This is a genomic window from Vibrio cholerae ATCC 14035 (genome assembly GCF_000621645.1).
Taxonomy (GTDB): domain Bacteria; phylum Pseudomonadota; class Gammaproteobacteria; order Enterobacterales; family Vibrionaceae; genus Vibrio; species Vibrio cholerae.
Genome location: NZ_JHXR01000002.1, coordinates 115344 through 172131, shown reverse-complemented (window position 1 = coordinate 172131; position 56788 = coordinate 115344). Strand labels below are relative to the sequence as shown.

The following is a 56788-nucleotide window of genomic DNA, read 5'->3' as shown; positions in this document are numbered from 1 at the left end:
GGATGAGTTTCTCGTGTTAATTCCACGAATTCATCGTGAACAAGACGTGCTTAAAGTCAGTGACAATATTTTAAAAAGGATTTCTGAAACGCCCATCGTTTATGACGACAAGCTTATCCATGTTCGTGTAAGTATCGGATATGCTTTGTATGACCAGTCGTTTGCCACACCTGATGAAATGTTCAAACTGGCCGATGAACGTATGTATACCGCTAAGCGTAGGCAAAACCCACTCTATCGCTTTTGATCTTTACCACGCTCGCCTTTGCATTTTGCAAATTTTGATTTTGCAATTTGCAATAGAAATCGCATTTCGTCATTCGTTTATGAGTGTGGTTGTAATGAAACTGTTCGTTTTTTGCCCGATTTTCATGCAAAAGTCGCTAATGAAAAGTTGGCACGTAATCTGCATTTATTAGATTGACCCTTCTAAGCCGAGGGTCACCTAGCCAACTGACGTTGTTAGTGAACACCATTGTTCACACTTATAGACGGCCAATCACACTTCTTGTGGTTGGCCTTTTTTTTATTCACCACATTCGCCATAGCATCTTGGCTTTCGTGGACAAACCGCACCGCGTGAGCAAATTAATCTCGCTTCATTCTCGATACCTCGTTCAACCCAGTTGATGTTGAGAATTTTGGCGATAGTGCGCAAATCACGTTTAATCGGCGCTGGAATCGCGGTAGTTCCTCCTTTCTGCACACAACTCATTTTGAGCTCTTGAGCAATGGCGAGAGCGTCCCCACCTTGTGCATTAATCGCAGGATTGAGGTCGATGCCCGCACACAAGACACGGTTGTTGCCGGCAGGATCCACAACATTGAGTGATTCACAACAGTAAATTCGAGGCTCGTCGCCCACAGTTAAAATCGAAATTTGGGCTGAACTGCCTTGCTGTGGTTGTGAAAGACGACGAAAAACGGCCCAATGCTGACAAGGATCATTCACTTTACGCATATTTCCCCAAGGAAGTGGGATACCATTTCCACGGTATACGGCCTTGAGTTTCCCTTCACCATAGGCATCAAAATAGTGCCAGTGGGGATAGGGCGAAACGACGGTCATCCGCCGCATGGCGACAGAAGGTGAGACTCCCGCTTTCTGATGAACGCTGATTTCATATCCGTTACGATCGAGCAGTTGCCGGAAGGGCACCTTAGGGCACAGCAGTGCCCCAGCAAAAAAGCTGGATTCAAAATCTCGCCAAGCTTGCAAGATATCTTGTGAATTCAGCTCTGAAGAGGGGGAGGTTTCCACCATCTCATCCCACCCTTGAGTGTGGCCGACGGAGAGGACACTTTTTAGGCCATCTTTGTTGTGCAGCACATTATGTCCGATATAAACCGCAAGGTCATATTTCAATCGCGTTGGGTATTCACGCAGGATCTCATTTAGGTAAATGCGGCCTGGCGGCTCAAAAAAAGAGGTAACGAGCTGTTTGGCACTCACCCCAAGTTCGTCTGTTACATCATGCGGCGTACGCTTTACCCAACGCACGTCCAATCCAAGCCCTTTGGCAATGTCCAGCAAATCGGTGACAGATAAATTAAGGCGTTTTAGCCCCACCTCTTCTGCAGCGCGTTCAAGATCTGGGAAATGATTTTGCAGACTTTCTTGATGGGCTCGGATCAAGAGATGAGCAAATTGGCGGCCAGTGATCCCAGTTTGCGAGAGCATCTCGGGAATAGCGATTTGTAAAATATCATTGGAAAACAAAAAACTGGGCTCAAGAGCCATTCCACTAATGCCACCACGATTGCCTTTTTCGGGAGTGATATCAATTTGCTCTGGCTCATCATCTAAAAACCAGATGGGATCTTTTTGAAACACTTCCGCGATCACTTCCAGCATCTCAACGCTCGGTACTCGTTTTCCGCGCTCAATCATAGAGAGATAAGAAACCGATGGTGCGTATTCAGGGCTAACACGAATGCAGCGCGCAGAAAGATCCTCCATGGTTAAGTGGTTCCTTTTCCGAAGGTTTCTGACTTTAGTGCCCAGAAAATGGGACTGTCGAACAAGACTTTTAGACACACTCATTTTGTAAAATTCACATTGTAAAATTTTTGTTGTGAAATTGTAGTCAAAAATCCGCTAGTCTTCCAAGTAAGCGAAGTCACAAATCCGGCGAAAATATCGCCAGTGTCTTTGCAGCAAAATGACATTGAATCTGGACGAGGGAACGACGATGAACATGCTGACGTTTGATAAAACAGAAATCCAACACCAAAACAAACCCTTTATCGCTGAAGCTGTGTTCGCCGTAGAAACGGTCGCCGCCAATCAACAGCGTGAAAAACAAACCAAAGCCAAACAGTTATTGGATCGTCTGTTTCCGCTTGAAAATGGTACTCACCAAGATGTGACCGCATACGTGATAGATTACAACCATCTGCTCGCTTACTTTCAAGATGGACGTCATAGTGGCTTGAAATACCCAAAACAGTTTGTGGCGTTTAATGGCAGTAAAGAAAATCCAAGCCATCTTCTGTTTCGTGATGGGCAAGGTAGTCATGTTGAAATGACATTAGGTTGCCAGCGCGGCACGGGTTGCATTGAGTTACGAGAAATCGCAGACATTCAATTAGAAACGTGCACAGTACTCAATCATTCTAATGACCACGCACAGCCAAGCACCACTATTCGCCACTGGGTAAGTTTGATCAAAGGCGATGAACAAGGTCGACCACAAGCTCGTATTGAAGAGAAAGAGTATACAGCTCGAAATGGTGACGAATATTTCCTCGGAGACTGTTTTTCACATTAATCCGCCATCGTATGAAAAAGCCAAGAGTCAGTAATTCTTGGCTTTTTTGTGGCAATTTGGAGCTGTGTAACTTTTCCCGTGCCGTCGATTTACAACGTGTGGGTACGTATAGCAGAGTTTAGAGCGGCATGACTCGATTGCGGCCCAGATTTTTCGCTTCATACAGCAATCCATCCGCTCGACCGATAAGAGACTCCAAAGAGTCACCTTCAATCTTTTCTACTACACCAAACGAAGCGGTAATGCTACCGACCGATTGACCGCTACGCCGATCTTTTACGGTGAGCTTTTCTATTGAACGTCGCACCGATTCAGCAAACTGGCGTGCAATACGCAGCGATTTGTGCGGAGCAATCAGTGCAAACTCTTCACCGCCATAACGATAAGCTGTCACGCCGTCACGGCATAGGCTTTGAAGACGTTTGGCGATCGCACGGATAATTTGGTCACCAAACAGGTGGCCATAGTTATCATTAAGGGCTTTGAAGTGGTCGATGTCGAGCATGATCAGGCTGACTTGTTGACCTGCATGGATCAGCGTGAACATATCGCCATCAAAAGCTCGGCGGTTATAGAGTCCAGATAAACTGTCAAACAGAGCATCTTTCTGAACTTTCGCCAGCTGCTCTTTAAGACGAGAGATTTCTAGTGTTGCCGCGTTCAGTTGATTATTTAGGAAATTGGTTGAGTGTCGAATATCTTTAGAGTCACTCACCAAGCGGCGGATCACCGTCATTACTTCTTCAATCGAGAGATTGTCTTGCTCGACGCGCTCTAAATCCTTAAAGCTTTTATCAATCACATTAGCAAAGGAACTGGTGTCACTGAGCGTATCACTCATTGAACTGCTAATTTCACCAAGAAGTACCTCAACATTCGCACGTAACTGATTAATATTGGTTTCTGCTTTGGTCGCAATGTATTGTTGGTAAAGATGTTCACCAGAAGCGGGTGGGCAAAGCCCAAAATTTTTCAATACAGAGTCCATTTCCGCATTCAGTTGCGGAATGGCTTGGTCGACGTAGGTATACCACAAGGCATAGTTCACGGGGGTGGCCGCGACATGATGTTTCATCATTAAAGGTACGACTTTTTTTAAGTTAGCCGTGGATTTTTTGAAATCTTCAGTTGTCATCACTTGTTTCGGATACGCAAGACATTTTCATAACCTTAAGATTAGCGGATTTACTGTAGAAACGCTGCAAATTTGTTCTTGCTAGAGAGGCTACTCAATGCGAGCCATTTTCCTCATCCTCGTTGAAGTGCTAACGTCAAGGAATAAAGGGAACAACACAGGATAAAACGCATGGATTCAGTGCAAAAATCCGTCATGGAATGGGCAAATGAGCTGCCTGAGCTAAATACTCTGCCCATGTCGGTACTTCATCGGCTACAACGGTTGGCGAGACGTATTGAGTTAAAAATGGAGGCCTTCTATCAACAAGCGGGACTGACCGCTGGAGAGTTTGAAGTGTTAATGACCTTGCGTGGTGTCGGTCATCCTTATTGCCTAAACCCTTCGGACTTGCAAGTGCGGTTATTGCTCAGCTCAGGGGCTATGACTAACCGTTTAACGCGGCTTGAACGCAAAGGACTTGTAGAGAGAAACCTCAGTAGGTATGACAGGCGTAACGTTGAGGTGACACTGACAGAATCAGGGCGACAACGCATCGAACTCTGGTTACCAGAGTATTGTGATTTACAGTCGAGTTTGCTCGCCAAGTTTTCCGAGGTGGAGCAAGAGACGTTATCGACACAATTACAAGAGTGGCTGAGTCATCATGAGCAACTATGGTGTATACCTGATTTGCTGAATTCTCGGCAGCGCTAGGGCTGCCGAGAATTCATGTTTTGTTTGTTACAGCAAATAGTCTTGCGATTGGCTTTGAGTTAAATACTTAACCGATCACGATTTTTGCAAACGCTGCGTCTGAAGCTTTTTGGCTCCACGCAACATGGCTTCGACTAACTCGGTGGCGTTAAATTTCTCCAACGCTTCGTGAGCGCCCACTTGATGGGCACGATCGACACAGATTTCACTGGAGAGCGAAGTGTGCAAAATACAATAAGCATGGTTTAACTGCGGATCGTTTTGCATTTCAAATGCCAGCTCATAACCATCTAATCCCGGCATTTCAATATCACTCACTAAAATGTCGATGGCGCGGTGATCGCGTGCCATATCACGCATCAAATCCAACGCCTCACTGCCATTTTTACAGATATGATACGGAATGTTGATGCTATCCAGCGCATCAGAGAGCTGTTTACGCGCAATCGAAGAGTCATCGACCAACAAAATATTGAGGGGTTTTAAGCGCTCACGCTCGATATCCGTCAACATAGGGACTTTGGTCGATTCATATTGTGGGTAGATTTTAGAGAGCAGTAACTCCACGTCTAGCAACTGCACAATTTTGTTCTGGAATCGGGTGATCCCGGTGACGAAAACATCATGTCCTGCCGTCTCGGGGGACGATTCGATTTGTCGCCAATCACACTCGATGATTTTCTCTATAGTGCGAACCATGAAAGCCACAACCGTGCGTAAGCAGTCTGTGACGATCAAATAGCACTTCTGATACTCGCTCGGTTGGATTGGACGAAAGCCAATCGCTGCGGCCATATCAATCACTGGCACTGTAAGATTACGAATAGTAACCGTTCCTATCACATGATGATGTGAATAGGGGATCTGAGTCATTGGTTGATAAGTCACAATTTCCCGGACTTTCAGTGTCCCGATAGCGAAAAGTTGCTGCTGGGCACTGAGCGTGAACATCAACATTCCTTGTGATTGGTTCGCTTTACTGACGACTTTAGCCATAATATTTTCTTTAACAGTTCGGACTCTTACTTATACTAAACGAAATTACCGTATCGGCAACGGAATGGCTTGAATTTAGTCGATATTCGACCGTTTTGTATTGATCTCAGCCATGCGTTTACATTTATTGTTGATCGAGTACACTACGCGGCTCGACAAAATAGGGGAAACATTATGGCTCGCACTGCAGCAGCTTTGCATATTTTGGTGAAACACAAAGAGCAAGCCGATGATATCTTGGCTCAACTCAAGAAAGGGGCGAAGTTTCACGTACTCGCCAAGAAGTATTCGACTTGCCCATCAGGCAAAAAAGGCGGCGACTTGGGTGAATTTCGTCAAGGCCAAATGGTTCCTGCTTTCGACAAAGCCTGCTTTCAAGGTGAAGTGCTAACCCCACAATTGGTCAAAACCAAATTTGGTTGGCATGTGGTTAAAGTGCTTTATCGCACTTAGCCTTTTTCTGATTCATTGCGCTATCTTTTGTTTACTTGACGCTGTAGTGGTGTTGACCGCAAATGTGTGCAAACACATATCGAGCTCTTCTATGCGTTGGTGATTCACTTATTTCCGTTTACCAGCAAAGTCAAACCGTTTGAGTTATAGGTTGTATGACGATGCTGATTTTTTTCATTGAAATTTCTCAATATCCCGCATAGAAAACATCTAAAATATGAATGCTTTTTGTTAACTCATTGGTTATTTTCATGAGTTATTGTTTTAAGTTTGATACGCTATGAATAAATTGAGTGGTAAGTGTTTCAACTTATTTTATGGCGAATATTAAATGTATAAGAGTCTTTTTGCGTATAAATTGGCTTTTTATTAAGCAACTTGGCTTATATGTGTTAAAAAATAATTTTACAGCTATTGATATTCTTAATATTGAGAAGGTTTCTTAACCTTATGAATTGTACAGATTAAATTTCAGATTCCGCTTGATTAAACGTTTGTCTTATTTTCTGAACATTGACTTCCCTCTTCTTAACGTTAGTTTTAACCATGTTAGCCTTGATGTGTTAGGAGGGGTGAAATGAAAGATGAAAACAAACTAAACGTTAGAATGCTTTCTGATGTTTGCATGCAATCCAGATTGTTGAAAGAGGCGTTAGAATCAAAACTTCCTTTGGCGCTGGAAATTACACCATTTTCTGAGCTCTGGCTTGAAGAGAATAAACCAGAAAGTCGCAGTATTCAGATGCTGGTGATTGATTATTCTAGAATTTCTGATGATGTTTTGACCGATTACAGCTCGTTTAAGCACATCAGTTGTCCTGATGCGAAAGAGGTCATCATAAACTGTCCGCAGGATATTGAGCATAAGCTGCTCTTTAAGTGGAATAATTTGGCTGGAGTATTTTATATTGATGATGATATGGATACCCTGATCAAAGGCATGAGTAAAATTTTGCAAGATGAAATGTGGTTAACGCGTAAACTGGCCCAAGAATACATTCTCCATTATCGTGCCGGTAACTCAGTCGTGACCTCACAAATGTACGCAAAATTAACCAAAAGAGAACAACAGATTATCAAGTTACTTGGTAGTGGTGCTTCTAATATTGAAATTGCAGATAAACTCTTTGTGAGTGAAAATACAGTAAAAACACATCTGCATAATGTCTTTAAGAAAATTAATGCCAAAAATCGCTTGCAGGCACTGATTTGGGCGAAAAATAATATTGGAATTGAGGAAGTCAATTCTTAATTCGTTGTGTAATGTCTCTTCGAGTTTTAGTTCAATAGGCTAAAATTCGCCCCAATAAGGCAGTTCCACACTGCCTTATTTTAACCTTTCAAATCTCTCTAGATTTATTAAGATGAAATTACCTTCTGAGTACCTGAAACATCAGTCGGTTAGGCATACGGGTTAACTATTCGACGACAACCGCAGTACCGCTGACCGACACCATGAGCATGCCATTGGCTTTTCCAAACGTTTCATAATCTAAATCGATACCGACTACGGCATTGGCACCCAGTGCCACAGCGTGTTGTTGTAGTTCTTCCAATGCGATGGCGCGCGCTTTTTCTAGCTCTCGTTCATAAGTGCCAGAGCGTCCACCCACAATATCGCGGATCCCAGCAAACAGATCTTTAAAAATGTTAGCACCAAGAATGGCTTCGCCTGCAATCACTCCGCAGTAACGGACGATGCGTTTACCTTCGATATTGGGTGTCGTTGTCACAATCATGGGATTTCCTCAAGGGATGTTTTTGATGTTCAGATTGGATTACACAATGGCGGCGAAGTTCCCTTATTGTCTCAATCTCTTTGCGTGATAGGCTTGAATCATTTGAGTCACAATCCCTCCATCAGAATTATTGATCTTGGAGATTAATAACTCGAATTGCTGACTGGTGGTAGGCCAGATATAACGCGCTTCTTATTGTTCGTGTAGTGAGAATCATGGCGTTAGATGGATTAATGGATGCAATTGCAGACCGAGGTTGGTATGTGTGGGATGATTTTTTGAACCCACAAGAAGTGCAAGCTCTACGAGAGTGCATTCCTGAACGTTGGAAACGAGCAAAAATTGGTAGAAACGAAGAGATTCAGCGTGCTGCGGATATCCGGAGCGATAAAATCCAATGGCTTGATCTATCAATGGGGCAACCTGTTCAAGACTATTTGGAGCGGATGGAGCAGATCCGGTGTGAAGTGAACCGCCACTTTTTTCTTGGGCTGTTTGAATATGAAGCGCACTTTGCAAAATACGAGGCCGGTGATTTCTACCTTAAACATCTCGACTCGTTTCGCGGTAATGAAAACCGCAAATTAACCACGGTGTTTTATCTCAATGAAAATTGGACTCCTGCCGATGGCGGCGAATTAAAAATCTACGATTTGCAGGATAACTGGATTGAAACGTTAGCGCCCGTTGCGGGACGTCTGGTGGTATTTCTTTCGGAACGATTCCCTCATGAAGTGCTCGAAGCGCATGCGGACCGCGTCAGTATCGCGGGCTGGTTTCGAACCAATGGTGTGAGCGGTAATAAGCTGGATATTGCAAACTAACGCATTCTCAAAGAGCGCCTTCCCACCTACAACTCCAAGTAGTTTGTGTATAGCATCAAGTGGCGCGTCAGTTGGCTGAAATGTAAAACGCAAGGCCGCTCGTCATTCTAGAGCGGCCTTGTTGTCTTCAGCGTGGTTTATTTGAAATGAATAACAGAGAAATGGGGTTGTTCGCTTAAGGCTTCCATCGAACTCAGTTGATCAGTTTCGAGGAGCCAAGTTTCTTCTTCGCCTCTTAGCGCAATGCACTCCTGCTTTTGACTATTACGTTGAGTGTCGGCGGCGACTCCGTAATACACCTCACCACTTTTCATTGTTAATTTGACTGGCAGATGAAACAAACAGGCCAGTTCAATGTAATCGTATTGACTGCAGCTAACCATGTCTTTACTCGCTTCTATTTAAGTACTTACTTTGCAGTATATACATCCTCTTAACATCTTGGTAACGACCGTTGATGAAAAATTCCTCGACTAAGTGGCCTTCCTCTACAAATCCGCACTCTTCGTAGAGATGCACCGCTTTAGGGTTCTCGACGGCAACGTGTAAATAAATCTTATGCAGATTGAGAATAGTGAAGGAGTAATCTAAAGCTCGGTTGATTAAGGTACGCGCAAAGCCTTTGCCTTGATGCTCTGGAGCGATGATGATTTGAAATTCCGCGCTGCGATGGATGTAGTTAATCTCAATCAGCTCGACGAGGCCAATCAAGTTTTTTTGTGCATCTTCAACCACAAAACGTCGTTCAGCATTATCGTGAATGTGTTTGTTGTAGAGCTCTTCGAGTTCATCAAAGGATTCATAAGGCTCTTCAAACCAGTAGGACATAATGTTGCGGTTGTTATTGAGATTGTGAATAAAGCGTAAGTCGCCGCGTTCTAATGCTCTAAGCGTTAACTGACTGTTCATATTCTTACCTAAAGGATGCTGTGAGTCTCTCGACTCGGTTGGTCTTCTTAGACCATAGAGGAAGAGAGGGCTTATTCACAAGGGGTATAACATCAATTTATTGCAAAATGAGTGGGTTGAACCGATTCGATGAATGTCGAAGCAGAGAACATAAGAAGCATGGATGATGGTTATAAAAAGCCCTTTCAAGATGAAAGGGCTAATCAAGCAAAGGCTAGGTATTAAGCCGGAAGGTCAACACCTTTTTCTTGGTGTAGGCGACGGCAGGCACGACCGTCACTGTGGAATAGATGGCAGCGATGCGCTGGAATGCCAATCGTGAGTGTGTCGCCGGTTTCGACATCGAGTGTGTCTGGCTGACGGTAGATCACATCAGAATCGGAACCTTTCAGGTTCATATACACCTGTGTTTCGTTACCCAACTTTTCAACAATCATCACTTTGCCTTCGATTTTGGCATCACCATATGCTGCTTCAACCAGATGCTCAGGACGAATGCCTAGCGACATGCGTTCTCCACGAGTGACGGTAGTGCCATCCACAGGGATCCAGAAGGTCGTACCGTTAGAAAGCTGGACCTGTACCCGATCTTTTTCTACCCCTTCAATGAAGACGCTCATGAAGTTCATTTTCGGCGAGCCAATAAACCCGGCCACAAAGCGGTTTTGTGGATAATGATACAGTTCGAGTGGTTTGCCGACTTGAGACACGAATCCAGCATCCAACACCACAATTTTGTCCGCCATAGTCATGGCTTCCACTTGGTCATGGGTAACGTAAATCATGGTGCAGCCTAGTTTACGTTGCAGTTTAGTGATTTCAGAGCGCATCTGTACGCGCAAAGCTGCATCTAGGTTCGATAAGGGTTCGTCCAGCAAAAACACATTCGGCTGCGAAACCAGAGTACGACCGATGGCGACACGTTGCCGTTGACCACCAGAGAGCGCCTTAGGTTGGCGATCCAGAAGATGGCTGAGTTGTAGAATTTCTGCCGCATGATCAACGCGCTTTTTGATCTCGCTCTTGTTGGCTTTCGATAGTTTTAAACCAAATGACATGTTGTCATACAGATTGAGGTGCGGATACAGTGCGTAGGATTGGAAAACCATGCCTACACCACGTTTGGAAGGTTCGACATCATTCATGCGCTGTTCGCCGATATACAAGTCGCCGGACGTAATGTCTTCCAAACCCGCAATACAGCGCAGCAGTGTGGATTTGCCACAACCTGAAGGACCGACGAACACCACAAATTCGCCTTCTTGAATCTCTAAGTCGACATTCTTTGAAATCAGCACATCGCCGTACGCTTTACATACATTTTTTAACGTGACACTCGCCATCTAGCTCGTCCTCGATCAAGATTTTTAATCGTTATCGCGGCTCATTATATGAATTATTGTGCACGCAATAACAGTAGGAATTGGATAAGGTGAACCACATCAAGTGGTTTCGTTGGCAGCGCCGCCTTATTGGGTAAGAAAAGAAAGGGTGAACGCTCCGGCTATGAAGCCGTTCACCCGACTGCCGCGAAAAGTAGGTTGTTTCCCCCTACACAAAGCCATGTCTCTCCCGTAACGCTTTCACCACAAACATGACTTTATATCGACAACCTACTTGGCGGTGGAACCAGTTACAACACGTAAACTGGAAAGGCTCTTACCATCCTCTCTGGGATGAGGCTAGTTTCTGTGAAAGAGGTAAATCGTACATCCTCCTCTTCCGCTTTTTTATAGGGGGAGTAGGTGAGGAGGAGGTGGAGGAGGGGCACTAAGGCGTAGTTAGATCCAGTTCAAATTATTGAGGGTGGATAAGTTGAGTAGGATCACATCAATCCTGTTTTTTGTGATTTGGCTCGCTCACATCAAACGATAGAGATCACGAAAATACGCCATAATATCGAGGGCGTAGGGGTTAGGAGGATGAGTTAAACGCGTTTTTTTCTGATCATAAATGGCGAAATACGGCAAAACCTCTTGGTGAGCCCTACAACACAAAAAGAAAAGGATATGAACATGAAAAATGCCCTAAGCACAGTCGCGCTGAGCACTCTGGTGGCTCTTGGTTCGTTTGGTGCCCATGCTGCTATTGAAGAAGGACAACTCACTATTTGGATCAATGGTGATAAAGGCTATAACGGTTTGGCGGAAGTCGGTAAGAAGTTTGAAGCCGACACCGGAATCAAAGTTACTGTCGCTCATCCTGATGCGCTACAAGATAAATTCCCACAAACCGCAGCAACAGGTGATGGTCCTGACATTGTGTTTTGGGCTCACGACCGTTTTGGCGGTTATGCGGAAGCTGGCCTATTAGTCGAAATCAAACCTTCTGCAAAAATTCAAGAAGGCATCGTAGATTTCGCATGGGATGCAGTGAAATACAACGGCAAAATCATTGGTTATCCAATTGCGGTGGAATCGTTATCACTGATTTATAACAAAGACCTTGTCCCTAACCCACCGAAAAGCTGGGAAGAAGTCGCTGAGCTGGATGCCAAACTGAAGAAAGAAGGCAAATCGGCCATCATGTGGAACCTGAAAGAGCCTTACTTCACTTGGCCTTTGATGGCGGCTGATGGCGGTTACGCATTCAAATACGGTGTTGATGGCTATGATGTGAAAGACGCAGGTATCAACAATAAAGGCGTAAAAGACGCGATGAACTTCGTGAAAGGCCTTGTGGATAAAGGCGTGATCTCTCCAGATATGGATTACTCAGTGTCTGAGTCTGCCTTTAACCAAGGTAATACCGCGATGACCATCAACGGTCCATGGTCTTGGGGCAACATCGAGAAATCAGGCATCAACTACGGTGTGACCACTTTGCCTAAATTTAACGGTCAAGCGTCAAAACCTTTCGTTGGCGTTCTCACCGCAGGTATCAGCACCGCTTCTCCAAATAAAGATCTGGCGGTGGAATTCATCGAAAACTATCTGCTGACTAACGATGGTCTGCGCATGGTAAACAACGATAAGCCATTAGGTGCGGTTGCGCTGAACTCTTTCCAACGTGAACTGGATGCGGATGCGCGCATTGCGGCGACCATGGATAACGCCATGAACGGCGAAATTATGCCTAACATTCCACAAATGAACGCGTTTTGGAGCTCTGCGAAAAACGCCATCATCAACATCGTTGATGGTCGTCAAACCGTGGATGCCGCTCTGGCTGATGCTGAAAAGCAGATGACGAAATAATCCATCGTCACACCTTGGAGGGGGTAACTTTCCCCCTCCACATTTCTTGGTAACAACACGCTAGCAGGTTCTTTATGCAGTCAGTTCAAGGTACACAGGCTATGTCCGATCCAACTGCGGTACGTCCAGCCGACAAACGTGCATTTTTAAAATGGGCAGTACTTGGCGCGGTAGGTATCGTGAATGGCTACGCAACCATTCTTATGTATTCTCGTGGGGAGGTGGCGTTTGCATTGCTGACCCTGATCCTTACCACATTAGCGCTGTATATCTTCGGAAGTCGTAAAACGTACGCGCACCGTTACATTTATCCCGGCATTGCAGGGATGATCCTCTTTATTCTGTTTCCACTGGCTTACACCGTTGGTCTTGCTTTTACAAACTACAGCGCGAAAAACCAACTCACTCTTGAACGCGCACAGTCAGTGTTGATGGATCAAACTTTCCAAAGTGGTGAAAGTTATGCCTTCCAACTTTATAAAACCGAGCAAGGCTACCGCTTATTGATTGAGGACGGAGATGAGCGTTTGGCGACCGCGCCTTTTTCGCTCAGTGGTAACGTACCGACCGATCTTAATCTTGAAGTGATTGGCGGTATTGACGGTGAAGTAGAGCCGATTAAAACCATCATCGGGTATCGCACCGAATTGAGTGGTATCGATCTGCATTTCCCTGATGGTGAAGACATTCGAATGAGTGGCCTGCGCAAATTTGCTGCGGTGAAACCACTCTATACCTTGCAGGATGATGGTGAAACACTCACCAACAATCAATCCGGTCAGGTGTTGCGCCCCAATATGGAGATTGGTTTTTATCAACCTATCAATGAGAGCGGCGAATTTGTCGGTGAGCGAGTCTCACCAGGATTTGTGGTGTCGATTGGTACCCATAACTTTGAGCGAGTATGGAAAGACGAAGGCATCAAAGAGCCGTTTATCAATATCTTTATCTGGACGGTCATCTTTTCAGTACTGACGGTGATTTTCACCCTGATGATTGGCCTTGTATTAGCCAGCGTAGTGCAGTGGGAAGCGTTGAAAGGTCGTGCGGTTTATCGTGTACTGCTGATCTTGCCTTATGCCGTTCCTGCCTTTATCTCGATTTTGATTTTCCGTGGCCTGTTCAACCAGAGTTTTGGTGAGATCAACATGGTGCTCAACGGTTTGTTTGGCCTCAGTCCCGCTTGGTTCTCGGATCCGCTGTTGGCGAAAACCATGGTGCTGATCGTCAATACTTGGCTGGGCTTTCCTTACATGATGATTTTATGTATGGGCCTACTGAAAGCGATTCCCGATGATCTGTATGAAGCATCAGCGATCGATGGAGCAAATTTCATTCATAACTTCACCAAAATCACTCTGCCGATGATGATCAAACCGCTGACGCCGTTGCTGATTGCCAGCTTTGCTTTTAACTTCAACAACTTCGTAATGATTCAACTCTTGACGCAAGGTGGGCCAAACCGGATCGGCACTTCTGAGCCTGCGGGTTACACCGACCTCTTGGTGAGTTACACCTACCGCATTGCGTTTGAAGGTACAGGTGGTCAGGACTTTGGTTTGGCGAGTGCGATTGCGACGCTGATCTTCTTGCTGGTGGGCGCGTTAGCGCTGCTCAACCTGCGCTTTACTAAGCTGAGCCAACAATAAGGAGCATTCATATGGCTATGGTACAAGGCAAATCTCTCAAGTATCGCGTGTGGGCAACCCACGCGGCACTGTGGGTGTTCTTAGCGTTGATTATTTTCCCGCTGCTGATGATTGTCGCGATCTCATTTCGTGAAGGTAACTTCGCAACCGGCAGCTTGATCCCGGATCGCCCCTCATTGGAACACTGGAAGCTGGCACTCGGTATTGCGGTACAGAATGCTGATGGTTCAGTCACTCCACCGCCATTCCCGGTGATGACATGGCTGTGGAATTCGGTAAAAGTGGCGGGCATTACATCGGTATTGATTGTGGCGCTTTCTACTACTTCGGCTTACGCCTTTGCACGTATGCGTTTTAAAGGCAAAGAAACCATCTTAAAAGCGATGATGATTTTCCAAATGTTCCCTGCGGTATTGGCCTTGGTCGCATTGTATGCTCTGTTTGATAAGCTTGGGCAGTACATTCCCTTCTTGGGCTTAAACACGCACGGCGGTTTGATTTTCTCTTACCTCGGCGGGATTGCGCTGCACGTTTGGACTATTAAGGGGTACTTTGAAACCATCGATCGCTCACTGGAAGAAGCGGCGGCCTTGGATGGTGCGACACCATGGCAAGCGTTCAGATTAGTGCTACTTCCATTGTCTGTGCCTATACTTGCAGTAGTATTCATTTTGTCATTTATTGGTGTGGTGGGCGAAGTTCCGGTGGCGTCACTGCTGCTTTCTGATGTAAACTCGTACACGCTTGCGGTTGGTATGCAGCAGTATCTTTACCCTCAAAACTATCTGTGGGGTGATTTTGCGGCCGCTGCGGTGCTCTCAGCACTCCCAATCACTATCGTATTTTTACTTGCACAGCGTTGGCTTGTCGGAGGACTTACCGCTGGCGGTGTGAAAGGATAATAACGATAAGGGCGACGTAAAGTCGCCCATTTTGTCTCTTCTTAACATTAATTGGTTTGGCCGCCGACAAGTTAAGAAGCTTCAATTCTGGCGTTACGCATAGCTGGCTGTTAGCTCTATTCCTTACTAGTTCACGACTAACAGTTTTTGTAACCAAAACCTGAGCTTAGCTCGGGTTTTTTTATGCCTGAAGCCGTGACAGCTCGTGGTGCGAAAACGGTTGCCAGTATAAGCACAACACATTTTCTCAACAGTGAAACAAGAACAGGATGCGAGTCAGATCGAATATTGATTTGTAACTGGTTTAGAGGGTGCAGAAAAATTAGAACTCACGGCTGGAAGGTGCGCAACTTAAGTATTGCAGCAGTAAATACAAGCTCTCTTCATGCATGGCGACCCGACGGAAAAGGTCGGCAAATGTCTCGTCTCCGCCAAAACAGGTTTGGATGTAATGGTTGATCGCTTCAGGCTGATAACCTTGCACGTACAATGTTCTTACCCATTGATATTCGACCGCTTTGGGGTTAGTTAGGGTCGTCTCGGTGAGGGTGATTTTATCTAGGGTAATCGCCATAACAGAAGCGTGAAATCCATGTGCCAAAGATGGGCATGGATTAAAACAAAGCTTGATGACAATTCGATGACAAGCGCTCCATCCCAGTGGTTGGAGCGCAGAATAGCCCCTTAATTTTTCAAATATTTCACGTGCGCTTCCATCTCTTCACCAATTTCGGTGCGCATGTTCATTAAGCGGATCGCCGAAGCGCGTAATTCCTGATCTTCCTGAGTTTGCGGAATCCATTCGGGCACAGGAGACGGTTTGCCCGCTTCATCCACGGCGACCATAATCACAATGCAATGAGTCGTGAGATGATTTTTCAGGAACTTAGGATCGCTCGCCTGCACATCAATCGCGATGTGCATGGAGGTTTTTCCGGTATAAATCACCTTGGCATTCACTTCAACCAAGTTACCGACATGAATTGGAGCGACAAAGCGAATGCCACCAGCATAAGCCGTGATGCAATATTTACCACTCCAAGCCGCAGCACAAGCATACGCCGCAAGGTCAATCCATTTCATTACTGCGCCACCATGCACTTTGCCACCAAAATTGACATCTCCCGGCTCTGCCAGAAAACGTAATGTGATCTCTCGTTTGCCACTGCTCATCGGCTTATCCTTCATTTTCGTTTTGAGCGTTTTGCTCAAATAAGTATAGAGTTAATAACAACAAATTTTTTACACACAGGCAATCATTTGTGCATTTTGTGCATGCAACAAAAAAGGCGCGTTAGCGCCTTTTCTTGGTATTGATGAGCGGTTGTCTAGCGAATTACACCACCTGAATCGTGACTTCATTCTCTTTGGCGAACGCTTCAATCTCTTTCGGTGGCGTTTGGTCAGTAATGATCAAATCGACATCGGCCAATGTGCCGAGTTTGACCATCGCGTTGCGGCCAAATTTACTGTGGTCGACCGCGAGGAAGACACTGCGGCTATTTTCGATAATCGCGCGTTTTACGCGCACTTCATGGTAGTCGAAATCAAGCAGAGAGCCGTCATAATCGATGCCACTGATCCCCAAAATGCCAAAATCCAAACGAAATTGGGAAATAAAATCCAATGTGGCTTCGCCTGTTACGCCGCCGTCTTTATTACGGACTTCTCCCCCCGCCAAAATGATGCTGAAATCAGGCTTACTCATTAGCATAGTGGCGACGTTTAAGTTGTTGGTCACCACACGCAGTTGATGATGATTAACCATTAAAGCGCGAGCGATGGCTTCTGGCGTAGTGCCAATATCAATAAACAGTGTGGCGCCGTCAGGAATGTGCTGAACCAAGGCCATGGCGACTTTCTCTTTTTCATTTTGGTAAGAAACTTGCCGCGTGTGATAAGAGGAGTTCTCCGAACTGGTTGCAATCGTTGCGCCGCCATGGTTGCGCCGCAATTTATTGGCTTCGGCCAATTCGTTGAGATCTCGCCGTATGGTTTGTGGGCTAACATCAAATCGCTCAACCAGCTCTTCCGTACTCACAAAACCTTGGGCTTGAACCAATTCAATGATTTCTTGATGGCGCTTTACTGCTTTCACCGGGAATATCCTTATGGTTTAAATTGCTTTCAGTGTACGGAGTCAGTGCCTGATTTCAAATCTTGGTTTGCGTTTTCTTACGTTTTCTTTTCGTTTTTAATCATTTTTCACAAAAACGAAAAGAAATAGGATAAGAGAGGCTAGGTGAAGCTTATTCTGTGGATTGGCGATAGATACAGCAACGGTTACGACCATTACGCTTGGCTTTATACAGCGCTTGATCGGAGCGTCGATAAATATCGGCAATGTCATGATCACCATGATGCAAGCTGGAAACCCCCGCACAGAGGTAGATGTGCTCGTTTTGTTCAAAGAACGGATGCTCTGCAAAACGTTGGCGGATCTGTTCAGCCAAATGAAAAGCCGTCTCTACGTGCGTATTTTCCAAAACGATGATGAACTCTTCACCTCCCACACGACCACAAAAATGATGGTCAGAGATGACGCTCTGAAATAGTTTGGCGAGAAAACACAGGACTTCATCACCTTTATCGTGACCAAATTGGTCATTGATCAGTTTGAAATTATCAATATCGATAGAGATGCAACTTAACGGCTGTCTTAAACGTTTTGCGCGAGCGAAGGCGGCGCGAAAATCGGCCCACAATTTACGCCGATTACACAGCTGAGTTAAAGAATCGGTATTGGCGAGCTGATATAGCTGCTCACGTAGTTCCACGATATCGGTGATATCGGTTGAAACTCCAATCAGCCCAATCACTTCGCCTGTCACTCGGTGCAAGATAGGGTGTTTGACTGCGCGATAAATCCGAACCAAACCATTGGATTTGGCGATGGCTCGTTCTTCATGTACAACCGAGAGACGAGTTTCAAACACCTGTTGATCGGCCGCCAAAATATCACTGAGTTGATCATCATGAAAAAAATCGTGATCGGTCTTGCCAAGCAACGATTGTGCATTCGTTTCAAACAACTTTAGAGTCAGAGGGTTAGCATAGAGATACTCGCCGCGGCGATTTTTGACGAAGACATAGACTCCCAGTTCGTTCAACACGAGTTCGTGCAAGGAGAACTGTTGGTTATCAAAAAGCTCTTCAATTCTATTAAGTTCTATCATAGGCTCACCTCTCACTGCCTGACACAGCCAATTTTTCATCGGTTGCTTCGGGCTTGGGGAACCTAGCCAATCGTTATTTTTAAACGCCTCGCGGCGTGTTTTTTCTTCTCTAAAGATAGCGTGAAGAGAACCATTTTGCGCGTGAAAATACTCGCTTTTATACCTGCGTCACTTTTTCGACGCCGTCATCGTTTCGACGTTGAATTTTCAATTGTGACAGCGCGACACCGCTGATGACTAATAGATCACCAATTAAATGGTAGGGATGAACTTTTTCGCCCAATAAAGTGGCGGCCAAAGAAACAGAAAAAACGGGTAGCAGATTCATAAACATGGCGGTGGAGTCTGCGCCAATCGCATCAATGGCTTTTACCCACATCCAAGGTGCTAATAGAGAAGCAGCAATGCCAGCATAAGCGATCAGAGAGAGTGAACCTTCGGTCGGTAATAGCGTATCGCTGGTGAGCCATAAAGGGATCAGCATGAATACGGCGCATACCCCTTGCAGATAAATTAAAGTCCAGTTGCTAAACGGCATTTTCCAGCGTTTCAAAAGCACGCAGTACAAGGCGTACACCAGTGCTGCCATCACCATTAAGGCATCCCCTTCGGTCACGCTTTGATGGAGGAAAAACAGCGGATTTCCTTCTCCGAGCATGTAGGCAAGCCCGCTCAGCGACAGTACGCCACCCACCACGCTAAGGGCTGAGATGGGTTTGTTAAGTAACGGCAAGCTAATGAAAACACTCATTAAAGGAACAAAAGAAGTGATGAGTGACATATTGGTCGCCGTGGTGGTGAGCCCCGCGTAGTAGCCTAGGGATTGGTTAAGCACCATGCCGAGTAAAGCCAAAAATGCGAGTTTACTCAAGTGGCGTTTCACCGTTGACCATTGGCGGATAGCGCTAGGTAGACAGAAAGGAGTGAGGATCGCCATAGCCAATAGCCAGCGATAAAAGCTCATCGCACTAGGTTCGATGGTCGAGGCCGCGAGTTTATTGACAATCGAGTTGCCACCCCAAATCAGCACAGTAAAAAATGGCAGAAGATAGATCATGTGCGCCTCGTCGCAATTTGTTCCTTGGGTTATAGTGTGGCAGGTCTTTATAATTACAACTATCTCTAAAAAGACATTGCGAGCGATAGGAAGACAAGATTGAAAAAACGCACTCGACACTTGCATCCCTCATTATCTATCGAGCATCCACCTTCGGATGTTTTTATGAATTTTGAAGCGTTTCTGTCCAATACAGAAACTCGTGAGCACAGCCACCCTTGGGGGCAAGTACAGCTCATTTCTGGCGGAATTTTGGAGATGGAAGCGGAAGATACGCGCTTTTTGGCTCCGCCCCATTTGGCGATTTGGGTTCCGGCGGGGATTCGTCATCGAAGCTACAACCGCAAGCCCATCGAATACTGTTCACTGAATATTGCTTCGCAACTGACCACGGCATTTCCCGCTAAAACCAGTTTAATTAAGGTGACATCGATTGTTTCGGCGATCATTGATGACTTTCGAGAACGAAACATCAATGTGGCGCAGAGCAGTGAAGATAAGCGCTTAGTGCAAGTGTTGCTGGATCAACTGGCCACTCGTGAAACTCAGCACCATTTTCTTCCTTCAACCAATCACAAATATTTAGCGCCGATTTTGGCTTTTGTGGAAGAGAACCCCACCGATAACACAACCTTGCAGCAGTGGGCGGAAAAAGTGCATACCACGGAGCGAACACTGGCGCGCCATTGTCAGGCTGAACTGGGGATGAGCTTTACCGAATGGCGGCTGCGGGTGCGCTATCTCTATTCGATGGAATTGTTACGTCAAGGGCATGCAGTGAAAGAGGTGGCGTTAACCTTGGGCTATAACCAAGCCAGCCCGTTTATCACCATGTTCAAAAAGTACTCCGGGTTAACCCCGGAGCAGTATAAAAGCCGATTACTCGCCTAGCAGACTCTGCTCATTGGCAAGCACATAATCAAGTGCACCGATGATGGCTGCGACTTGCGCGTCATTGCAGAGTTGTGCGGTGACTTTAGGGCTATCTGGATAGACTTCGGTGGTTGTGCTGTAAGTACAAGCAGTCATGCCGCCGCACAAGCCGAGTTCTCTCATCGGATAGAGGATGACACCCTCAGCGACAACAGGTGAACCAATGATTTCATAGTTTTCATCCGCTGGCGCGATATGCGTGACACGGCGTACCGAATCAATCACCGCTTGTTGGAAAGCCAATTGCGGATTTTCCGTATCACCTACCGTGTAAAAGCCATCGGGGATCGAGCCTTCGAGATAGGCTTTACCATCGCGCGCCGCCAAGGCAGGACGAAACTCAGATTCATCTGTATCGGTGGTTTCATGCAGATCAATATGCAGCAAAATCAGCCCGTGCTCTGCCACCATCGCCATCAATAGAGCTGCTTCTTCTGCAGGACTATCCTGAACGAAAGAGCGGTTAGGATCGATAGCATTTGGGTTCCAGCGATTGATGGTTTCATAGCCCCAAGGGCTGACACAGAGCGCGGCAAGCAGATTAAAGTGAGCCAAATAAGGCTCTGCGGCTGTCGCTAAAAATTGCAGCGCACCGTGTACACCACTGGTTTCGTAACCATGTACCCCGCCTGTGATCAATACGGTTGGCTTGTTAGCATCCCAGTGGCGGCTTTTCACTACATACAGCGGGTAGCGTGTTGGGTCATAAGAGAGCGCGCCATAAGTACTCACGTCGAATAGGCTGTTCAAGGCCAGAATCTTGGGCACTACTTCTTGTTGATATTCGCGTTGAATATGGCGTTGTTCTCGCCAAGCTTGGCGCTCTGCAGCTTGCCAAGGCTGACCGGGAGTGCCAATCGGGTAGGGGGATGAGGCAGACATCATTTCTCTCGATTTAGATTGAAGATGAAAAAAGAGTAAAGGCTCTCACCTGCAGGCGCAATAGGAATGTCATTCGCTTTGAATGGGGTGGCGATGGATGTGCGTGATTACCATGATTGAAAAATCACGACTGAAAAAGACCTCCAATCGGAGGTCTTTCAACATGAAAATGAGTGGACGACAGAAAACAGCCCTGTCCCACAGTGGGTTTGGTTTAATAATCCAAACGCTGAATATGCGTAATGCCGACTTTTCCTTCCAAGTCTTTAAACATGTGAACCATGGCTGGGTAAGGTTGAGAGCCGGGGTAAACCATCTCGGCATTGCAGAAAAAGGCGTAGTTGCAGCCAGCAACCACTTGTGTTGCTACCGCAACAGGCTTATAGCTTACGCCTACAAAGCCTTCGATGCCGCTTGCAAATGCTGCTTTATCTTCATTGGAGAGCTCATGGAACAGTCCCCAGCCACCTAACATTGTATTCGCCATTTTGATTTTCCTTATGGTTTGCTCGGATTGAGCAGTATGAGTGTAGTTGAGTATTTGAAAAATGCAGTTTTTAATGCGACACAACGAGACTCTGAGGTATCAACAGGCTTGATCTAAGGGGAGTAGGTGAGCGTAGCCGAGGAAAGAGTAATAGAATAATGGATCAATAGCGCAGGGTTTTGCCCAATCAGAGTACTTAATCAATATTCAGAGAGAGTGGATGTCTAAATGTTTAATAAAAGGAATACACGGGCAACGCGTTAATGAATATTAAAATGCCCTAATTCAATACCTGAATCAGATAATATTCTTCCTGATTGCTCTATTTCGCAAAAATCAAAATAAATGGGGTAATGATTAGAGTTTATTCGGGGGAGGATATGGCGCTGTAGAATGTCACTATTTAATTGATGAATTTTAGATGACCAGCGGAGATTATTTTTCAGAAGATGGAAGTGGATTTTTATCATGAATTAAAATTTCTTTTTGGTGAGATTTCTCTCGTAATAATTGATACCAGTGTCGCTGGCGAGATGTTCTGCGAGACATGAATTCCTCGATGTAATACAGATAAAATGATAATGAAGGAGTGGTAGATAATGAGCGGGGAGCAAAGCGTGGCGCTGAGAGCACCACGCAGAATTTGGCTTACAGCGCGACTACGTTAGACGCTTGAGGGCCTTTCTTACCTTGTTCAACGATAAAGCTAACACGTTGACCTTCAGCTAAGGTTTTGAAACCTTCTGACTGAATAGAGTTAAAGTGAACAAACACATCGTTGCCACCATTGTCTTGAGTAAGAAAACCGAAACCTTTAGTTTCGTTGAACCATTTTACAGAACCAGTCATTTTAGTAGACATAGGGACCTCTAGAGATAATTTTTACAATAATTTATTAGGGCTTAAAACAAAAGCTATTATATGGATTATAAAGGAGAAGCTATCACAGAGGTTGAACGAAGGGTATCGAAAAAAGACTGAGGTAAAACTTTAACTTAATTTTCATTAATAGCTCATTTGCTTGAGCTGTGAGTGAGTATACACGGAAAAAGAGTTCTGACTAGGATTATTTTCAATCTAAGCCAATTATTTTATTTTCTTCGTAAGATTATGCTTCGCAAAAAGCGCATGCTCACCATAAAACTCATGGCAGCTCAGGCCGACTCTGTCTACACTCGATACATAGAAAATGGTAAACGAACCCAAATAATGAGTGTTGCACAAAATACCTTCCCTCTTTCAGAATTAATGATTTCGCTAACGACAGCGCTCGACATGACAGAAGGTCAGCCGCCAGAACACTGCATTCGTTGTTGCTGGATCGGTATGCATATTGGTATGCAGCTCGAGCTGAATGAGCCTGAACTGCACGACCTGTTTTTTACTCTGCTACTGAAAGATGCGGGTTGCAGCAGCAATGCAGCACGAATTTGTGAGCTGTATGCGACCGATGATCTGACTTTCAAACGACGTTACAAAACGGTAGGCACCAGTCTTTCCAGTGTCATTAACTTTATTGTGAAAAACACAGGATCAGAGCAAAGCTGGACGGAGCGCATTTTAACGACCATAGATATTTTGAAAAATGGCAATGACTATGCTCAAGAGCTGATCCAGACGCGTTGTACCCGTGGTGCGGATGTCGCCCGAGAATTGCGTTTTAGTGAAGCTGTCGCACAAGGCATCCATTCACTGGATGAGCATTGGAATGGTCAAGGGCGACCCGAACAGCGAAAAGGTGAAGCGATTCCGCTTTTCTCACGTATTGCGTTGTTAGCTCAGGTATTTGATGTTTTTCAAATGGAGCACAGCATCGAAGAAGCCTTGCAAGAGATTATGGCTCGCAGCGGTGTGTGGTTTGACCCCAAACTGGTTGAGGTCGTTGAGCTGCTTGTTGAAAATCCTCGTTTTTTATCCGGACTGAAAGCCACCGATATCAGTCAGCGGGTTATGAATTTACCTCCCGCTCAAGCTCATTTACCTTTGGATGATGCTTACTTGGAATGCATAGTGACGGCTTTTGGTAAAATTGTGGACGCGAAAAGCCCGTATACCGCTGGTCATAGCGAACGTGTTGCTGTGTATACCGATTTGATTGCAAGGCAATTGGTGATCTCTGATGCGGATCGTATTTGGCTTAGGCGTGCGGCACTGCTGCATGATATTGGTAAGCTTGGTGTCAGCAATGCCATTTTAGATAAACCAGGTAAGTTAGACGAAGTAGAATGGCGAGCGGTTCAAGCTCATGCCGCGTATACGGAGCAAATTCTGTACAAGCTATCTCCTTTTAAAACACTGGCGCGCATGGCCGGCGCGCACCATGAAAAATTAGACGGTACGGGTTATCCTCGGGGTGTCAACGGCGATGAAATCAGTTTGATGACTCGCATAATCACAACGGCCGATATTTTCGATGCCCTCAGTGCTGAGCGTCCCTATCGCGCGGCTATGCCTATTGATAAAGCGCTCGCCATTATGGAGGAGAACCTCCATACCGCGATTGATCCAGAATGTTTTGCCGCTTTGAAAAAGGCATTAAATCTGTTGCCCGATGAATATACTCAACTACCACACTCTTCAGATAAGACCTAACAAGGCTTAGATCTCGTTTGGCGTGGTTATATTCTCATTGCTGAATTTCCTTCAGCCGTTCGTTAATGTTACATTTTGTCACGCTTCTACCAATCAAATAGAGAGAATTTCCATGGCAGGCGCAAGCTTACTGACCTTGCTTGATGATATTGCGACGGTGTTGGATGATGTGGCATTGATGTCCAAAATGGCCGCAAAAAAGACGGCGGGTGTATTGGGGGATGACTTAGCGCTCAATGCGCAGCAAGTCTCTGGTGTCGCGGCAGAGCGTGAAATTCCGGTGGTATGGGCGGTCGCCAAAGGCTCGTTTCGCAATAAGCTCATTTTGGTTCCGGCAGCACTTATTATTAGCTCGATTGCTCCTTGGTTGATCATGCCTCTACTGTTGATCGGCGGTCTGTTTCTCTGTTTTGAAGGCGCAGAGAAGATCCTCGAAAAATGGTTGCATCCAGAACCCAAGCAGAATGCTGAACAGCGTGCTGCCGCGATAGTCAATGAAGGTTTAGAAACGGAAAGTTTGGCGACAGAAAGCTTAGCCGAGTATGAAAAGCGTAAAATTGGTGGCGCGATCCGCACCGATTTTATTCTGTCGGCAGAAATTATTGTGATCGCTCTTGGTACCGTGCAGGGGCACTCGATGCTCACACAAATTCTGGTGGTTAGCTTGATTGCGGTCATCATGACGATCGGCGTGTACGGCCTAGTGGCAGGCATAGTGAAGTTGGATGACTTAGGTTTTTACCTGCAACGCCAATCCAAAGGCCAAGGACTCAAAGCCAGTTTGGGCGGCGTGCTAGTGCGTTTTGCGCCCAAATTGATGAAAGGGCTGACGGTCGTTGGAACTGCGGCGATGTTTTTAGTCGGCGGTGGGATTGTGGTACATAACGTGCCTGCGGTGCATCATATTCTTGAACCGATGCTTGATGTCGTCCATGCATGGCCAGTGGTCGGGACACTGATGCCAACCCTGATGAATGGTGTGATTGGCGTAGTGGCTGGCAGCCTCTTAGTAGCGGTAATGGAAGTGTGGCATAAAATTCGCGGGTAATTCTCTCGCCTAGCTGTCGCCCCAAGTCGTTTGGAGAATTTCCTGCTTATCGGCAGCGACAGCGGTGTTGGCGACAACATGAAGTAGGGTATCCGTAAAATTCTCGTTGTTATTTTCGGGAAGGCAAATAAACTAGCGGCTTTTGTTTTTCGGCGGTCGATATTATGCAGTGTGAGTTCTTTATTCAAAAACGGTGTACCTCTTGCCACCAGTGTGCGCAGCCGTATTCCCAACAAGTTGAGAATAAAGATCAGCAGTTGCGTGAGTTGATTGCGCCTGCCATGGATGTGCAGTGGTTACCCCCTGTCACCAGTGCTGACACCGCGTTTCGCAATAAAGCCAAAATGGTGGTGCTCGGTGCGGCTCACGCGCCGATTTTAGGCATTGAAGATGCGCAAGGTCAGCCTTTGTCGCTGGTGACTTGCCCGCTTTATCCGCAGCCGATGCAAGAGTTGCTCGCTTATCTGGAAAACTGGATCCGTATCGCGGGTATTCCGCCCTATAACAAGCTGAAGAAAAAAGGTGAACTGAAGTTTATTCTGCTCACCCGCAGTGAAAACAGCGGCCAATTTATGCTGCGTTTTGTGGCACGCAGCCATGCGGTGCTTGAGCGAATTGAACGCAATTTGCCGACATTGATTGCGGCTTTCCCGACGATCGAAGTCGTTTCCGTCAATATCCAGCCGGTGCATATGGCGCGTTTAGAAGGTGAAGAGGAAATTTTCCTCACCGAAACGCAAAGCCTGCTTGAACAGTTCAACGATGTGCCTATGGTGATCCGCCCGAAAAGCTTTTTCCAAACTAATCCCCAAGTGGCTGAGCAGCTATACGCGACCGCGCGTGCTTGGGTGCGCGAGATTGCGCCAACACAAATGTGGGATCTGTTTTGTGGCGTTGGTGGCTTTGCGCTGCATTGCGCCGCGCCAAACACTGCTGTGACGGGCATTGAAATTGAACCAGAAGCGATTGCCAGTGCGCAACGTTCGGCGCAAATGATGGGGATTGATAATCTCAGCTTTGCAGCGCTCGATTCGGCCAAGTTTTCACAAAGCCAGATGAGTGCACCGGAGTTAGTGTTGGTCAATCCTCCACGTCGTGGTTTGGGCAGCGAACTGACTGCGCAGTTGGAAGCGCTCGCGCCACAACACATTCTTTATTCCAGCTGTAACCCGCAGACCATGGTCAAAGACATCGCTGAGCTCGCCAGCTACCAAATGAGTCGCGTGCAGTGGTTTGATATGTTCCCGCATACAGATCACGCCGAAGTGCTGACCTTGTTGGTCAGAAAATAGCTACGGAAGACTGAACAATAAGGGGCGGTTTGCCCCTTATTGCATTTTTATAGGATTAAGAGCGACTTAGCTGTGATTGGCCACTTCCGTGTTGCAGATCACCTGTGGCTCTGCATCAAGCAGCCAAGAAATCCAACGCCGACGAGAGTTGAGAATGAAGCCTTCATCGGCAGCAATGCCACTCACAATGTAGCCATCCACCTTTTTACGCTCTTCTTTTGTGCTAAATACCCAATCATCGCTGTGGATTCTTTGCCCTTCGAGTATCGCTTCACTTAAACGCGGATTAGTAATCGCGATCATCAAACCTTGAGTAGAGTGAATCCCAATATTGGCTTGTGAAAAGCTGCCAATCGCAACTGGCACTTCTATCGAACACTCTTGTCCTTGCGCATTTTTGGCTTGATATTTTCCTTCTCCCACTCGCCCTTTTAACCAAAGAAGCTGCCCTTGGGTCATTTTCGTGATGGTTAGTAGGCCAATGGTTTGATCGGGTAAGTGGTCATTGAGTTTAAGAGGATCCGCCGAAGCAAGATTCGCCATTGAAATCAGCAGTAAAACCAATAGAGTTCTCATGATAAAAGTGCCTTATCGGTGAAGTGGGAGGAAGAGGGCTGAACCAGTAAGTAAATTAGCCAGAAAGGGCCAATCACGGGGATCACAAATACCCATGCCCACCATCCGGAGCGCTGGGTATCATGCAAACGCCGAACTAAGATGGTGAGCATCGGGATAAAGCTGATGAGGCTGTAAAACAGATCTAACCAGCCTGGGTTATTTGTGGCGATCTCAATACTGACCACCACCAATGTGATCAGTAGATGAGCGAGCATGAACCACCAAAAATCGTCTCTGGTTGTTTGCCCTGAAAAATCAAAGTATTGTTTCCACGCCTGTAAATAGGCGGTCAGTAAAGGTGTCATGTGCGTTTCTCATGTTGGGAATTGGCACTGGAAATGGTGGGGCAATCTGTGGCGAAAAACGTCCTAAAACGGGTTTGAGGACGTACTTGAACGGGTATTAGTCTAAGCTGTGGCGTAATCAGACCGTTCAATGCGGTCTCTCGTTTACTTTTTCAGGGAAAGATATGTTGATGATTCCAGTGCCCTTCGTGGTTTCGCTGATGCTGCTGTTATTGGCAGTAACGCTCTATTTACGACTGGCTGAGCAGGCAAAAAGTGCTTGTCTGTTTTTAGTGCTTTGTGCGGCAACCACGGCTGTGGTTGGGTTACGTTGGACGGTCGATTGGCCCGCACTGCGCATGGCACAACCTATTTTAGCTTCCCTCATTCCTGTTGCTGCGTGGTGTACCTTTACTCGCACCCATGAAAAAGGCCTGTCGCGTTGTTATAAGCACTTATTTGGCCCAACTCTGGTGTTGGTGAGCTTGTTGGCTCAGCCATTTTGGTCGCTACCTCTGGATGAAACTCTGACCGCGATCTATCTATTTTACGGGATTGCGTTGGTGCGTTATTCCTCACAAGATGCGTTACGAATCTATGTCGCGTTTAACCATTGGGAAAACGTCAAACGGGCTGAAAATATCGCAGGTTGGATGCTGCTGTTTTCTGCATTGATCGATAGCACGATGTCTCTCGATTTCATCTATAACCAAGGGCATTTTTCGCTGTACATTTTGACCGTTGGGCATGTGGTACTGATCCCTGTTTTGGCCTTCGCCGTGATTGTGGTTGGTGTGAGTACATCCAGCACTGATGAAGTCGCTAATTCGGAACTGGCGACCTCGCATGAAGAGAAAGAAACGTTAACCGATGAGGGGATGCCAGAAGCACGAGCACAAGAGATTGTGGCCTTGTTTGATCGGCAAATGAGGGAAAAAACGCACTATTTAGATCCTGAACTGACCTTATCTAAGCTGTCGCGCAAACTCGGCATTCCCGCGAAACAGATTTCGGCGGCGGTTAACCAAATCCATCAGAAGAATATTTCCAAGTTGATTAATGAATACCGAATTGATCATGCGTTGCAGGCGCTCACCAAGAGTGAAGATTCCATCACTCAGATTTTTATGAACTCGGGTTTTCAGACCAAATCGAATTTCAACCGCGAATTCTCACGAGTAACAGGGATGACCCCGAGCGATTATCGGAAACAGCATCGGCAAATCTAAAATCGCGTAATAAAGAATGAAAAAGGAGAGGCAAACCTCTCCTTTCGTACATCTGAACTGAGTTTACTTCACTGTCCACTCGATGTTTTCACCGGCGCGGATTGGCACCACGATATCGCTGCCAAACGGCATGCTTTCTGCGACTGGCCAGGCTTGCTTGGTGAGCGTGACGGTCTCTTGATTGCGAGGTAGGCCGTAGAAATCAGGGCCATTAAAGCTAGCGAACGCTTCCAGATTTTCGAGCTTGCCTTCTTTTTCAAACACTTCGGCATACAACTCAAGAGCCGCATGGGCAGTATAAGAGCCTGCGCAGCCACAGGCGGCTTCTTTGCGGCCTTTGGCGTGCGGGGCAGAGTCCGTACCTAGGAAGAATTTTTTGCTGCCTGAGGTTGCCGCTGCCACTAACGCGTGTTGGTGGGTGGCACGTTTTAGAATAGGCAAACAGTAGAAATGTGGGCGAATACCACCAACCAACATGTGGTTGCGGTTAAACAGCAAATGGTGAGCGGTAATGGTCGCTGCAACGTTATCGCCTGCTTTCTGAACAAAGGTCACAGCATCGGCGGTGGTGATGTGCTCAAGCACAATTTTCAGTTGCGGGAAATCATTCACGATCGGCGCAAGCACGGTGTCTAGGAAGGTCTTTTCACGGTCAAAAATGTCGACTTCGTGCGTGGTCACTTCACCATGCACCAGAAGTAGCATACCGACTTCCTGCATCGCCTGTAGTACGGAATAAATCTTTTTCGCTGACGTGACACCAGAATCCGAGTTGGTGGTCGCACCGGCTGGATAAAGCTTAGCTGCAACGACTTTACCTGACGCTTTGGCTTTGCGAATTTCCTCAGGTGAAGTGTTATCGGTGAGGTAAAGTGCCATCAAAGGTTCAAAGTGCGGCTGTGGCTGAGCAGCCATAATGCGCTCACGATAGGCTAAGGCCATCTCAGTGGTGGTTACAGGGGGAACCGTGTTAGGCATGATCAGCGCGCGGCCGTTATAACGGCTGATGTCGCGTACAGTATCGGCCAGTACATCGCCATCGCGAAGGTGAACGTGCCAGTCGTCTGGGCGTGTAATCGTCAGTGTTGTCATTGAGTGCTCCCACCATGAATGCATGAAATGATTGGAGCCTAAAGCGTCGCGCAAACGCTTCCGCTTAGGCGACAGGATGATAGTGGAAAGTGTAATCCATTTCACGTGTTATTTGTCTTGGTCTATTTTGCCCTTGGTATACCCTTCCTACTTGAAGCTGCAGGGGTGTTGGCTACGTTCGTTCACCCCAATCACATAGTCTGTCTATGCTCATGGGGATTATGAGAGCCATCCTTGGCTCTCACCAAAGGCCAGCCGATGGCTGTGCAAATTTGTTCCAGACAAATTTGTCACTCACTTGCCGCCTACCTGCAACTCCAAGTGGTTTGGGTATATCTGAATAGAAACCAGAACCCTGATTTGTAACAACGTGTTAGTCTGAAGTGACAATTTGTTCTATGATGTTGCGCAAATAACTCCGTCGTACTCGACGCTGCAACAGTTTTGGCTAGATTCTTCCATCCCAATCATAGCGTTTGTCTATGCTCATGAGGATGCGCTCTGTGGCCGCTTAGCGGCAAATCCAAGAAATGTGGGTATGACAACAACCAAAGGAAGCACCATGTCGTCTGGACTCTTATCTCAAATCAATGTCTTTCCAGTGAAATCGTTAGGTGGGCTGGCGCTGTCGTCCGCTTGGGTAGAAAAGCAAGGCTTAACCTTTGATCGTCGTTTTATGTTGGCACTGTCTGATGGAAGTATGGTGACGGCGCGTAAATTTCCGCAAATGGTGCTGATCAAAACCGCGCTGCGTCATGATGGTGTGCTGTTTTCTGCACAAGGTCATCCCTCGCTTACCATCCGTTATGCAGATTTCAAGTTGCAACCGGTACCCGCGCAAGTTTGGGCGGATAATTTCACCGCGTACACCACCACCGATGAAGCAGACGATTGGTTTAGTACGGTATTGGGGATTCGTGTTGAGCTCTTATACAGCGGCGAGCAATCCAATCGTGTACGTGAAAAAGTGGGTCACAATGTCAGCTTTGCCGATGGTTATCCGCTGTTGGTGATAAGCCAAGCGTCGTTGGATGAACTCAATCGCCGCAGCCCTGAGTTTCATTCAATGGATCAATTTCGTACCAACTTAGTCGTTTCTGGTACTGAACCGTTCGCCGAAGACAGCTGGAAGCGTATCCGTATCGGTGAGGTGGAGTTTGAAGCCGTCAAACCTTGTGAACGCTGCATTTTAACCACGGTTGAAGTGAAGAAAGGGGCGTTTAGGCCAACCAAAGAGCCGCTGCGTACACTCTCACAATTTCGTGCTAATGAGCGCGGTGGCGTGTTTTTCGGGCAAAACTTGGTTGCCAAAAATGAAGGAATGATTCGAGCGGGCGATCCGATTGAAGTGTTGGAATATAAAGAGAAAGAAGTTTACCCAGACCAAGGGGCCAGCCACTTCACACTGACTTGTGTTGAGCGCGAAGAGATCGCCCGTGATTTCGTGACTTTCTGGCTAGAGCCTGCCCAAGGCATCGCACCTCAGTATCTACCGGGGCAATATCTGCCAATTGAAATGGTGATTGAGGGTGAGCCTGTGCAGCGTTACTACACGCTTTCCTCTAGCCCATCGCGTCCGGGACGTTTAGCGATTTCGGTCAAGCGCATTGATGGCGGGCGAGTTTCTAATTGGTTGCAAGAGAATTTGCAGATTGGCACGACCTTGACCGCGCAGCATCCTACTGGGCATTTCCATCTGGATACCACAGCGCCACAGCCTTTACTGCTGCTTTCGGCAGGCAGTGGTGTCACTCCTATGCTGTCTATGTTGCGTTATCTGGCGGACCATAACCAACTCGATGATGTGGTGTTTTATCATCAATGCCGAAGTGAGCAGGATATACCTTGCCGAGCGGAACTGGATGCGTTGGCAAAAAAACATACTGGGCTGACGCTCATCTATGCATTAACCCAACCCTCGGCTGAGTGGCAAGGTGAGCATGGCCGTTTAGCTTTGTCGCACATTAAGCGCATTCCTGACCTTCCCGCTCGCCAAGTGTTTGTGTGTGGCCCTGATGGCTTTATGCAAAAAGCTAAGAATTTGCTGCTCAAACAAGGGGTAGCCGAATCGGCTTATCATCAGGAAGCTTTCGGTGCGGTGCACGTAGCGCCGCGAGAGAAGAAAGATGTGAAACTCAGTTTCAATGGTATTCAAGTCTCTGCGGATAATCAGAAAACCTTGCTGGAGCATGCCGAAGACGCTGGTGTGAGAATACCCAATAGCTGCCGTGCGGGCATTTGTGGAGCGTGTAAAGTGAAAGTAAAGTCAGGTTTACTGGAGCAGCCTAAAGTTCCTGCTTTGATGGATCATGAACGCTTGATGGGCATGGCTTTGGCTTGCTGCTCGGTCGCCGACACGGATCTGGATGTCGAGTTTTAGCCGTTCAGATTTGAAGTGATAAAAAAACCTCCCGTTGGGAGGTTTTTGCATTTTGGCTAAGGTTACACTTTGAATTTATTCAAGATTGCATCCTGTTCGCGGATATTTTCCGTTTGGATCTGCATCGACATGTTCGCTTCATCAGCAGATTCAGCAACTTGATCCGACAGGTCTTTGATCTTGACAGTGTTGTTGTTGATCTCTTCTGCAACTAAGCTTTGTTCTTCCGCAGCGGAGGCGATTTGAATGTTCATATCGCTGATCTGCTGAATCGCAAGGCGGATTTTTTCTAACGCTTCATTCGCGCCTTGCGCTTGGTTGACCGCACTGGCCGCCGTATCTTTACTGTGGCTCATGGCAATCGCAACCGCATTGGCTCCAGATTGCAGCTTCTCAATCATGTTACGAATTTCCGTCGTGGACTGTTGAGTACGCTGTGCCAGAGTACGAACTTCATCGGCGACCACCGCAAAGCCGCGGCCAGATTCACCGGCTCGCGCCGCTTCAATCGCTGCGTTGAGTGCGAGCAGGTTGGTTTGATCCGCAATGTCGTTAATCACTTTCAGCACGGTTTCAATGTTTGCAGTCGCGCTTTCCAGCACTTTCACATCGTCTACCGCAGCATCAATAGTGGCAGAAAGGGTATCAATGGCTTTCGTGGTTTTGGTAACCACATCCGTGCCTGCGGCGGCGGCATCGTCAGCCACTTTTGCAGCCGAAGCGGCACCTTGCGCATTATTGGCTACATCTGAAGACGTCGTCGCCATTTCATGCATGGCGGTCGCCAACTGTTCCAACTCATGAAGCTGAGAACGCATGGCTTCTGCCGACTGTTGTAGCGTCATTGATGTGGATTCTGAACCGCGTAAGATCTCGGCACCAATCGCTTTGGATTGGATCAACTGCTTCTGTAGCGTTTCAGTAAAGGTATTAAAACCAATCGCCAGTTTGGCAAACTCTTCATCGGTATTGGTGCTCAAACGCTGAGTTAAGTCACCTTCACCAGAAGCCACGTTTTGAATCGCGTCGTTAAGAGTATCGAGAGGTTTCATTAGTACACGAACGATAAACAGTAGAACAAACACGCTGATCACTAAGGCGATCACAGTGAAAATGAGCGTACTTCTTCGTAATTCATCTAGCGCGGCGTAAGCAATTTCTTCATCAATCACCACACCGACATACCAATCTTCGCCTTCTACATCGGAGAAGCTGACTGCATAGGGTTTGCCATTGATGATGACTTGATGGGTATCAACATTGATTTTGCTTTCACCCAAAAATTCTGACATGGGTTTGCCATTGAACTCTTTTTTCGGGTGGGCGATGGTGGTGCCATCTTCGGACACAATAAAGACATAACCCGCATCAAACAGTTTTACTTCGTTAACCAGTTCAGCGAGTTCAGCCAAGCTGACATCGTAAAAGATGGAACCGAGGAATTGCCCGGTTGCGCTGTCTTTGACTGGCGTTGCGACAGAAACCAGAATTTCGCCGCTGGCGGAATCGGCGTAAGGTGCGGTAATCACCAACTTACCGGCATTTTTGGCGTCTTTATACCAAGGACGAACACGTGGGTCCCAAGTCGGGCCCGGGTTCCAACTCGGGTCGTTATTGATATTCGAACCGTCTTTCTCTAAACCAAATCCTACTAAAAGGAAGGTGTTTTTGATCAAAGGTTGCGAGATGATCGTGCGCACATTATCGGGTTCAGGATTGCTCTCAATCAAGCTAGTGGCGTATTGCGCGATACTTTTTCTGCCATTGATGACTTCGGCGGTCGTTTTACTTACACCATCGACAATCTCATCAACACTGTCAGAAACCATGCTGCGGATTTCATCTCGGACTTTGAAGTATTGGCTACCCGAAAGCAGCGCAACAGTAGCAAGCAGAAGTACAGACGACGCAGCAACAATTTTATGGCTGAATTTCATCGTGATTCCTTTCCATAACGATAGGGTTATTATTATTAATAAATTTATAGTTATGTTTTGGCACTTCAGCCAGTTAGAGATCACACTTTTATTCGGAGGTTGTGATAATAATTTGATTTATATTGAAATTTTGTGCAACTGCGCGCTTATAGTGTTCGTCCTAAAACTAACGTACAAAGCTGGTGATAATGTTCGGCATTGCCGGAAAACAGTTCCTCGATAATGCTGTGTGTCTGAGCGCCGGATTGGGAGCGTTTGAGCGCTTCACGCACCAGCAGCACCACATGCTGTTCTTTGCTGACACTCGGATGCGCTTGCGGTTGCCATTCCGTGATGGCTTGGGTGAGTGGTGACATCTTCAGTTTTGGGTCACAAGTGGTCAGCTCAAGCATCAGTAATTGGGTGAGATGAGTAAACGCCGGGTGGTGGCGTTCACAGTTTTGTAATCGGTGCAATACGGCCAGCGCAAGCTCAGAACTTTTGATGAATCCTGCATTGTGCGGTAAGCGCACGTTTAAACGCAGTGAAAAGTCGACCCGTGTGATGTGTGTGTCCGGAAAAAATGTGAGGCCACACAAGCAGTCGAAAGGAATCCAAAGCGTTTGACCTTTTTCCACGGCATACTCATGCTTTCCGAGTCGAAAGAGTAACAAACCTTGCTCAACGCGGATCAGGCTGTGTTTTAGCGCACGTTTCCGAGCCGATACCTCAAGGTAAGGATAGTGGCGCGTTTCAGACTGAATAGCGTAGTTCATAAGATGCCTCGGGAATTTTAAGGGCGCTAAGATTAACGCTTATCGCAGAAAAAGCCAATTCCCGTGATTGGGGTAAATAAAGGGATACATAATTCTGGTCTGACCTTAGACATCCTTGCTGATAGCAGGGCTAACTATGCGTAGAATAGGCCCGTTTTTTATCTGATGTACAAACCTATGACTTCAACAACTGATCCTTATATTGATATTCGTCCTTACAATGATGACGAGATCCCCGCGGCGCTCTCTCGTCTCATCAACGACCAAGAGTTTATTTCAGCGATTTTGAAACATCGCTTCAAACACCATTCTGCTTGGTTGCGTGTTTTGATGGCTCCGCTGGTTAAGTTTTACCTAAAGCGTAAATGGGCGAAGTTGGACAGCGTCGAAGCGATCCAACTTGAGGTAAAAAAATACCTAGACCAAACTTTAGAGCAGACCACGAAAGGGGTGAGCTACAGTGGCTTGGATAAGTTGGATAAAGAACAGGCCTACTTATTTATTTGTAACCACCGTGATATCGCGATGGATCCAGCCTTAGTCAACTACGGACTGCATATGGCAGGTCATCGTACCGTACGGATTGCGATCGGCGATAATCTCTTGAAAAAGCCTTGTGCGACCGAGCTGATGCGTTTGAACAAAAGCTTTATTGTGAAACGCTCGGCAAAAGGTCCAAGAGAAATGATGAAAGCTCTCGGTACGCTGTCGGCTTACATCAAGCATTCGCTGGAGACAGGCCACTCCATTTGGATCGCTCAAAAAGAGGGGCGTGCCAAAGATGGTAATGACCAAACCGATCCGGCTATCTTAAAAATGTTCCACGTTGAAGGACGTCGTCAAAAAATGGAATTTGCCGATTATGTTCGTTCACTCAATCTGGTTCCGGTTTCGATTTCCTATGAAAACGATCCTTGTGACATCGCAAAAGCGCGCGAGCTGTATGAGAAAGCGACACAAGGCAGTTATGAAAAAGGTGAATTTGAAGATATCGAAAGCATCATCCAAGGCATTGTGGGTGATAAAGGCCGTGTGCATGTCGCGTTTGGTGATGTCATTACCCAGCCATTTGAGACACCAGAAGCTCTGGCGCAAGAGATTGACCGACAGATCCACCAGAACTATGTGCTGTTCCCAATCAATCGCTTAGCGGCTGGCCAAGACGATAAAGACATTACGCCAGAAGTGCGCGCAGTGTTACAGGCAAAATTGGCACAGTTGCCTGAGCCAGCTCATCGCTATTTGTTGGATGCTTACGCCAATCCCGTACGTAATCACATCTAATGAATTCCCCCGCTTAAGCAAAAGAGGAGCTCAATCGGCTCCTCTTTTGCTTTTTCTATTTTAGCGAGCGACAGCGCCGCCGAGTGTGAGTTTGCTTGGCCATTTACTGATTTGGTTACCCCCTAAGTAAATATTGCCCTTAACCGTCATGGTGTCTGGGAAGCGAGTGATTTGTGAGCCGCCAATGAAGAGATGTCCTTCAATCACTATGCCTTCTGGTAAGTCAGTGAGCGGTGTGCGGATCACACTGAGATCCCCTTTTACCGTCATTCGTGCTGGTAGGGTGGTTAATGGCGTGTCAGTAAAGTTGAGATAACCGCCCACTTTTACACCGGATGGCCACGATTGAATTTTGGTTCCGAGTAAGTTGGCGTAGCCTTTGATGCTTGTGCCTCGTGGTACTTTTTCCAGCGAGCTGTTTGAGGCATCCAAGCTGCCCTCTATGATGGTGCCTTTCGGTAGCGATTTGATCGCAGTTTTAGCGATATTCAAATTCCCTTTGATCGTGAAGTTTTCCGGCAAGGAAGTGTAGGGCTTGCCGCGCAGATCAAGGTTACCGTAATTGTCGAGATGGTTGAGTACCATGTAGAGATCCAAAGCCATCGCATGTGTGCAACCCGCGATAAGCGACAATGAAAGGGCAATAACACGAAGCATCATGGCGAAGCGTTTATCCTGTGTGGCGAGTTTTGTCAGTATAAAGGGTATCGGCGGCAGTGGACTAGGCTTTATGGCTTTTCCTATTTATCCCCTTCCTACTTGAAGCTGCAGCGTCAAGTCGTTGGGGATATTGGATTGGCGTCGACGAGGGAGTGAGAAAAGAAAAGCGGGCTTGAGCCCGCTCGATGTGATGAGGTGACGATTAGCGTGCAAGCGCCCGTGTTTTCAGTTCGAAAATCAGTTTTTCAGCACTCACTTCAAATTTAAAACGAGCGTGCAGTTCTGTCGCGTTATCTGCAACGGGAGCCACTTCATACTCAACATTCGCACAAACTTGCTTGGCTAAGCTAATGTATTCCGCCAGCTTGCCTTCTAAATGCGCTTTATCCGAACCAAACAGAGAAACTTCTGCGACATCATCACCTTCGCGAATAATAAAACCGATTTCGCCAGCGCAGCCACACGCTTCACATACTTCATTTTCTACACAAGTTTGGTTACTCATATCCTAATCCTCTTACGACTTAATTTACTTACTCATAATGGGGCCATTTTAGTCCTCTCTTTAGGCTTATGCCACAAAAATGGTCTGCTACTTAGGATATAAAATGAAGAAGGAAATACAGGGAAATAAAAGTACAAAGCGCGATCATCTGGTGGGAGAGAGTAGGGACTTCTGTGATCTTCTCCGGTAATTTGGCGTTCCAAGTGTCGGAAAATTGTCAGAATTTCGACCAGTTCATTGTCACACTCAATAGATTGTTGGATTATTTGCTTACCAAAATATGATTTATTGCGGTTACCTAGCCAACAGCGGTTTATACAAGTGACCTTGTTCAAAAAAGTAACAAAGGTTTATGCAAATGTAAGAACTCACCGTTTGGCTGTCTAGTATTGAATAGGTGAGTCAAACCGTAGTAGTGAGTTCACTCCATCGTAGTGTTTGCCCCTGATCATTTTAATGATAATTATCGTGCTGCTGACTTGTTAAGCAGACAAAGATTTGACGTTAGAAAAGAGCCTGACCATGCCTAAGCGTAGTAAAGAAGATACTGAAGTGACGATTCAGACCATTATGGATGCGGTTGTCGACCAGTTGCTTCGACTGGGTTATGACAAAATGTCTTACACCACTCTCAGCCAGCAAACTGGGGTATCCCGAACTGGGATCAGCCACCATTTCCCGAAGAAAACCGATTTCGCCTCTGCGTTAGACGGACGCATATTTAAAATGTTTATGGAATACCTCGATTTTGAACACGACATGGAGGCATTTCGTGACAGTTGGCTAAAAGCCATGGAGAAATCTGAATTTGTGGCCATTTTGCGCCTGCTGTTTCACCACATTGTGACAGCGGAGCGTGCACATGATTTTGCTCATAAAGGGGTTAATCGCCTCTATAAATTGACGGAAGAGAAATTCGGACAAGAGAGCCAAAAAGAAGTGGAATGGTTGCTGGGGCACTCGTTAGTCAGCATGGTGAATTGATTCTTCACCTTCTGCCTACTTCATCAGTAAAAAGCTCCGCACCTAAGCGCAACGGTTAGGTACAGAGCTTTTGGTCTATGGGAATAGGGGATAGACAAGCCCTAAAGGTGATGAAACCGACTTGAGAGACTCCTCAAGCTGGATAAACCATTGGGAAATCACGAGTAGGATGGGCGGCAACCAGCGCTTGATAGCCGTAAACCTGCTCAATTCTTTCTGCCGTCAGCGCCTGCCAAGGTGCCGCATCACATACAATTTTGCCTTGATGAAGCAGGATCAGGCGATCTGAGTACTGCGCGGCAAGGTTTAAATCATGCAACACAACGACGACGGCACATTGTTCTTCATCGGCTAACTGACGCGCGAGTTGCAGCGTGTTGTGTTGATGAGCGAGATCGAGTGCTGATGTTGGCTCATCCAGCATCAAAATACGCTGTTGACCAGCTTGGTGCAGTTGAGTGAGTACTCGCGCGAGATGTAAGCGCTGCTTTTCACCTCCAGAAAGAGAAGGGTAAAGACTGGCTGCGAGGTGTAACACATCGGTTTTGAGCATGTAATGACGGGCGACACGCTCTACTTCTTTGCGCGGTAGATTGAGTGGAATAGCCCCAAGTTCAACCACTTCTTGCGCGGTAAAAGGAAAAGTCAATGAGCTCTGCTGGGGCAAAATGCCCAAATGGTTAGCCAGTTTTTCGGCAGGCCACTGCGATGCTGGAACACCAAAATAATCGAGTTTGCCTGCTCCGCTCATTTCACCGCAGAGCAGCTTCAGTAAGGTACTTTTCCCGGCTCCGTTAGGACCGAGTAACGCCGCGACTTCGCCACAGCGCAAGGTGATATCCACATGATCGAGCACTTGGCGAGAGCCGTAGGTGACACAAAGATCCCTGCCTTGAATTGCAATAGTCTGCATCAGAATATTCGACCTTTTTGTTGGAATAGGAGATACAAGAAGAAGGGGGCACCGACCAGTGCGGTGACAATGCCAATTGGCAATTCAGCGGGCGCAACCGCAACCCGAGCGACCATATCGGCAAGGGTGAGCATCAATGCACCAAGTAGAGTGGAGACTGGCACTAGGTTACGATGATCGGGACCCACCAACATGCGACCAATATGTGGCACCACAAGCCCCACAAAACCGATCATACCTGCGGCACTTACCGCAACCCCGACGCCTACTGCCGAAAGCAGAATCATCTCTCTTTTGAGTTTTTGTACTGGAACACCAAGATGGCGCGCTTCCGCCTCTCCAAGCAATAAGGCATTAAGTGCCATCGAGCGCCAATGGAAATAGGCAAATAGCATGATTAGAGTGACACTGCACAGCAAAATACTGGAGGTCGTCGCGCCTGCCACGGAACCCATGGACCATAGGGTTAAGTCGCGCAGCATTTGATCGCTCGCGAGATAATTAAGATAACCAATACCTGCGCCTGCAAGAGCCGAAATGGCTACCCCAGCCAGTAGCATGATAGTCACCGATGTCCCAAATTTAGAGGTGCCAAGACGATAAACCAATACGGTTGTCAGCGCGCCACCGATAAATGCCGCTATAGGCAGCACCAAGCTATTCACCCAAGGCAGGCTTGACACCACATCACTGAGTAACACGATGGCGAGTGCCGCACCAAGAGAGGCGCCCGAGGAGACGCCAATGATGCCCGGCTCAGCTAACGGGTTGCGGAATAGCCCCTGCATAGCGGTGCCGCATAGCGCGAGAATCGCCCCAACCAACAAACAAAGGAGCGTGCGTGGTAAGCGAATATCATGGATAACGAGATGAATCGCATTCGTGAGTTGCTCGGAGCGAAAAAGCAGGCTTTGAATACTGTCAGAGATGGTGATGTTCATCGGTCCGACAGTGATGGAATACAGCCCCGCAAAGAAGACCGCCAGAGTCAGGCAACTGATGGTCACAGCAAAAGGAAATCGTCTTAACACTGGGAGTGGCCTCAGGGGTACAGCAGAGTTTGAATACGCTGCGCTTCTTGCAGACTTTTCAGACCTAAGCCGCCGACTAAGGCGTGGCCATCAATCGCGACAATATTCTTGTTTTGTCCTGCTGGTGTTGCCGCGAGCATAGGCACGGCATTCAACACAGCATCAGCACCCCCCAGTTTTTCTAGGCTGCGACCACTGACCAGCACCATATCAGGTTGCATCTCAATCATGGATTCCATGGACAGCGGTTTATACGAAGTAATGGAAGGAGAGGCAGGATTATGAGCACCGATTAGACCAATAATGGTATCGGGGACGGTATCGCTACCCGCTACGTTGGCCGCACGACCTTCATGCAGTAATAAAAACAGCACTTTCTTAGGTTTTTCCGGACGCTTAGCTTGCAACGCATTGATCTGCTGCTGAACGTTCTCTTTCAGCTTTTGAGCGTGTTGTTCGGTGTGGGTGATTTGGGCAATTTGGTCAATACGTGTTAACAAGCCTTGCGGAGTCGAATCACTGTTGATCACATTGACTTGGATACCGGAACTGCGCAGTTGTTGTAATGCAGTATCGGGTCCCATTTCATCTGAACCAATCAGGTGGGTTGGCTCAAGAGTTAATAAGCCTTCAGCGGCCAAGCGGCGGTGATAGCCGACGGTAGGTAAATTGAGAGAACTCGGCACTTCGCTTGTGACATCGACCGCCACCAATTGCTGCTCAGCACCCAGTGCCAGAATCAGTTCAGTCACTGCACTTCCTGCACTGACGATCCGTTCTTGAGCGAAACTGATGCCTGAGGTGCAGCAGGCCAGTAATAAAGCCAATGATTGAGTGATTTTCATCTTGTTTCCATTAAGAGTGAGAAGGTTCAGTTAATAACTGGGTGGCTTGAATGCCGTTTTCTTGTAAAAAGCTCAACAGTTTGACTAATTGTTGAACTTCAGCCCCTTGATCGGCGGCGATGACTACCGGGCGCTTATCCACTTGTACAGACTCTAAAAGCGCCAACGAGAAGTTATGCCAGTCGAGGTAGGGCTTACCATCAATTGCCCAATAAGGTTCGGTGGCTAAGATATTGACGGTGATAGATTCTTTATTCACTTCATTCACTACGGGTGAATCGGTCGTGGGCAGAGCCACTTCCAACGATTCCAAGCGTACTGACGCGGTCAGCAGCAAGAACACCATCACGATAAAGATGATATCAAGTAGCGGGGTGAGATCCGGAGTCAGGCCGAAGTCGTTGTGTTTGGCTGAGGACTTGATCATAGGTTTTCCGTTGTGGCCTCTTGCGGTGTCACGACTGTCAGTGAAGCATCGGCGTGCAGTGTCATGCCTTCTAGCCACAGGTTCACGTAGTTCAGTGTATGTTCCAGTTTAGCCATAGTGCGATCCGCCCACAGGTTGAGCAATTGGGCCCCCGCAACTGCCGGAACGGCAATCAGTAGACCGGCTGCCGTGGTGTACATTGCAACCCCTAAACCATCGGCTAACACATTGGGGGTAATACTTCCGGTCGTGGCGGCCACCCCTTTAAACATTTCAATCAGGCCAAGTACGGTACCTAATAGACCGAGTAAAGGGCTGATCACGCCAATCAAAGTCAAGAGACGCAATCCCGAGTTAAACTGGTGACGTTGCTCCTGTAGCCAAATGCCCGCCGCATCTTCGCGCAGTGATTTATCAAATTGGTGATGGGCCAAAAGCATCGCCACTCCGCGATACAGCACCGGACGCTTACTCGCGAAATGCTCTGTAAGTTCAGCCAGTTGCTTTGGGTTTTTTGGGGAGGTAGCTTGCAAAGCGTGACGAATCGCTCCTTTGCCTACGGTTAAACTGAGCAGCACTTGAAATAGGCGCTCCGCGAGCAGCATTACCGTTAATGCTGAGCAAATGAAAAGTGGCCAAGCCATCAGGCCTAGCTGGTGTTGGAGTTGTTGTAACGATTCCATTAGCCTTCCAATTTAAAACGAATAGGGATATGAATTCGGTGAGCTACGGGCACACCGTCAAGAATATGTGGAGAAAATTTCCACTGTTTAATGGCTTCGAGCGCCGATTGATCTAGGGCTTCTGTGCCGGATGAAGAGAGCAATTGCTGCTTGATTTGATTACCTTGCGCATCCAACCAAATTTCATACATCACAGTGCCTTCGATCCCGCGCTTACGAGCAATACGTGGATAACGTGGTTGAACTTGTGCGCTCACTAAAGCGGGCTTATCCACCAAAATAGGTTGACTTGTGATGCCTTGGCTAGCCGCCGTGGGCTGGCTCGGTTGCTGGTTAGGCGTTGGCGCAGGCTTTTGTGCCATTTCAGCGGTACGCTCTACCTTCTCCGGTTGCGGCTTCGCTACCGATTTGGATGGGACTTGCTCAGCCGGTACGGGTTTTTTCACGGTTTGAGGTTTAGGTTTGTGCGGCTCCACCTTCGGCTTAGCAGGCGGAGTTTTTACGACTTCTTGTACTGGTGTCGGCTTGACCGATTCCAGTTTTGATTGTTCTGTTTGGGTTTGCTCTGGTTGAGCGGGTGCGACTTTAGGCATCGAAACCATATTGATCGAAACCGATTGAGTTGGGTTTCCAGCAGGCATGGCAAACACCTGTGCTTCATCTGTCGTGATAAGCAATAGCGCGTGAAAAGCTAGGGAAAGCCCTCCCGCAATGACATATCTGTTCAGATTCACGTCCTTCTCCCTCACGATGATCAACAATATTGCTCCTGTCTCTCTGAAAACTCAGCAAGTGGCAGGCTGATCAAACTGGCTATTTCAATTCATGCAGACTAACGGGGCATGGATAAATCCATACGCGATTAGCCTTAGTGGGCAAATATTATTGCTCAGCATCTTAATAATAGCAATTATCAATTGCATTATCATTAGCGTCAATTTATGATTTTGATCGTATGAGATGAAGAGAAGCGCAGCCCTTGTTGTATGGGGATTGGCTTGAGAAATGAGAATGTTGATTTTAGATAATTTTGATGAATCTATTTTGGGTGCGAATACGCCAGATCCGCTGCGTTTTGCTTTTCAAAATAAGCATTCAGCCCATGCAGGCGGTATCGCGATGCCTGTACCGAGTCATGAGCAGGAGAACGTGTGGCAACACATCACCCAACAAGTCAGCCAACGTCAACAGGTGCGGTGTCTCTACATCCATGTTCCTTTTTGTCGAGTACGTTGTACTTTCTGTAATTTCTTCCAAAACGCGGCGAGTCGCCAGTTGGTGGATGCGTACTTTGCAGCGTTACTTGAAGAGATCAAACAAAAAGCGGCACTGCCTTGGACACAAACTGGCGTCTTTCATGCGGTCTATATTGGCGGGGGGACGCCGACTGAGCTCTCTCCCGAGCAAATCCGGCAGTTGGGTACTGCAATCCGTGAGTCGTTTCCATTAACGCCAGATTGTGAAATCACTCTAGAAGGTCGAATTCATCGCTTTAGTGATGAGATGTTTGAAAACGCTCTGGAAGGGGGCTTTAACCGTTTCTCTTTTGGTGTGCAGAGTTTTAATACTCAGGTGAGACGCCGAGCCAAACGATTGGATGATCGTGAGGTGGTGATGGAGCGTATCGCCTCATTGGCTGCGACCCAACAAGCGCCGATTGTGATTGATCTACTCTACGGCTTACCCTACCAAACGGCGCAAGTGTTCGAGCAAGATCTACAAGATTTTATGCAGACTGGGGCACAAGGGATTGATTTATACCAGCTCGTCGTTGGCGGTAGTGCCCCGATGCTCAATCTGGTTGAAAAAGGCAAATTACCCCCACCGGCTACTACGCCAGATAAAGCCACCTTGTACCAAATCGGGGTGGAATTTATGGCGAAGCATCATCTGCGCCCATTGAGCGTAAACCACTGGACTCGCGACAACCGCGAGCGCAGCCTTTATAACAGTTTGGCCAAAACCTATGCCGAAGTGCTCCCGATTGGTTGTGGCGCGGGCGGGAATATGGGCGGTTACTCACTGATGCAACATCGCCAGCTCGATACTTACCTTGACGCGATGAAAAATGGTCAACCGCTTGTCGCCATGATGGCTCGCCAACATGAATATGAACCCCTGTTTGCCGCCTTGAAAGCCGGATTTGACTCGGGCGTCATCGCCAAACAGCGTTTACCTAAATTTTATCACCACCAAACCTTTGACTGGTTAAAGTCACTCTTTTTACGTTGGCAACAAATCGGTTTGGTTGAGGTGGAGCAAGACTATCTCACTCTGACTACCGCCGGACGCTTCTGGTCGGTAAGCCTTGCGCAGGCGTGTATTCAGGTACTTATTCATTCGTACAAATATCAACAGCAGCGTATCGCATAAGCATAACTAGACTGGAAAAAACAATGGAATCATTACAACAGCAAGTCGCTCAACTGCTTGAGCAGCAACCCACTTTATTACCTGCCGCAATGGCGGAGCAACTCAATGTCACTGAGTTTGACATCGTGCATGCTCTTCCTGAAGAGATGGTCGCGGTGGTGGATGGCTCTCATGCGCAAACCATTTTAGAAAGTCTGCCAGAATGGGGCCCTGTCACCACGATCATGACCATTGCGGGTTCTATTTTTGAAGTCAAAGCACCTTTTCCAAAAGGGAAAGTTGCACGGGGTTACTACAATTTAATGGGTCGTGATGGGGAACTGCATGGCCATTTGAAACTCGAAAATATTAGCCATGTGGCTTTAGTCAGTAAGCCATTTATGGGACGCGAGAGCCACTACTTTGGCTTCTTTACCGCTCAAGGTGAAAACGCGTTCAAAATCTATCTGGGACGTGATGAGAAACGCGAATTGATCCCAGAGCAAGTCGCACGCTTTAAAGCAATGCAGCAACAACACAAACAATAATAAACCATCGTTGAGGAGAAAGAGATGGATCAGCAAGTTAAGCAAGAGCGTTTGCAGGGTCGTTTAGAGCCAGAAATCAAAGAGTTCCGTCAAGAGCGTAAAACGCTGCAACTGGCGACTGTGGATGCGCAAGGTCGTCCGAATGTTAGTTATGCCCCTTTCGTACAAAATCAAGAAGGCTACTTTGTGCTGATTTCGCACATCGCCCGTCATGCCCGTAACCTTGAAGTCAATCCGCAAGTGTCGATCATGATGATTGAAGATGAAACGGAAGCAAAACAACTTTTCGCCCGTAAACGTCTGACCTTTGATGCGGTTGCCAGCATGGTTGAACGTGACAGCGAGTTGTGGTGCCAAGTGATTGCACAAATGGGTGAGCGCTTTGGCGAAATCATTGATGGTCTCAGTCAACTGCAAGACTTCATGTTATTCCGTCTACAGCCAGAGCATGGTTTATTCGTGAAAGGCTTTGGCCAAGCATACCAAGTTTCTGGCGATGATTTGGTGGACTTTGTTCATCTGGAAGAAGGCCATCGTAAGATTTCTAATGGCTAAGCATGACTCTTGAGTCATAAATCGACCTCTCTATAAATAAGCGGCTGCAAAGCCGCTTTATTTTTATCCTGACCCCATATCAAAGTAATCATGTGATCTACTTCACTTTGATAGGCACAATGATCACAGTGCTTTTAGGCATAAGTGCTAGATACGTATCGTTCAAAGACATCTGAGTCATTACCCATAGAAAAAAAGCAACATTCTCCTACCAGTTCGTTAAACATCTTCTAAGCTGAAAGTAACAATAAAAAAGTCATTATAAATGACCGGATATACGCTTTTTTTTCCTAGAAGGATTTTCCATGAAAATTAACACCACGATGAAGCTTGTTTTTTCGGCGATAGGCGTAGGCATGGCGATTACTATGGCGACTGTGTTCCAATTGGATAGTCTCGAACAGCAAGTCGATAGATTATCGTTGATCCGTTATCAATCTTACCAAGCTGCGGATGAGCTACGCCAAAGTTCCGATGACTTGACCCGCTTAGGGCGTACCTATGTGGTCACTGGGGATGAAAAATACGAAAAGATGTATATGGATATTCTTGATATCCGTAACGGCAAAAAGCCTCGCCCCGAGAGCTACCACACCATTTATTGGGATCTTGTCCTGCAATACGGCCAAAAACCTAAACCGGATGGGCAAACCATCGCGCTACAGCAAATGATGAAAGACCTCGGTTTTAGTGACAGAGAGTTCGCTTTGCTGAAAGAAGCGCAAAATAACTCCGATGCTTTAGTGAATATGGAAGTGAAAGCCATGAATGCGGTAAAAGGCTTGTTTCCTGATGCGAGTGGCAACTACACGGTAAAAGGCGAGCCGGATGTCAACATGGCGGTTCAACTGCTGCACAGTGAAGAGTACCATCGTGAAAAAGCTAAGATCATGGCACCCATTGACCGCTTCTTCCAAGAGCTTGAAACACGAACGGCACAGCAGTTTAACCAAGCCGCAGAGCAAGTAAAAAGTACCGTATTGATCGGCAATATCTCATTAGTTGTGGTCGCTATTATTGCCATTATTGGTTACGTCGTCGTCAACCGTAAAATTGTGACTCCAATTGATCGAATGGCGAGTGTCTTACAAAGAGCCGATGACAATTCAGACCTTACCTTAAGGGTTGAAGAAAAAAGCGATGATGAGCTGGCCGTGATTGGACGTACGATTAACAAAGTTCTAGGCAGTTATGGCTCAACCATCAGTAAAATTAATCAGGTTAACCATACCATTTCCTCGATCTCCGACACCATTCGTAGCATCACGGATCAAAATATGAAGATGTCTAGCCAACAAGACCAAGAGTTAGAGATGGCGGCGACCGCGATGGAAGAGATGACTTCGGCGTTATCGAGTGTGTCCCAAAGCACTAATATGGCAGAAGAGTACGCAGGCAGTGCTGAAAAAGAAGCCAATAACAGCAAACAAGTGTTTGAGAAAACGATTCGCGAATTTGCGGATTTAGACGGCGAATTCCAAAAAACCTCAGAGATCATTCAACAACTGGCTACTGAGTCCAATAATGTCGGCAACGTGCTGGATGTGATTAAAGCGATTGCAGAGCAGACCAACTTGCTGGCGTTGAATGCGGCGATTGAAGCGGCTCGCGCGGGTGAGCAAGGGCGAGGTTTTGCGGTGGTCGCTGATGAAGTCCGTTCTTTGGCACAGCGTACGCAAGAATCGACGGGCGAGATTGAAACCATGATCTCTATGCTGCAAGAAAAAGCGGAGATGTCGACCAAAACGATCCGTGTCAGTGCCGATAAAATGCAATCAACCCGTGGCAATATGGGCGTGGCCAACGAGTCGTTGGTGGCTATCCAGGGCTCGGCCAAAGAGATCCATAAACTCAACACGTCAATTGCTGCCGCGACTGAGGAGCAATTAACTGTAAGTGATGAGATTTCAAGTAACCTCAGTACCATCAAAACGCTGTCTGGTGAAATGAACCTAGCGATCAAACAACTGGGTCCTGTTGTGGTGGATTTACAACGCAACGTTGACGATCTTAATAGTGCAATAGCGCATATCCGCACCTAATCAAGACCTCTATTTTATCCCCATCAAAGCTGCCTGCGGGCAGCTTTCCTTTTTGTGCATAGTCACAAAAGTGAGTGATGATGTTATTGAAATTCAGTAAGAGGACTTATAAGTCTACGCAGAGTGGATAGGGAGTCGTCATGATACTGGACAGTCAATTAGCGCAACAAATTGTCGATCGCACCATGGCGATCATCGGCTACAACATCAATGTGATGAATCAAGCTGGAGTGATCATTGGCAGTGGCGAGAAAAATCGGATTGGCCAAGTGCATGATGGTGCAATTTTGGCACTCAAACATGGCGATTCGGTAGAGCTAACGGCAGAAAGCTGCGTGGCACTGAAAGGTGTAAAACCAGGCATCAACATGGTGTTGAGAAATCAGCAGCAAGTGGTCGGGATTGTGGGGATTACCGGAGAGCCGAAAGATATTCGTGATTTTGCCAATCTGGTCAAAATGAGTGCCGAAATGATCATTGAGCAAGCAGCTTTGGTCGAACAACTACAATGGGATCGGCGGCATCGTGAAGAGTTCATTTCCGCTTGGATACACAATACCTTATCGGCCGCCGAACTTGATGCATGGGCGGCGAGACTTTCCATTGACCTCTCTAAGCCTCGCGTGGCAGTGGTCATCGCCTTTCGTCAACCGAAAAGTGGACAAAGCTTGGATCAGATCCGTCAAGTGGTTGAGCTTTTGGAGCACCCTGAACGGGACAATCTGGTCGCTGTGGTTTCTATGCAAGAGATAGTCGTGCTCAAACCTTGTCGAACACCAGAGCATTGGACCAGCGAATACGAAAGTTTGCGGATTGATAAGTTGATGGCGAGGCTCAAAGCCTATGACATCACAGGATATGACATTGCTTTAGGCCAGCTTTTTATCAACCCAAACGCGATCCATCTCTCTTACCAAAGTGCCAAGCAGGTACTGAGGATTGGCCAAGTACGCCAGCCAGAAAAACAGAAACATCTCTACGAGGAACTGCGTTTGCCGGTATTGCTTTTGCCATTGAATGAAGGATGGCAAGGTGAACAGTGGCGACGAGTCATGCAGGAGTTGCAGACACAGGATAAGTCAGGGCAACTCGTGAAAACGTTAAAGGGACTATTTGCGGCAAATGGCAACTTGAATCTTTGCGCCCAACAACTGTTTATCCACCGAAATACGCTGCGCTATCGTTTAGAAAAAATCACCGAAATTACAGGGATTGAGACTAACTCCTTACTTGGTTTGGCGGAATTGTATATTGCGTATCAGCTCACAAGTTATGATTAAAATTGTGCATCTGCACAGTTATTAACATTTTCCTTATCATTGTATTTGTTGTTCCGCCTAAAGGAATCATGCGAGCCAACAAGGATAATAGCTCGACCCTACGAAGAGGCGGGGAATGACATTCACCTTGCCTCAGAACATAAAGACATGGAGTTATTATGAGTCTGATCTTAATCCTGTTAGCGGTAATTGTCTTTATTGTGCTCGCTACCACCAAGTTCAAAGTACACCCTTTCTTAGCATTACTTCTGGCTGCATTCCTTGGCGCATTTGCTTATGGTTTGCCTGCTGACACGATTGCCAAAACCATTACCACAGGCTTTGGTGGTATCCTCGGTTACATCGGCTTGGTGATTGTACTGGGTACCATCATTGGCGTGATCTTAGAAAAAAGCGGCGCAGCCATTACTATGGCGGATACTGTCATCAAGCTATTGGGTGAGCGTTTTCCAACGTTGACCATGAGTATCATCGGTTACATTGTTTCGATTCCAGTATTCTGCGACTCAGGCTTTGTGATCCTCAATTCATTAAAAGAATCGCTGGCCAAACGTTTAGCCACCTCCAGTGTGGCCATGAGTGTGGCGCTTGCTACGGGTCTCTATGCTACGCATACCTTTGTTCCACCGACTCCGGGACCGATTGCGGCGGCGGGTAACTTGGGCTTGGAATCCCAACTAGGTTTAGTTATTGCCATTGGCCTGTTTGTCGCGGCGGTTGCGGCGATTGCTGGTATGTTGTGGGCGAACCGTTTCCAAGCGGTTGAGGCTGATATCATTGATTCGCAAGAAAGCCCAAAAAAAGATTGGCAAGCCCTTAAGGCTTCTTACGGCCAGTTACCTTCTGCCAGTCAAGCGTTTGCTCCCATCTTTGTGCCCATTTTGCTGATCTGTTTTGGTTCTATCGCGAAATTCCCGAGTTTTCCTTTTGGTCAAGGTATGCTGTTTGAGGTGTTGGGCTTCCTTGGTCAGCCATTGACGGCACTGCTGATCGGTTTGCTTCTTGCCGTACGCTTATTGAAATCTGCCGACAAAGTGGCTGAGTTTGGCGAGCGTATCAGTCAAGGTATTACCGCTGCCGCACCAATTCTACTGATTACGGGGGCTGGCGGTGCATTTGGTGCAGTTTTGAAAGCCACACCACTAGGTGATTACCTCGGAACCACGTTGTCGGCGTTGGGTGTCGGCATCTTTATGCCATTTATTGTGGCTGCAGCACTGAAATCGGCACAAGGATCTTCGACTGTGGCCTTGGTCACCACTTCTGCATTGGTTGCGCCACTTTTAGGCCAACTGGGCTTGGACAGTGAAATGGGACGAGCATTAACCGTAATGGCGATTGGTGCGGGTGCAATGACGGTTTCTCATGCCAATGACAGTTTCTTCTGGGTTGTGTCGCAGTTTAGCCGCATGAGTGTAGGTTTGGCCTACCGCGCACAAACCATGGCAACTCTAGTCCAAGGGGGCACTGCGATGGCTGTGGTATATGTTCTAAGCTTAGTATTGTTATAAAAATTAGGAGCGCGTGATATGAAAGTGGTTATCGCCCCAGATTCCTTTAAAGAGAGCTTAACGGCAAAGCAAGTGTGTGATGCGATTCAAGCTGGGCTGGCTCGGGTATGGCATGATGCAAAATTTGTCGCTATCCCGGTTGCGGACGGTGGTGAAGGTACGGTGCAATCGTTGGTGGACGCCACACAAGGACGACTTGTTGAAGTCAAAGTGATGGGGCCACAAGGTAAACGAGTGGAGGCCTTCTATGGAATTTTGGGAGATAACCAAACTGCGGTGATCGAAATGGCCGCGGCCAGTGGCCTGCATCATGTGCCAGTTGCGCAGCGCGACCCTAAACTCACCACCAGTTTTGGTACGGGAGAGCTGATCCGACACGCGTTAGATCAAGGTGTCACTAAGCTGATTATTGGTCTAGGTGGTAGTGCGACCAATGATGGCGGCGTGGGCATGCTTGCGGCACTTGGCGCGCGCTTTACCAATGCCGATGGCGATCCCATCCAACTGACTGGCGGCGGTTTACGCGAGTTGACCCACATCAATTTACAAGATTTCGACCCAAGGTTACAGCATTGCGATATCTTGGTGGCCTGTGATGTGAACAACCCCTTATGTGGCGATAAAGGTGCGTCTGCGGTATTTGGTCCGCAAAAGGGGGCAACGCCAGAAGATGTTCAATTATTGGATGGAGCCTTACGGCAGTTTGGTTTACTCACGGAAAAAGTGACTGGCAAAATGGTTTTAGAGAGTGCCGGTGCGGGGGCGGCAGGGGGGATGGGCGCGGCGCTTTTGGCCTATACTCAAGCAAGATTGCGACCGGGTATTGAGATTGTGCTGGAGACAGTGCAACTTGCTTATCAAGTCAGTGATGCAGATTTAGTGATCACTGGCGAAGGGCGTATCGACAGTCAAACCGTACATGGCAAAACCCCAATGGGGGTGGCCAAAGTTGCCAAACGCTTTGACGTTCCTGTGCTGGCGTTGTGCGGCTGTACTGGCGATAACTATCAAGCCGTATACCAGTGCGGGATCGATGCGGTTTTCGCTGCGGTGCCGCGGGCCATGTCGCTTGAAGATGCGCTTAAAGAGTCCGATTTTAACCTTGCCGATTTGGCCGAGAATGTCGCCAGATTGTGGGTTCTCTCCAAATAAATCCGAAAGCTGGTCTTGACCAGCTTTCTTTCTCTCAAAGCTTCAGCCATTCTTTTTTAAGTTTCTCACTGGGTTGTTGAACGTTCGCTTGAATTACTGCGTAAAACTCAGAGTAATTAAGAAAGGACCTCTCTTATGTTGAAATGGCTTCGTGTACTTCTGCTCTGTACCTTTCTGGTTGGTTGCGCGACTAAGTTGGTCTACCACAATCTTGATTGGTTTGTGATTGATTATGCTGAGGATTTTGTTGACCTGAATACGCAGCAGAAAACCTTGATTGAACAAACGATGCCGAGTTTACAGAGCTGGCATCGTGCCCAAGAATTGCCCGATTATTTGGCAATGATGGATGAACTTTCGGCGCTTTCTTTACCTGACGTAACGGTTGAGCAGGTAGCCCAGTTCCAAGAGAAAATGCGATTTTACTATCAGCGTCTGGTTATCAAGCTGCTACCGGATGTCAGCCGGCTGGCCGCCACGCTCAGTGAGGAGCAAACCGAACAGTTTATGCAAGCCTTCATTAAACGACATGACAAATTTGCCAAGAAATTCATTAAGATGGATGAGAGTGAGTTGCGTGATTTTTATCAAGAGCGGATCACAGATCGCTTAGAAGATTGGCTTGGACCCTTAAATAAGTCCCAGCAAGAGTTGGTCAAGGTTTGGAGCGACAATATTCAACCCACCGCCAACGATTGGATAGGATTTCAAACGACGATGCGTGAGCAGGTGCGTACATTATTGCAACAAAGAACACAACCAGAAGCATTTCAGACCCAACTCGAATCTTTACTACTAAACCCTGAGCAGCATTACGGGATGATCTTGAAAGCTAAGCTGAGTTATAACCGCGAATTAGGTCAGCGTTATGTTGTGCAAATTTTGCAAAATAGCTCAGATAAACAGCAACAACATTGGCGAGATGAGCTGGCGGATTGGCGAGGAAGAGTCTCTGATTTATTAATCGAATAAAAAAATGACACCCCATTATGGGGTGTCATTTTTTATGCTGTCACGCTGAGTGATTCTAACCATGCTTGCCACTCTTGTGGGCGGCGATAGTAGTGGCTAGGACTTAAGGTGTACCACTCGTTATTTTGCTCAATGGCTAACGAAGGAAAACCACCTAAACCCAGCTGTTGCATTAAGCGTTGGGTTTGAGCAATGTCACTGCGTACTTTTGCTGCAGCTTGTGGCATCACGTTTTGCCATGTTTCAGGGGTAATGCCCATCGCTTGCGCTAACTGTTGCATTACCTCCGTTTGTGTCACATCCAGACCTTGCTGGTAGTGCGCACGCTGAATGGCTTTCAGCATGTCGAAATCACGTTTGCCAGCAAGACGTGCCGCAATGATGGCTTGGGCTGTGAAGTACGAATCGAGCATGAGTGGTTGACCACTGCGTACACGCTCTAAATACGCCTCGCCAAACTCTGCGCCTGTTTCACGCTGAATGCGTTGGTCGGCTTGCAAAATATGCGCACGAAAATCAGGACTGAGCTGTGCTTTATCCATCATGCCACCGGGGTGTAGTACCAGTTCAAGATGGGATTGTTGTGCCAGTTGTTCCATCAGTGAGGTGGCGCCGAAGCACCACCCACACATAGGGTCAAAAATGTAGTGAACCCTTACCATTTCATTTCACCAGTATGAACTTTCGCACCAATTTCAAGCGCCATAGGCAGGCCTGCATCCGGATAGATTTTGCTCATTTTTTCAATCAGCTGTGCACTATTTTTACTAGAGGCTTTCGCTTTAGCAAAATCAGCTAGGTATTTTTGTGAAAACGTAATCGCACTGCTGTCCATGGCGGTTCCCGGTGTCATATGCCCTGGGATGACCACTTTTGGCTTAAGCGCTGCCATCTCATCGAGTTGTTCAGCCCAAGCTTTGCGCTCACTGTCTGTTTGTGCATCGGCCATCCATAGATGAACGTTACCGTACACAGCCACATTCCCCAAGATCGCTGCATTGGCAGGGATCCACAAATAAGGACGATGTTTCAGTTCACCTTCGGTACCACGAATTTCGATAGTTTGGCCATCAATTTCCAGTGTTTTACCTTGGTATGCCGTTGGCAGAACCGGTTTCACTGGCGCGTTGGCGCCCATTTTCGGTGCCCAGAAATCCAGCTTACCTTGCAGTTTCTGTTCGATTTTCGCTTTTACACCCGGGGTTGCAATCACTTCTGCTTGCGGGAACATCTGCTTTAACACTTCTGCGCCAAAGTAGTAGTCTGGATCCGCTTGAGAGATGAAAATCGTTTTTAAGGTTTTACCTGAATCCAGTACTTTCGCGCCGATGCGCAGCGCATCTGCTTTGGTAAAGCCAGTATCCACTACCATCGCTTCGGTTTCACCGTACACCACGGTTGCATTCACATGGAAGCTGTTACCATCGGCGTTGTAGACATCCAAAGTCAGTGGGGTCGCAGCCATGGCTTGAGCAGATAAGGTCATGGTAGCAGCAAGTAGTTTGGTTAATGTGTTCATTTTAAGACTCCGTTGTTGGGAAGTTTGTTTTGTTGCGGTGAGTTTAAGCAAAGCACAGAGTTGGATATATAGCGACTTGGCAACATGATTGTTTCTATAATTGAACTAATCTATAGGAAGTTTCGATGATTAGTTGATTTTCTATACTGTCTCTACCTGAATGTGCGGTGGCGTCAGCTCACTCCAATCACGTAGTCTATTTATGAGCATGGGAATGAATCTACTCGCTTCCTAGTAACCACTCTCTCTTTGGGTATATCGTGGAAAATGGACATAAAAAAAGCACCCTGAGGTGCTTTTTTATCGGCGTGGTTTGAGTTACAAACCGCCTTGATTTTGTGCTTCTTTCACCATTTGTTGGCGCTGAGCTTCCATGTCAGATGCAACGTCACTGTCCTGATGTGTTGATTGTTCCAAAGCCTGTGGAACCAAAACATAGTACTTGTTGATTGTCATCGTCGATTCTCTTAAAAGCGAAATGTGCAGAAAAAAATAGAGGATGTCGGTAAAACCGACATCCTCCCTGAACGGCGAAATTATAGGCTGATACGAAAGAAGTAGCTAGCCCTAATTTCATCCTTATCAGTATGACGCTTTCCTACTAGGTGTCATTACACGTCGTAAGTAGTAGACGCAGTATTACCGCCTGTACCCGTCCAGTTAGTGTGGAAGAACTCACCACGCGGACGATCGATACGCTCATAAGTGTGCGCACCAAAGTAATCACGCTGTGCTTGCAGCAGGTTCGCTGGCAGGCGAGCCGTAGTGTAACCATCAAGGAAGGTCAGTGCTGAAGTCGTACATGGCATTGGAATGCCGACTTCCAGCGACTTCGCTGCCACTTTACGCCATGCAGCCAGACAGTTGTTCAGAATACCTTTGAAGTACGCATCAGAACCTAAGAACGCCAGTTCTGGGTTCTTTTCAAACGCATCACGGATGTTGCCTAGGAACGCAGAGCGGATGATACAACCACCACGCCACATCAGAGCCACGTTACCGTAGTTCAGGTTCCAACCATTCTCGTTCGATGCTTCACGCATCAGCATAAAGCCTTGTGCGTAAGAGATGATTTTTGAAGCCAGCAGCGCTTGACGCAGCGCATCAACCCAAACTTGTTTGTCACCTTCGACTTGAGTTTTGGTTTTACCAAACAGTTTTTCAGCTTCAACACGTTGATCTTTCAGTGCGGATAGGCAGCGAGAGAACACGGATTCGGTGATCAGAGTCAGTGGGATGCCCATGTCCAGCGCGTTGATACCCGTCCATTTACCTGTGCCTTTTTGGCCAGCAGTATCGAGGATCTTCTCAACCAACGCTTCACCATCTTCATCTTTGTAGCCAAGGATGTCAGCGGTGATCTCAACCAAGTAGCTGTCTAGCTCAGTTTTGTTCCAGTCAGCAAATACGGCTTGCATTTCATCGGCCGACATTCCCAGACCATCTTTCATGAACTGGTAAGCTTCAGTGATAAGCTGCATGTCGCCGTATTCGATACCGTTGTGAACCATTTTCACGAAGTGACCGGCACCATCGTTGCCCACCCAGTCACAGCAAGGCTCACCAGCGTCAGTTTTTGCAGAAATGCCTTGGAAAATCGGTTTTACCGCTTCCCATGCTTCAGGTGCGCCACCCGGCATGATCGAAGGTCCGAAACGTGCACCTTCTTCACCACCAGAAACACCCGTACCGATGAAGTGAATGCCTTTTTCACGCAGCGCTTTGACACGGCGGTTAGTATCAGGGAAGTTGGTGTTACCACCATCAATGATGATGTCACCTTTGTCGAGCAGTGGAACCAGTTGCTCGATGAAGTCATCAACCACTTGACCTGCACGAACCATCAGCATCACTTTGCGTGGCGTCGCCAGTTTATCGACCAGCTCTTGCAGAGTGTAAGCGCCAACAATGTTAGTGCCTTTTGCTGGGCCTTCTAGAAACTCGTCCACTTTAGCCGCGGTACGGTTGTGTGCCACCACTTTGAAGCCGTGGTCGTTCATGTTGAGGATCAGGTTCTGGCCCATTACTGCAAGGCCGATTACACCGATATCACCTTTCATTTATTTCTCTCCTTCACGCAATCTTTGCTGCGGCGTCTGAATCTAAGTACCACTCCGTCACTCCTGAAGTGGAGTGAATTTTGGCTGCCGGATAAGGCAGTTGTTCGGCTGGAGTGGTGTGAATTTGTTCTACGATCTCGGCTTTACCTGCGCCAAGAACGAGATAACTGATGCGTTTTGCGGCTTGCAGCACTTTCGCGGTTTTTGAAACGCGTAGTTGCCCAGATTCTGGATGGCTTGCCACCACCGAAAGATTGGCGTCTGCATAGTCGGTTTGCCCTGGGAACAGGGATGCGGTATGACCATCCGCACCGACACCCAGTAGGATCCAATCAAACACAGGCGTGCCGTTTTCGGTTGGGATCACATGCGCCATCGCTTGAGCAAAACGTTCTGCTTCAGCTTGTGGCTCGTTTTCACCCAGAATGCGGT

General features: G+C 47.1%; 58 protein-coding genes (2 of these 58 only partly in view). 25 read left to right on the top strand and 33 right to left on the bottom strand.

Annotated elements, in window-relative coordinates:
- A protein-coding gene (locus T411_RS0102720; RefSeq protein WP_000524735.1) for a diguanylate cyclase crosses the window boundary here: on the top strand, window positions 1–247 show its final stretch. 1127 nt of this gene lie to the left of the window's left edge; 247 of the gene's 1374 nt are visible here — the last part of the coding sequence; its start codon lies off the left edge, out of view; its stop codon occupies window positions 245–247.
- A 279-nt stretch (window positions 248–526) separates the two neighbouring features.
- Here T411_RS0102720 and T411_RS0102715 read toward each other — a convergent pair whose 3' ends face one another.
- Window positions 527–1960 carry a DUF3612 domain-containing protein gene (locus T411_RS0102715; RefSeq protein WP_000389855.1) on the bottom strand — a complete coding sequence of 478 codons (1434 nt, stop codon included), beginning with the start codon at window positions 1958–1960 and terminating at the stop codon, window positions 527–529.
- Between the two features lie 232 nt (window positions 1961–2192).
- Between T411_RS0102715 and T411_RS0102710 the strand changes: the two genes are divergently transcribed.
- A complete protein-coding gene (locus T411_RS0102710; RefSeq protein ID WP_001056770.1) occupies window positions 2193–2771 on the top strand; it encodes an aldolase/citrate lyase/malate synthase family protein in 579 nt (192 codons plus the stop codon).
- A 118-nt stretch (window positions 2772–2889) separates the two neighbouring features.
- On the opposite strand, the gene vdcA is transcribed toward T411_RS0102710, so the two are convergent.
- Window positions 2890–3906: a diguanylate cyclase VdcA gene (vdcA, locus tag T411_RS0102705; protein ID WP_000206009.1), complete on the bottom strand. Its 1017-nt coding sequence runs from the start codon at window positions 3904–3906 to the stop codon at window positions 2890–2892.
- A gap of 171 nt (window positions 3907–4077) precedes the next feature.
- Here vdcA and T411_RS0102700 point away from each other — a divergent pair, with 171 nt between their 5' ends.
- Window positions 4078–4602, top strand: a complete 525-nt coding sequence (locus T411_RS0102700; protein WP_000378740.1) for a MarR family winged helix-turn-helix transcriptional regulator — start codon at window positions 4078–4080, stop codon at window positions 4600–4602.
- A 75-nt stretch (window positions 4603–4677) separates the two neighbouring features.
- Here the strand turns inward: T411_RS0102700 and T411_RS0102695 are convergent, their stop codons facing one another.
- Window positions 4678–5598, bottom strand: coding sequence for a chemotaxis protein (locus tag T411_RS0102695; protein WP_001151687.1), 921 nt, complete (start codon window positions 5596–5598; stop codon window positions 4678–4680).
- Window positions 5599–5772: 174 nt separating this feature from the next.
- Here T411_RS0102695 and ppiC point away from each other — a divergent pair, with 174 nt between their 5' ends.
- Together ppiC and vpsT are read left to right on the top strand one after the other, a co-directional pair.
- Window positions 5773–6051 carry a peptidylprolyl isomerase PpiC gene (gene ppiC / locus T411_RS0102690; protein ID WP_000124506.1) on the top strand — a complete coding sequence of 93 codons (279 nt, stop codon included), beginning with the start codon at window positions 5773–5775 and terminating at the stop codon, window positions 6049–6051.
- Between the two features lie 577 nt (window positions 6052–6628).
- Window positions 6629–7303 carry a LuxR family transcriptional regulator VpsT gene (gene vpsT / locus T411_RS0102685; protein ID WP_000651013.1) on the top strand — a complete coding sequence of 225 codons (675 nt, stop codon included), beginning with the start codon at window positions 6629–6631 and terminating at the stop codon, window positions 7301–7303.
- 166 nt (window positions 7304–7469) lie between these two features.
- On the opposite strand, the gene T411_RS0102680 is transcribed toward vpsT, so the two are convergent.
- Complete coding sequence (locus tag T411_RS0102680; RefSeq protein ID WP_000637493.1) at window positions 7470–7790, bottom strand: heavy metal-binding domain-containing protein; 321 nt, start codon at window positions 7788–7790, stop codon at window positions 7470–7472.
- A gap of 215 nt (window positions 7791–8005) precedes the next feature.
- On the opposite strand from T411_RS0102680, the gene T411_RS0102675 reads away from it, so the two are divergent.
- Window positions 8006–8614: a 2OG-Fe(II) oxygenase gene (locus T411_RS0102675; protein WP_001162317.1), complete on the top strand. Its 609-nt coding sequence runs from the start codon at window positions 8006–8008 to the stop codon at window positions 8612–8614.
- Window positions 8615–8751: 137 nt separating this feature from the next.
- Here the strand turns inward: T411_RS0102675 and T411_RS0102670 are convergent, their stop codons facing one another.
- The 3 genes from T411_RS0102670 to malK form a co-directional block, all read right to left on the bottom strand.
- Entirely contained in the window at window positions 8752–8997 is a 246-nt protein-coding gene (locus tag T411_RS0102670) for a Rho-binding antiterminator (protein WP_000253074.1), read from the bottom strand.
- Between the two features lie 4 nt (window positions 8998–9001).
- On the bottom strand, window positions 9002–9523 hold the full coding sequence (speG, locus tag T411_RS0102665) for a spermidine N1-acetyltransferase (RefSeq protein ID WP_001088091.1): 522 nt from the start codon (window positions 9521–9523) through the stop codon (window positions 9002–9004).
- A gap of 221 nt (window positions 9524–9744) precedes the next feature.
- Window positions 9745–10866 (bottom strand): maltose/maltodextrin ABC transporter ATP-binding protein MalK, encoded by a 1122-nt coding sequence (malK, locus tag T411_RS0102655; RefSeq protein ID WP_000179243.1) that lies wholly within the window; start codon window positions 10864–10866, stop codon window positions 9745–9747.
- A 672-nt stretch (window positions 10867–11538) separates the two neighbouring features.
- Here malK and malE point away from each other — a divergent pair.
- The 3 genes from malE (at window position 11539) to malG (ending at window position 15271) form a co-directional block, all read left to right on the top strand.
- A complete protein-coding gene (malE, locus tag T411_RS0102650) occupies window positions 11539–12720 on the top strand; it encodes a maltose/maltodextrin ABC transporter substrate-binding protein MalE (RefSeq protein WP_000786217.1) in 1182 nt (393 codons plus the stop codon).
- Window positions 12721–12794: 74 nt separating this feature from the next.
- Complete coding sequence (malF, locus tag T411_RS0102645) at window positions 12795–14369, top strand: maltose ABC transporter permease MalF (protein WP_001882759.1); 1575 nt, start codon at window positions 12795–12797, stop codon at window positions 14367–14369.
- 11 nt (window positions 14370–14380) lie between these two features.
- On the top strand, window positions 14381–15271 hold the full coding sequence (gene malG, locus T411_RS0102640) for a maltose ABC transporter permease MalG (RefSeq protein WP_001252027.1): 891 nt from the start codon (window positions 14381–14383) through the stop codon (window positions 15269–15271).
- Window positions 15272–15593: 322 nt separating this feature from the next.
- Here malG and T411_RS0102635 read toward each other — a convergent pair whose 3' ends face one another.
- The 5 genes from T411_RS0102635 to T411_RS0102615 form a co-directional block, all read right to left on the bottom strand.
- The gene (locus T411_RS0102635; RefSeq protein ID WP_001018760.1) at window positions 15594–15845 is read right to left on the bottom strand and encodes a hypothetical protein; all 252 of its coding nucleotides are present in this window, start codon (window positions 15843–15845) and stop codon (window positions 15594–15596) included.
- A gap of 110 nt (window positions 15846–15955) precedes the next feature.
- The gene (locus T411_RS0102630) at window positions 15956–16444 is read right to left on the bottom strand and encodes an acyl-CoA thioesterase (protein WP_000094384.1); all 489 of its coding nucleotides are present in this window, start codon (window positions 16442–16444) and stop codon (window positions 15956–15958) included.
- Window positions 16445–16607: 163 nt separating this feature from the next.
- Window positions 16608–17369 (bottom strand): DeoR/GlpR family transcriptional regulator, encoded by a 762-nt coding sequence (locus T411_RS0102625; RefSeq protein WP_000648858.1) that lies wholly within the window; start codon window positions 17367–17369, stop codon window positions 16608–16610.
- A 151-nt stretch (window positions 17370–17520) separates the two neighbouring features.
- Window positions 17521–18486, bottom strand: a complete 966-nt coding sequence (locus tag T411_RS0102620) for a diguanylate cyclase (protein WP_001894530.1) — start codon at window positions 18484–18486, stop codon at window positions 17521–17523.
- A 118-nt stretch (window positions 18487–18604) separates the two neighbouring features.
- Entirely contained in the window at window positions 18605–19504 is a 900-nt protein-coding gene (locus tag T411_RS0102615; RefSeq protein WP_000639732.1) for a DMT family transporter, read from the bottom strand.
- A 99-nt stretch (window positions 19505–19603) separates the two neighbouring features.
- Between T411_RS0102615 and T411_RS0102610 the strand changes: the two genes are divergently transcribed.
- Complete coding sequence (locus tag T411_RS0102610; RefSeq protein WP_000747482.1) at window positions 19604–20395, top strand: AraC family transcriptional regulator; 792 nt, start codon at window positions 19604–19606, stop codon at window positions 20393–20395.
- On the opposite strand, the gene T411_RS0102605 is transcribed toward T411_RS0102610, so the two are convergent.
- The 3 genes from T411_RS0102605 to cspE form a co-directional block, all read right to left on the bottom strand.
- Entirely contained in the window at window positions 20384–21319 is a 936-nt protein-coding gene (locus T411_RS0102605) for a M14 family metallopeptidase (RefSeq protein WP_001276696.1), read from the bottom strand. The two genes, T411_RS0102610 and T411_RS0102605, sit on opposite strands and share 12 nt — an antisense overlap.
- 214 nt (window positions 21320–21533) lie before the next feature.
- Window positions 21534–21806 carry a hypothetical protein gene (locus tag T411_RS0102600; RefSeq protein ID WP_000024171.1) on the bottom strand — a complete coding sequence of 91 codons (273 nt, stop codon included), beginning with the start codon at window positions 21804–21806 and terminating at the stop codon, window positions 21534–21536.
- Between the two features lie 648 nt (window positions 21807–22454).
- Window positions 22455–22667, bottom strand: coding sequence for a transcription antiterminator/RNA stability regulator CspE (cspE, locus tag T411_RS0102595; RefSeq protein WP_000105005.1), 213 nt, complete (start codon window positions 22665–22667; stop codon window positions 22455–22457).
- 348 nt (window positions 22668–23015) lie between these two features.
- Here cspE and T411_RS0102590 point away from each other — a divergent pair, with 348 nt between their 5' ends.
- The 3 genes from T411_RS0102590 (at window position 23016) to rlmC (ending at window position 26738) form a co-directional block, all read left to right on the top strand.
- Window positions 23016–24398 (top strand): 3'3'-cGAMP-specific phosphodiesterase, encoded by a 1383-nt coding sequence (locus T411_RS0102590; protein WP_002034104.1) that lies wholly within the window; start codon window positions 23016–23018, stop codon window positions 24396–24398.
- 112 nt (window positions 24399–24510) lie between these two features.
- Entirely contained in the window at window positions 24511–25446 is a 936-nt protein-coding gene (locus T411_RS0102585; RefSeq protein ID WP_000896538.1) for a DUF808 domain-containing protein, read from the top strand.
- Between the two features lie 164 nt (window positions 25447–25610).
- The gene (rlmC, locus tag T411_RS0102580) at window positions 25611–26738 is read left to right on the top strand and encodes a 23S rRNA (uracil(747)-C(5))-methyltransferase RlmC (protein WP_001149825.1); all 1128 of its coding nucleotides are present in this window, start codon (window positions 25611–25613) and stop codon (window positions 26736–26738) included.
- Window positions 26739–26804: 66 nt separating this feature from the next.
- Here rlmC and T411_RS0102575 read toward each other — a convergent pair whose 3' ends face one another.
- Both T411_RS0102575 and T411_RS0102570 read right to left on the bottom strand, forming a co-directional pair.
- Window positions 26805–27314, bottom strand: coding sequence for a hypothetical protein (locus T411_RS0102575; RefSeq protein ID WP_001259659.1), 510 nt, complete (start codon window positions 27312–27314; stop codon window positions 26805–26807).
- A complete protein-coding gene (locus tag T411_RS0102570) occupies window positions 27311–27661 on the bottom strand; it encodes a DUF805 domain-containing protein (protein ID WP_000188221.1) in 351 nt (116 codons plus the stop codon). The genes T411_RS0102575 and T411_RS0102570 overlap by 4 nt, the downstream gene beginning before the upstream one ends.
- 164 nt (window positions 27662–27825) lie before the next feature.
- Between T411_RS0102570 and T411_RS0102565 the strand changes: the two genes are divergently transcribed.
- Window positions 27826–28869, top strand: a complete 1044-nt coding sequence (locus T411_RS0102565) for a helix-turn-helix domain-containing protein (RefSeq protein ID WP_000928641.1) — start codon at window positions 27826–27828, stop codon at window positions 28867–28869.
- A 63-nt stretch (window positions 28870–28932) separates the two neighbouring features.
- Here the strand turns inward: T411_RS0102565 and pyrC are convergent, their stop codons facing one another.
- Complete coding sequence (pyrC, locus tag T411_RS0102560; protein WP_000210012.1) at window positions 28933–29961, bottom strand: dihydroorotase; 1029 nt, start codon at window positions 29959–29961, stop codon at window positions 28933–28935.
- Between the two features lie 562 nt (window positions 29962–30523).
- On the opposite strand from pyrC, the gene T411_RS0102555 reads away from it, so the two are divergent.
- Window positions 30524–32341: a hybrid-cluster NAD(P)-dependent oxidoreductase gene (locus T411_RS0102555; protein WP_000094399.1), complete on the top strand. Its 1818-nt coding sequence runs from the start codon at window positions 30524–30526 to the stop codon at window positions 32339–32341.
- A gap of 62 nt (window positions 32342–32403) precedes the next feature.
- On the opposite strand, the gene mlp37 is transcribed toward T411_RS0102555, so the two are convergent.
- Both mlp37 and T411_RS0102545 read right to left on the bottom strand, forming a co-directional pair.
- On the bottom strand, window positions 32404–34278 hold the full coding sequence (gene mlp37, locus T411_RS0102550; protein WP_000672481.1) for a methyl-accepting chemotaxis protein Mlp37: 1875 nt from the start codon (window positions 34276–34278) through the stop codon (window positions 32404–32406).
- Window positions 34279–34424: 146 nt separating this feature from the next.
- Entirely contained in the window at window positions 34425–35033 is a 609-nt protein-coding gene (locus T411_RS0102545) for a hypothetical protein (protein ID WP_001104918.1), read from the bottom strand.
- A gap of 177 nt (window positions 35034–35210) precedes the next feature.
- On the opposite strand from T411_RS0102545, the gene T411_RS0102540 reads away from it, so the two are divergent.
- Entirely contained in the window at window positions 35211–36317 is a 1107-nt protein-coding gene (locus T411_RS0102540; RefSeq protein ID WP_000204886.1) for a 1-acyl-sn-glycerol-3-phosphate acyltransferase, read from the top strand.
- Window positions 36318–36377: 60 nt separating this feature from the next.
- Here T411_RS0102540 and T411_RS0102535 read toward each other — a convergent pair whose 3' ends face one another.
- Together T411_RS0102535 and T411_RS0102530 are read right to left on the bottom strand one after the other, a co-directional pair.
- A complete protein-coding gene (locus T411_RS0102535; RefSeq protein WP_000979558.1) occupies window positions 36378–36977 on the bottom strand; it encodes a leucine-rich repeat domain-containing protein in 600 nt (199 codons plus the stop codon).
- Window positions 36978–37179: 202 nt separating this feature from the next.
- Window positions 37180–37482 carry a YfcZ/YiiS family protein gene (locus T411_RS0102530; protein WP_000070925.1) on the bottom strand — a complete coding sequence of 101 codons (303 nt, stop codon included), beginning with the start codon at window positions 37480–37482 and terminating at the stop codon, window positions 37180–37182.
- A 522-nt stretch (window positions 37483–38004) separates the two neighbouring features.
- Here T411_RS0102530 and T411_RS0102525 point away from each other — a divergent pair.
- Window positions 38005–38466: a TetR family transcriptional regulator gene (locus T411_RS0102525; RefSeq protein WP_001126285.1), complete on the top strand. Its 462-nt coding sequence runs from the start codon at window positions 38005–38007 to the stop codon at window positions 38464–38466.
- 133 nt (window positions 38467–38599) lie between these two features.
- Here T411_RS0102525 and T411_RS0102520 read toward each other — a convergent pair whose 3' ends face one another.
- The 6 genes from T411_RS0102520 to T411_RS0102495 are packed head-to-tail and all read right to left on the bottom strand — an operon-like array spanning window position 38600 to window position 43099.
- Window positions 38600–39379 carry a heme ABC transporter ATP-binding protein gene (locus T411_RS0102520; protein ID WP_001193094.1) on the bottom strand — a complete coding sequence of 260 codons (780 nt, stop codon included), beginning with the start codon at window positions 39377–39379 and terminating at the stop codon, window positions 38600–38602.
- A complete protein-coding gene (locus T411_RS0102515) occupies window positions 39379–40410 on the bottom strand; it encodes a FecCD family ABC transporter permease (protein WP_001882731.1) in 1032 nt (343 codons plus the stop codon). Before T411_RS0102515 ends, T411_RS0102520 begins: the two co-directional genes overlap by 1 nt.
- A gap of 11 nt (window positions 40411–40421) precedes the next feature.
- Window positions 40422–41255: a heme/hemin ABC transporter substrate-binding protein gene (locus T411_RS0102510; RefSeq protein WP_000705468.1), complete on the bottom strand. Its 834-nt coding sequence runs from the start codon at window positions 41253–41255 to the stop codon at window positions 40422–40424.
- Between the two features lie 10 nt (window positions 41256–41265).
- Window positions 41266–41682, bottom strand: a complete 417-nt coding sequence (locus T411_RS0102505) for an ExbD/TolR family protein (protein ID WP_000597688.1) — start codon at window positions 41680–41682, stop codon at window positions 41266–41268.
- Window positions 41679–42365, bottom strand: coding sequence for a MotA/TolQ/ExbB proton channel family protein (locus T411_RS0102500; protein WP_000445083.1), 687 nt, complete (start codon window positions 42363–42365; stop codon window positions 41679–41681). Before T411_RS0102500 ends, T411_RS0102505 begins: the two co-directional genes overlap by 4 nt.
- Window positions 42365–43099 (bottom strand): energy transducer TonB, encoded by a 735-nt coding sequence (locus T411_RS0102495; RefSeq protein WP_001052683.1) that lies wholly within the window; start codon window positions 43097–43099, stop codon window positions 42365–42367. Before T411_RS0102495 ends, T411_RS0102500 begins: the two co-directional genes overlap by 1 nt.
- 277 nt (window positions 43100–43376) lie before the next feature.
- On the opposite strand from T411_RS0102495, the gene hutW reads away from it, so the two are divergent.
- The 8 genes from hutW to T411_RS0102455 all read left to right on the top strand — a co-directional run bounded on the left by hutW (window position 43377) and on the right by T411_RS0102455 (window position 52777).
- Window positions 43377–44738, top strand: coding sequence for a heme anaerobic degradation radical SAM methyltransferase ChuW/HutW (hutW, locus tag T411_RS0102490; RefSeq protein ID WP_000905983.1), 1362 nt, complete (start codon window positions 43377–43379; stop codon window positions 44736–44738).
- A 23-nt stretch (window positions 44739–44761) separates the two neighbouring features.
- Window positions 44762–45265, top strand: coding sequence for a heme utilization cystosolic carrier protein HutX (gene hutX, locus T411_RS0102485; protein WP_000445093.1), 504 nt, complete (start codon window positions 44762–44764; stop codon window positions 45263–45265).
- 24 nt (window positions 45266–45289) lie between these two features.
- The gene (hutZ, locus tag T411_RS0102480; protein WP_000372762.1) at window positions 45290–45820 is read left to right on the top strand and encodes a heme utilization protein HutZ; all 531 of its coding nucleotides are present in this window, start codon (window positions 45290–45292) and stop codon (window positions 45818–45820) included.
- Between the two features lie 305 nt (window positions 45821–46125).
- Window positions 46126–47862 (top strand): methyl-accepting chemotaxis protein, encoded by a 1737-nt coding sequence (locus tag T411_RS0102475; RefSeq protein WP_000700947.1) that lies wholly within the window; start codon window positions 46126–46128, stop codon window positions 47860–47862.
- A 140-nt stretch (window positions 47863–48002) separates the two neighbouring features.
- Complete coding sequence (locus T411_RS0102470; protein ID WP_000599609.1) at window positions 48003–49142, top strand: PucR family transcriptional regulator; 1140 nt, start codon at window positions 48003–48005, stop codon at window positions 49140–49142.
- Window positions 49143–49300: 158 nt separating this feature from the next.
- A complete protein-coding gene (locus T411_RS0102465) occupies window positions 49301–50653 on the top strand; it encodes a GntP family permease (protein ID WP_000052704.1) in 1353 nt (450 codons plus the stop codon).
- An 18-nt stretch (window positions 50654–50671) separates the two neighbouring features.
- Complete coding sequence (locus T411_RS0102460) at window positions 50672–51805, top strand: glycerate kinase (protein WP_000869512.1); 1134 nt, start codon at window positions 50672–50674, stop codon at window positions 51803–51805.
- Window positions 51806–51940: 135 nt separating this feature from the next.
- Entirely contained in the window at window positions 51941–52777 is an 837-nt protein-coding gene (locus T411_RS0102455; RefSeq protein ID WP_000922269.1) for a DUF6279 family lipoprotein, read from the top strand.
- A 32-nt stretch (window positions 52778–52809) separates the two neighbouring features.
- Here the strand turns inward: T411_RS0102455 and T411_RS0102450 are convergent, their stop codons facing one another.
- The 5 genes from T411_RS0102450 to pgl all read right to left on the bottom strand — a co-directional run.
- Window positions 52810–53439, bottom strand: coding sequence for a DsbA family protein (locus T411_RS0102450; RefSeq protein ID WP_001882721.1), 630 nt, complete (start codon window positions 53437–53439; stop codon window positions 52810–52812).
- A complete protein-coding gene (locus T411_RS0102445) occupies window positions 53433–54296 on the bottom strand; it encodes an MBL fold metallo-hydrolase (RefSeq protein ID WP_001094875.1) in 864 nt (287 codons plus the stop codon). The genes T411_RS0102450 and T411_RS0102445 overlap by 7 nt, the downstream gene beginning before the upstream one ends.
- A gap of 318 nt (window positions 54297–54614) precedes the next feature.
- The gene (locus tag T411_RS1000000121060; protein WP_000154542.1) at window positions 54615–54752 is read right to left on the bottom strand and encodes a hypothetical protein; all 138 of its coding nucleotides are present in this window, start codon (window positions 54750–54752) and stop codon (window positions 54615–54617) included.
- Window positions 54753–54907: 155 nt separating this feature from the next.
- Window positions 54908–56356, bottom strand: a complete 1449-nt coding sequence (gene gnd / locus T411_RS0102435; protein WP_000675470.1) for a decarboxylating NADP(+)-dependent phosphogluconate dehydrogenase — start codon at window positions 56354–56356, stop codon at window positions 54908–54910.
- Between the two features lie 13 nt (window positions 56357–56369).
- A protein-coding gene (gene pgl, locus T411_RS0102430; RefSeq protein ID WP_000607048.1) for a 6-phosphogluconolactonase crosses the window boundary here: on the bottom strand, window positions 56370–56788 show its 3' portion. 298 nt of this gene lie beyond the right edge of the window; the window shows 419 of its 717 coding nt (coding positions 299–717); its start codon lies off the right edge, out of view; its stop codon occupies window positions 56370–56372.

Excerpts from the sequence above, each read along its gene's own strand:
- T411_RS0102715 (WP_000389855.1), bottom strand. The coding sequence starts at position 1,960 with ATGGAGGATCTTTCTGCGCGCTGCATTCGTGTTAGCCCTGAATACGCA.
- T411_RS0102710 (WP_001056770.1), top strand. The coding sequence starts at position 2,193 with ATGAACATGCTGACGTTTGATAAAACAGAAATCCAACACCAAAACAAA.
- vdcA (WP_000206009.1), bottom strand. The coding sequence starts at position 3,906 with ATGACAACTGAAGATTTCAAAAAATCCACGGCTAACTTAAAAAAAGTC.
- T411_RS0102700 (WP_000378740.1), top strand. The coding sequence starts at position 4,078 with ATGGATTCAGTGCAAAAATCCGTCATGGAATGGGCAAATGAGCTGCCT.
- T411_RS0102695 (WP_001151687.1), bottom strand. The coding sequence starts at position 5,598 with ATGGCTAAAGTCGTCAGTAAAGCGAACCAATCACAAGGAATGTTGATG.
- ppiC (WP_000124506.1), top strand. The coding sequence starts at position 5,773 with ATGGCTCGCACTGCAGCAGCTTTGCATATTTTGGTGAAACACAAAGAG.
- vpsT (WP_000651013.1), top strand. The coding sequence starts at position 6,629 with ATGAAAGATGAAAACAAACTAAACGTTAGAATGCTTTCTGATGTTTGC.
- T411_RS0102680 (WP_000637493.1), bottom strand. The coding sequence starts at position 7,790 with ATGATTGTGACAACGACACCCAATATCGAAGGTAAACGCATCGTCCGT.
- T411_RS0102675 (WP_001162317.1), top strand. The coding sequence starts at position 8,006 with ATGGCGTTAGATGGATTAATGGATGCAATTGCAGACCGAGGTTGGTAT.
- T411_RS0102670 (WP_000253074.1), bottom strand. The coding sequence starts at position 8,997 with ATGGTTAGCTGCAGTCAATACGATTACATTGAACTGGCCTGTTTGTTT.
- speG (WP_001088091.1), bottom strand. The coding sequence starts at position 9,523 with ATGAACAGTCAGTTAACGCTTAGAGCATTAGAACGCGGCGACTTACGC.
- malK (WP_000179243.1), bottom strand. The coding sequence starts at position 10,866 with ATGGCGAGTGTCACGTTAAAAAATGTATGTAAAGCGTACGGCGATGTG.
- malE (WP_000786217.1), top strand. The coding sequence starts at position 11,539 with ATGAAAAATGCCCTAAGCACAGTCGCGCTGAGCACTCTGGTGGCTCTT.
- malF (WP_001882759.1), top strand. The coding sequence starts at position 12,795 with ATGCAGTCAGTTCAAGGTACACAGGCTATGTCCGATCCAACTGCGGTA.
- malG (WP_001252027.1), top strand. The coding sequence starts at position 14,381 with ATGGCTATGGTACAAGGCAAATCTCTCAAGTATCGCGTGTGGGCAACC.
- T411_RS0102635 (WP_001018760.1), bottom strand. The coding sequence starts at position 15,845 with ATGGCGATTACCCTAGATAAAATCACCCTCACCGAGACGACCCTAACT.
- T411_RS0102630 (WP_000094384.1), bottom strand. The coding sequence starts at position 16,444 with ATGAGCAGTGGCAAACGAGAGATCACATTACGTTTTCTGGCAGAGCCG.
- T411_RS0102620 (WP_001894530.1), bottom strand. The coding sequence starts at position 18,486 with ATGAAAAATTGGCTGTGTCAGGCAGTGAGAGGTGAGCCTATGATAGAA.
- T411_RS0102615 (WP_000639732.1), bottom strand. The coding sequence starts at position 19,504 with ATGATCTATCTTCTGCCATTTTTTACTGTGCTGATTTGGGGTGGCAAC.
- T411_RS0102605 (WP_001276696.1), bottom strand. The coding sequence starts at position 21,319 with ATGTCTGCCTCATCCCCCTACCCGATTGGCACTCCCGGTCAGCCTTGG.
- T411_RS0102600 (WP_000024171.1), bottom strand. The coding sequence starts at position 21,806 with ATGGCGAATACAATGTTAGGTGGCTGGGGACTGTTCCATGAGCTCTCC.
- cspE (WP_000105005.1), bottom strand. The coding sequence starts at position 22,667 with ATGTCTACTAAAATGACTGGTTCTGTAAAATGGTTCAACGAAACTAAA.
- T411_RS0102590 (WP_002034104.1), top strand. The coding sequence starts at position 23,016 with ATGAGTGTTGCACAAAATACCTTCCCTCTTTCAGAATTAATGATTTCG.
- T411_RS0102585 (WP_000896538.1), top strand. The coding sequence starts at position 24,511 with ATGGCAGGCGCAAGCTTACTGACCTTGCTTGATGATATTGCGACGGTG.
- rlmC (WP_001149825.1), top strand. The coding sequence starts at position 25,611 with ATGCAGTGTGAGTTCTTTATTCAAAAACGGTGTACCTCTTGCCACCAG.
- T411_RS0102575 (WP_001259659.1), bottom strand. The coding sequence starts at position 27,314 with ATGAGAACTCTATTGGTTTTACTGCTGATTTCAATGGCGAATCTTGCT.
- T411_RS0102570 (WP_000188221.1), bottom strand. The coding sequence starts at position 27,661 with ATGACACCTTTACTGACCGCCTATTTACAGGCGTGGAAACAATACTTT.
- T411_RS0102565 (WP_000928641.1), top strand. The coding sequence starts at position 27,826 with ATGTTGATGATTCCAGTGCCCTTCGTGGTTTCGCTGATGCTGCTGTTA.
- pyrC (WP_000210012.1), bottom strand. The coding sequence starts at position 29,961 with ATGACAACACTGACGATTACACGCCCAGACGACTGGCACGTTCACCTT.
- T411_RS0102555 (WP_000094399.1), top strand. The coding sequence starts at position 30,524 with ATGTCGTCTGGACTCTTATCTCAAATCAATGTCTTTCCAGTGAAATCG.
- mlp37 (WP_000672481.1), bottom strand. The coding sequence starts at position 34,278 with ATGAAATTCAGCCATAAAATTGTTGCTGCGTCGTCTGTACTTCTGCTT.
- T411_RS0102545 (WP_001104918.1), bottom strand. The coding sequence starts at position 35,033 with ATGAACTACGCTATTCAGTCTGAAACGCGCCACTATCCTTACCTTGAG.
- T411_RS0102540 (WP_000204886.1), top strand. The coding sequence starts at position 35,211 with ATGACTTCAACAACTGATCCTTATATTGATATTCGTCCTTACAATGAT.
- T411_RS0102535 (WP_000979558.1), bottom strand. The coding sequence starts at position 36,977 with ATGATGCTTCGTGTTATTGCCCTTTCATTGTCGCTTATCGCGGGTTGC.
- T411_RS0102530 (WP_000070925.1), bottom strand. The coding sequence starts at position 37,482 with ATGAGTAACCAAACTTGTGTAGAAAATGAAGTATGTGAAGCGTGTGGC.
- T411_RS0102525 (WP_001126285.1), top strand. The coding sequence starts at position 38,005 with ATGCCTAAGCGTAGTAAAGAAGATACTGAAGTGACGATTCAGACCATT.
- T411_RS0102520 (WP_001193094.1), bottom strand. The coding sequence starts at position 39,379 with ATGCAGACTATTGCAATTCAAGGCAGGGATCTTTGTGTCACCTACGGC.
- T411_RS0102510 (WP_000705468.1), bottom strand. The coding sequence starts at position 41,255 with ATGAAAATCACTCAATCATTGGCTTTATTACTGGCCTGCTGCACCTCA.
- T411_RS0102505 (WP_000597688.1), bottom strand. The coding sequence starts at position 41,682 with ATGATCAAGTCCTCAGCCAAACACAACGACTTCGGCCTGACTCCGGAT.
- T411_RS0102500 (WP_000445083.1), bottom strand. The coding sequence starts at position 42,365 with ATGGAATCGTTACAACAACTCCAACACCAGCTAGGCCTGATGGCTTGG.
- hutW (WP_000905983.1), top strand. The coding sequence starts at position 43,377 with ATGTTGATTTTAGATAATTTTGATGAATCTATTTTGGGTGCGAATACG.
- hutX (WP_000445093.1), top strand. The coding sequence starts at position 44,762 with ATGGAATCATTACAACAGCAAGTCGCTCAACTGCTTGAGCAGCAACCC.
- hutZ (WP_000372762.1), top strand. The coding sequence starts at position 45,290 with ATGGATCAGCAAGTTAAGCAAGAGCGTTTGCAGGGTCGTTTAGAGCCA.
- T411_RS0102475 (WP_000700947.1), top strand. The coding sequence starts at position 46,126 with ATGAAAATTAACACCACGATGAAGCTTGTTTTTTCGGCGATAGGCGTA.
- T411_RS0102470 (WP_000599609.1), top strand. The coding sequence starts at position 48,003 with ATGATACTGGACAGTCAATTAGCGCAACAAATTGTCGATCGCACCATG.
- T411_RS0102465 (WP_000052704.1), top strand. The coding sequence starts at position 49,301 with ATGAGTCTGATCTTAATCCTGTTAGCGGTAATTGTCTTTATTGTGCTC.
- T411_RS0102460 (WP_000869512.1), top strand. The coding sequence starts at position 50,672 with ATGAAAGTGGTTATCGCCCCAGATTCCTTTAAAGAGAGCTTAACGGCA.
- T411_RS0102455 (WP_000922269.1), top strand. The coding sequence starts at position 51,941 with ATGTTGAAATGGCTTCGTGTACTTCTGCTCTGTACCTTTCTGGTTGGT.
- T411_RS0102450 (WP_001882721.1), bottom strand. The coding sequence starts at position 53,439 with ATGGTAAGGGTTCACTACATTTTTGACCCTATGTGTGGGTGGTGCTTC.
- T411_RS0102445 (WP_001094875.1), bottom strand. The coding sequence starts at position 54,296 with ATGAACACATTAACCAAACTACTTGCTGCTACCATGACCTTATCTGCT.
- T411_RS1000000121060 (WP_000154542.1), bottom strand. The coding sequence starts at position 54,752 with ATGACAATCAACAAGTACTATGTTTTGGTTCCACAGGCTTTGGAACAA.
- gnd (WP_000675470.1), bottom strand. The coding sequence starts at position 56,356 with ATGAAAGGTGATATCGGTGTAATCGGCCTTGCAGTAATGGGCCAGAAC.